The following is a 56595-nucleotide window of genomic DNA, read 5'->3' as shown; positions in this document are numbered from 1 at the left end:
CGGCGTTGCGGTTGCCGCACGTCGTCGAGCAGAAGCGCTTGGACCGGTTGCGCGAGAGGTCCAGGACGAGGGCCTCGCACTCCTCGTCGGCGCAGATGCCGAAGCGGGACATGTCGTCGGTGCGGATGACGTCGATCATCGCCATCGCCGTCTCGACGCCGATGCGCTCGGCGAGGGCCGCGTCGGGGGCGACGGCGTGGACGTGCCAGTCGTAGGGGTCGTGCCGCACCAGCTGCGGGGTGGCCCCGGCCTCGTGCAGCATCTGGTTCACGGTCTCCACCGCCTCGTCCCGGGGTGCGAGGAAGAGGCTGCGCAGGCGGCTGCGCAGCGCCCGCACCTCCTCCAGCTCGGCCACGGTGCGCTCGTGCCGGCCCGTGTACTCCCACGCGGCGAAGAAGGCGTCCAGGGACGCGACGGTGCTCAGCGCGTCCGGCTCCTCCTCGGCGGTGTTGACGAGCCAGACCGCGGACTGCAGGGCCATCTCGGTGTCATGGGCGAATACCACTTTGACAACTTACCAAAGCAGCCCTAGCGTCATGTCCCATGACGACGATGACTCATGACAGCGCTGCCCTGCGCCGTCCCTCCTCGCGGGTCCGCTCCGGTCTCGTGCTCGCCCTGGTCTCCTCCGGCTCCTTCGGCTTGTCCGGTGCCCTCGCCCGGGGCCTGCTGGACGCCGGGTGGACGCCGGGCGCGGCCGTGCTCGCGCGCATCGCGATCGCTGCCCTCGTCGTCACCCCGCTCGGCCTGCGGGCCCTGGCCGGGCGCTGGCACCTGCTGGCCCGCAACAGCGGCGTGGTCGTCGTCTACGGCCTGCTCGCCGTCGCCGGTGCGCAGTTCTGCTACTTCTCCGCGGTCCAGCACATGCAGGTGGGGCCTGCGCTGCTGATCGAGTACACGGCACCCGCCGTCGTCGTGCTGTGGCTGTGGCTGCGCCAGGGCCAGCGTCCGGGCCGCGTGACGGTGCTCGGCGCCGCGCTCGCCACGGCCGGGCTCGTGCTCGTGCTCGACCTGTTCTCCGGGGCCGACGTCAGCCTGCTCGGCGTCGCCTGGGCGCTGGGCGCCATGATCGGCGCCGCCACGTACTTCATCCTCAACGCGGACGAGAGCAACGGCCTCCCGCCGCTGACCCTCGCCGCCGGCGGCCTCGTCGTCGCCACCCTCGTGCTGGGCGCCCTGGGTGCCGTCGGCGTGCTGCCGATGGCGGGCTCGCTGGACGCGGTGGCCTACGGCACCGTGGCCGGCTCGGTCTCGGTGCCGTGGTGGCTGCCGCTGGCCCTGCTCGGCGTCGTGACCGCCGGCGTCGCCTACACGACGGGCATCGCCGCCGGCCGGCGGCTCGGCTCGCGGCTGGCCTCCTTCGTCTCCCTGACCGAGGTGCTCACCGCCGTCGTGTTCGCCTGGCTGCTGCTGGCCGAGCTGCCCGGCCTCGTCCAGCTGCTCGGCGGCGTGCTGGTGCTCGCCGGCGTGGTGGCCGTGAAGCTGGGGGAGGACCGCTCCGTCACCAGCGCCACGGAGCGCCCCGAGCCCGTCCCCGCCTGACACGCCACCCGGGCGGGCGCCCCGCGTCCGGGGCCGGCCCCCTAGGGTCGGTGCATGCCTGTGGACGTGCGCCCCTACGAGGAGTCCACGCGCGCCGATGCCGACGGCATCGCCCGCCTGTCGCGGCTGGTGCAGTGGCCCTCGCTGGTCGACGCCGAGGTCGTGCACCGGGTGTGCACCGCACCCGGGTCGGTGGCCTACGTGGCCGACGACGGCGGTGAGGTGGTCGGCTGGGCCCAGGCCGTCGGCGACGGCGTGCTCCAGAGCCACCTCTCGTTCGTCGCCGTGCACCCCGACCACCGACGCCGGGGCATCGGTCGCCTCCTCGTCGTCGCCACCTTCCAGGCCACCGCGACCCTGCGGATGGACCTCGTCACCCAGGGGGCCGAGGCGTTCTACGGCTCCTTCGGGCACAAGGCGATGAGCGGCTTCCGCCTCTACCCGGGCGCGTGAGCGTGCAACTCCCGCGGCCTCCGGCGCGTCGAAGGGGCATGACCCTCCGCCCTGCCCGTCCTGTCGCCCTCCCTGTCGCCCGCAGGCTGCCCGCCTTGCTGGGCCTGCTGCTCCTGGGGGCGGCGGCCGCCTGCACGACCGCAGACGCCCCCGAGCCTGCGCCCACCACGTCCGCGGCGAGTCCCTCCGAGCCTGTCTCGGAGGTGGCCGCCGACGGATCGCCGGTGCGGGGCTGGCGCACCGAGGTCTGGCGTGAGGTCGCGGTCTCGGTGCCGGCGGCGTGGGGGAGCGGCGTCGCGCCCGTCGCGCTCGACGACGGCCTCGCGACCTGCGGGGACGCACCCGACCAGGGCGGCTGGGTCGGACGCCCCGTCCAGGTCTCGGACCTGTGCACCCCTCTCGACGGCGCGCCGGTGCCGACGCAGCCGTCGGTCTGGCTCGGCGCGGACCTGGAGCCCGGCACCACCGACCTGGGGGACGGCTGGGTGCGTCGGACGGTGGCCGTGCTGGGCACCACGGTCACGGTGACCAGCGACGACGAGGCGGTGCGCGCGCGGGTGCTGGGGAGCCTGCGCCCGCAGCGACTGTGTCCGACCACGATGGACGTGCTGCCGCGGACCTCCTACGCCTGGACGGTCGAGGGCCCGGGCTCGCTGCGCCGCTCCTGGCTGTGCGCCTACCGCGCCGGGCAGGACGGGCAGGACGGGCAGGACGGGCAGGCGGGCGGCGCCTACCTCGCCCTGGCCCGGGCAGGGGTGTCCGACCGGGTCCTGGAGCGCGCCCGCGACGTGGCGGGCATCTACGGCCGCCGGCCGACCACGTGCCGGCGCGGCGTGGGCGCCCCGCCGGCCGGCGAGGTGGTCGTGGTGAGCGCCCGCAGCCGCGACACCTACGCCCGACCCGGCGCTCCGCTCCTGGTGCAGGACGTGGTGCTGGACCTGTCCTGCGCCAAGGACCGCGCCGTCGTGCGCTCGTTCCGGGAGCCCGCACTGGCGAGCGTGCTCTCCTCGCTCGCGGGTCCTGTGGGCTAGCAGGGGCGTGCTAGCGGGCGTCCTGGCGGGGGATCAGCACCTCGCGGGCCAGCATCAGCAGGGCCGAGGCCGTGGGGATCGCCAGCAGCGCGCCCACCACGCCGAGCAGTGCCGCGCCGACCAGTGCCGCGATGACGGTGACGACGCCGGGCACGTCGACCGAGCGCGACATCACGCGCGGGTAGATGAAGTAGTTCTCCACCTGCTGGTAGACGAGGTAGAAGACCAGGCACGCCAGGCCGATCGTCGGGTCGACGGCGAAGCCGATGAGCGTGACCACGACGGCGCCGAGCGTGGCGCCGACCATGGGGATGACGTCGAGCAGCGCGACGACGAACGCGAGGGCGAAGGCGTACTCGGAGAGTCCGACGACGAAGAAGAAGATCAGCGAGCTGAGGCCCGCGCAGGTGGCGACCACGAACGCGCCGGCGACGTAGCCGCCGACGCTGGCGAGGACCTTGTCGCCCAGGCGGGAGACGCGGTCGCGGCGCGAGGCCGGCGCGAGCTGGTAGAGCGCGTGCTTGGTGGCCCGCATGCTGGCCAGGAAGTACAGCGTGAGGACGACGACGAAGAAGACGTTGGCCAGCGCGCTGAAGATGGCGATGCCGACCCCGAGGACGCCGCCGAAGATCGAGGAGATGAACGACCCGCCGGTGACGAAGTCCTGCACCTTGGTGAGGATGTCGAACTGGTCGTTGATCTCGCGGATGCGGTCGTTGGACTCCAGCTGGTCGACCCAGCCGGGCACGCTCTGCCCGATGGCCGTCACCTGGTCGGTGATCACCGGCACGAGCGCGAACGCGAAGCCGGTGAAGGCCACCAGCACGCCGACGATCACCAGGAGCACGGCCAGGCCGCGCTTCACGTGCCGCTTCTCGAGGGCCTCGACCGCGGGGTTGAGCCCGGCGGCCAGGAACATCGCCACGACCAGCAGCACCAGGGTGCTGCCGATCGAGAGCACGAGGCTGCCCAGCCACCAGGCGACGAACGCGCCCAGCGCGCCGAAGAAGCCGATGAGGAACGGGCTGCGCCGGAACGGCGGCCCGGGCGTGCCGAGCTCGGGGTCGTGGGTCGGGGCGTCTGCCTCCGACCCCTCCTCGGGGGCCTCGGTGGCCTCCGAGACGCTGTCGACCAGCGCGTCCGCGCCGTCGTCGGCGCGGACGTCGGGGTCCTGCGGCACGCTCAGTCGTCCTGGCTGTCGGTGTCGGTGTCCTCGGAGTCGTCGCCGGAGAACTTGCCGACCAGCTCCGCCAGCGAGGCGAGCTGGGCGGTGATGCCGTCGCGGCGCTTGCGCAGCCGGTCCACCTCGGCGCGGACCTTGTTGCGCTCGCGCTCGGCCTCGGCCAGGCCCGTGGAGGAGATCGACTCCGCCTGGGTGCGGGCGGAGGAGACGATCTGCTCGGCCTCGCGGCGGGCGCGGGAGAGCAGGGCGTCGGCCTCGGTCTGGGCGCCCTCGCGGTAGGAGGTGGCCTGCTCGGTGGCCTGCCGCGCCCGCTCCTCGGCGGACGAGGCGCGCTGCTCGGCCTCGACCACGAGCCGCTTGGTCTCGGCCATCGTGGACTCGTGGTGGTCGGTGGCCTCGCGGGCCAGCCGCTCCTTCTCCACCGCCAGGGCGCGGCGGGCCTCGGTGACCTCGCGGTCGGCGGCGGCGCGCGCCTGCTCGACGTGGCGCTGCGCGGAGGAGCGCAGCTCGGTGGTCTCCTGCTCGGCGGCCAGCTTCAGCTGGTCGGCGTCGCGCTGGGCGGCGGCGCGCACGTCGGCCGCCTCGGCGCGGGCCAGGGCCCGCTCCTGCTCGGTGTCGGCGGTGGTCCGGGCCCGGGCCTCGTCCAGCTCCTTGAGCTGCACGGTGCGCATGTCCTCGGCCTCGCGGGAGGCGTCGGCGCGGATCGCGTCGCCGTCGCGGTGGGCCTGCGCGATGATTTCCTCGGCCTCCCGCTCGGCGGTCTCGCGGACCTCGGCTGCCTCCTCCTCGGCCAGGCGCAGCATCGCCGACGCGCGCCCGCCGAGCCCGGCGTAGGAGGGGCTGTCGCGCTCGGCGAGGTCGGCCTTGACCTTGGAGAGCTCGGCCTCGAGCACCGAGGTGCGCGAGGCGGTGGACTCGAGCTCGCCGGCGATCTGGTCGCGCTCCTCGACGAGCTGGCGCACCCGGGCGTCGACGACGGCGGAGTCGTAGCCGCCGCGGCGGACCGTGGGGAACGACGGGGGCACCGTGGCCGGGCGCTGGCCGGGGGCCGGGCGGGTGCCGTGGCGGGGCGCGGTCGGCACCGGCGCGGTGGAGGCGGCCGGGTCGGCCTGGCCGCCGGAGGTCCGGCCACCCGTGCCGGACGAGGAGCGGCTCGTGCTGCCGGAAGAGCCCGGGGAGTCCTCGCCCACGGCAGGGATGACCTGGGTCCGGTCCTCGGACCCTCCCTGCTCCGGCTCGTCCTCGAAGATCGACAGCCCCTGGTCGCTCATGGGTGGTGGATACCGTCCTTCATCGGCTCGTGCGGCCCGCACCGGGCCCGGTCGGGGCCCATCCTGGCCCACGCACGGACGAAACCGAACCCCGTCCGCGGAATGTCGTGCGGAATCTCGTCACCGACGGCGGACGCACAGCGGGGCCCTGTCGTGGCGACAGGACCCCGCTGTGTCGGACGCTGTGTCGGCAGCTGTGCCGGCCGCCGGTGCCGGACCGGCGGGTGGGTGCCTGGTCAGACGCCCCGGAACCGGTTGATCGCCGGGAGGTGGGCGTCGCGCATGTCGTGGTCGCGGACGCCGAGACCCTCCTCGGGCGCCAGGCACAGGACCCCGACCTTGCCCTGGTGGGCGTTGTGGTGGACGTCGAGGCTGGCCTGCCCCACCTCGTCGAGGGTGTAGGTGCGCGACAGGGTCGGGTGGATCTTGCCCTTGGCCACGAGGCGGTTGGCCTCCCACGACTCGCGGTAGTTGGCGAAGTGGCTGGAGATGATCTTCTTGAGGTTCATCCACAGGTAGCGGTTGTCGTACTCGTGCATGTAGCCGCTGGTGGAGGCGCACGTGGTGATGGTGCCGCCCTTGCGGGTCACGAAGACGGAGGCGCCGAAGGTCTCGCGGCCGGGGTGCTCGAAGACGATGTCGATGTCCTCCCCGCCGGTCAGCTCGCGAATCTTGGCGCCGAACCGCTTCCACTCCTTCGGGTCCTGGGTGCGCTCGTCCTTCCAGAACTTGTAGCCCTCCTCCGCCCGGTTGATGACGAGCTCGGCGCCCATCGAGCGGGCGATCTTCTCCTTCTCCGCGTTGGAGACCACGCAGACCGGGGTGGCTCCGCCGTTGAGCGCGTACTGCGTCGCGAAGCCGCCGAGGCCGCCGGAGGCACCCCAGATGAGGACGTTGTCGCCCTGCTTCATGTCGCCGCCGTTCTTGGAGACCAGCTGGCGGTAGGCGGTGCAGTTGACCAGCCCGGGGGAGGCGGCCTCCTCCCAGGTGAGGTGGTCCGGCTTCGGCATCAGCTGGTTCGCCTTGACCAGGGCCACGTGTGCGAGTCCGCCGAAGTTGGTCTCGAAGCCCCAGATGCGCTGCTGGGGGTCGAGCATCGTGTCGTCGTGGCCGTCGGGGTCCTCCAGCTCCACCGAGAGGCAGTGGGCGACGACCTCCTGGCCCGGCTTCCACCGGGTCACGCCCGGGCCGGTGCGCAGCACGACGCCGGACAGGTCGGAGCCGACCACGTGGTAGGGCAGGTCGTGGCGCTTGGTGAGCTCGGACTGGCGTCCGTAGCGCTCCAGGAAGCCGAACGTGGAGACCGGCTCGAAGATCGAGGTCCACACGGTGTTGTAGTTGATGGCCGAGGCCATGACGGCCACGAGCGCCTCGCCGGGGCCCAGCTCGGGCATCGCGACCTCGTCGACGTGCAGGGACTTGCGGGGGTCCTTCTCCTTCGAGGGCACTCCCTCGAACATGTCGACCTCGTCCTTCTTGACGAAGGCCGCTCGGTAGGACTCGGGCAGGGACAGGTTCGCGAAGTCCTCGCCGGCTGTGTCACCAGCCATGATGGCGTCGAGGATGTGCTGCACGGTGCTCTCCTTCGGGCTGTGCCGCGGGTGGGTGGCGTGCACGGTAGCCGGACGCGGACGTCCGCTCCTGTGACGCGAGTCTCACGGTAGCGGGGCCGTCCGACCCGGGCCGTCCGGTCCCGTCCACCCCTGACATCCGTCACGGCCCGGACGTGACGGCGCGCAGGTCCTTCCGGGCTCCGCGCGGACGAGGGTGGGGACATGACCATCCACGCCACCCGTACCACCGGGGCCACCGGCGCCACCGGCGCCGTCCGTGACGCCGCCGTCGACCTGCGCGGCCTGCGCCGCACCTTCCGCAGCGCCCACGGCGAGGAGGTCGTGGCCGTCGACGGTCTCGACCTGCTCGTCCGCCCCGGCGAGGTCGTCGCCCTGCTGGGGCCCAACGGCGCCGGCAAGACGACCACCCTCGACGTGGTCCTCGGCCTGTCCCGCCCCAGCGGGGGCACCGCCCGCGTGCTCGGCCTCGACCCGCGCGAGGCGGTGCGGGCCGGACGCGTCGGCGCGGTGCTGCAGACCGGCGGCCTGCTGCCCACGCTGACCGTGGGGGAGACGCTGCGCTACCTCGCGGCCTGCCACCCGGGGCTGGCCGGTCGGCGCGGCCCGGAGGCCGCCGACGACGCCCTGCACCGCGCCGGCATCGCGCATCTCGCCGGACGACGGGTCTCCCGCTGCTCCGGCGGTGAGCAGCAGCGCGTGCGGTTCGCCGCCGCCCTCCTGGCCAACCCGGCGCTGCTCGTCCTGGACGAGCCCACCGCCGCGATGGACGTGGCGGCGCGGCGCGCCTTCTGGGACGCCATGCACGCCGAGGCCGCCGCCGGACGCACGATCGTGTTCGCCACGCACTACCTCGAGGAGGCGGAGGCGTTCGCCCACCGCACCGTGCTGATGGCCCGCGGCCGCGTCGTCGCCGACGGCCCCACCCAGGAGGTGCGCTCCCGGGCGCTCGGGCGCATCGTCTCGGTGGCGCTGGCCGACCCGGCCGCCGCCCGGACCGCCCTGGCGGACCTGCGGCCCCGGCTGGCCCGCGCCGGCGTCGGCGTGCTCGACGCCACCACCGACGGCCCGCGGCTGGTGCTGCGCGTCGACGACGCGGACACGGCTGCCCGCCTCGTCCTGGACGTGGAGGGCGTGCACGACCTCGAGGTTGCCCCCGGTTCCCTCGAGGACGCCTTCCTGCTGCTGACCGCCGACACCGCCACCAACCACACCGCCACCCACACCGCCACGGAGGTGGCCCGATGACCGCCCTGCCCGCACCCGCCGCCACCGCCGTCCCGGCACCCGCGCCCACCGGGCGGGTCGCACCGCTCTCGCCGACCCTGCTGCGGCTGGAGCTGCTGCGGCTCCTGCGCGACCCGGTCACCTGGATCTTCTCCGTCGGCCTGCCGGGGTTCCTCTACGTCATGCTCGGCACCTCCACCGAGTACGCGGACGTCTCCGCCGGCCACGGCAACCTCGCGATGTTCGTGATGATCGCGATGGCCGCCTACGGCGCGGTGACCGCCACCGTCGGCGTGGGCGGACGGGCGGCGCTGGAGCGCACCCAGGGCTGGGGTCGCCAGCTCGGGCTGACGCCGCTGGCCGACCTCACCTGGGTCGGCACCAAGGCGGCGACGGGCGTGGTCCTGGCGTCCCTGCCGGCCCTGCTGGTCTACGGGCTCGGGCTGGCCCTCGGTGCCGAGGGCACGGTGGGGGCCTGGCTCGGCAGCCTGGCCGTCGTCCTCGTGGGGGCCTCGCTGTTCTCGCTGCTGGGGCTGGCGATCGGGCTGGGCTTCGGCACCGACCAGGCCGTGGCCGCGACCGGCGGCGTGGTGGTGGTCCTGGGGTTCCTCGGCAACGTCTTCTACCCGCTCTCCGGCGTGCTGCTGGACATCGCCCGCTTCAGCCCGATGTACGGCTACGTCGGCCTGGCCCGGTACCCGCTCACCGACGGCTGGACGAGCATGGGCGCCGGCCCGGCGTTCCACGACTCGCTGGGGCTGCTGATCGCTAACGTGAGCGTGTGGACGGTCCTGTTCGGCCTGGTGGCGCTGCTGCTGGTGCGTCGCGCCCGCAGCCGCCAGTGACGGCCCGGCCGTTCCCGGCGGCCCGCCTGCTCTGGCTCGTCTGGCTGGTCTTCCTCGCCTTCCCGCTCTCCGAGGCGGTCGCGGCGGGCGGCGCGGCCACGGCGCTCGGCGTCCTCGGCACGCTCGGCTTCGCCGCGGCCTACGTCGTCGGGGTCTGGCAGCTGCCCGGTGGCGCCGGCTCGCGCACCTCCCTGGTCGTGCTCGCGCTCCTCGCGGGGCTCGTCCTGGGCCTGGTGCCGGTGATCGGGCTGGGCGTGGTCTCGTTCCTGCCGTTCCTGCAGTCCTACGGCGTGTTCGTCCTGCCGCGGCCGTGGTGCTTCTGGTGGGTCGGGGTCGTCGCGCTGGGCCTGCTCGCCCCCTGGCTGCTGGACCCCTCGCAGGGCTGGCTGGTGGTCACGCTGATCGTGGTGGCCGTCGGTGCCGGCACGGCGGTGGGTCGCGAGCTCACCGACCGTGGCGACGCCCTGCGCGGGGTCTCCGAGCAGCTGGCGGTGACCGCCGAGCGGGAGCGGGTGGCCCGCGACGTCCACGACGTGCTGGGGCACAGCCTCACCGTGGTGGTGCTCAAGGCGGAGCTGGCCGAGCGGCTGGTCGAGGCCGACCCGGCGGCCGCCCGGCGCGAGCTCGGTGAGCTGCGCGACCTGGCGCGCGAGTCCCTCGCCGAGGTGCGGGCCACGGTGACCGGGCTGCGGGCCGCGGTGCTCACCGACGAGCTGGCGGCGGCGCGCTCGGCGCTCGAGGCCGCCGGGGTGGCCGCCCGGGTGCCGGACGACGGCGGCGCGCTCGACCCGGCGCTGCACCCGGCCGCGGCCTGGGCCGTGCGCGAGGCGGTCACCAACGTCGTGCGCCACGCCCACGCCACGGCCTGCCGTGTGGAGCTGCTGCCCGCCGGCGTCCGCGTGCTCGACGACGGCGTGGGCCTGCGCGGCAGCGCCCCCGGCAACGGGCTGCGCGGCCTGCGGGAGCGGGTGGCCGCGGTCGACGGGCTGCTGGAGGTCGCCGACCGGCCGGGCGGCGGCACCGTGCTGGAGGTGCTGTGGTGAGCGCGCCGATCCGGCTGCTGCTCGCCGACGACCAGGCCATGGTGCGCGGCGCGCTGGCCGCGCTCCTCTCGCTCGAGCCCGACCTCGAGGTGGTGGCCCAGGTGGGCCGCGGGGACGAGGTGGCCGCCGCCGTGGCCGCGCACGCCCCCGACGTGTGCCTGCTGGACATCGAGATGCCCGGCCTCGACGGCATCGAGGCGTGCCGGCAGGTGGCGCGCTCGCCCCGGCGTTCCGCCGGGCCCCGGGTGCTCGTGGTGACCACCTTCGGGCGGCCCGGCTACCTGCGGCGCGCGCTCGAGGCCGGCGCCGACGGGTTCGTCGTCAAGGACACCCCCGCCGACGCGCTGGCCGAGGCGGTGCGCCGCGTGCACGCCGGCCTGCGCGTCGTGGACCCGACGCTGGCCACCGCCTCCCTGCTGGACGGGGCGAGCCCGCTGACCGAGCGCGAGGCCGACGTCCTGCGCCTGGCCCTGGGCGGGGCGCCGGTGGCCACGATCGCCGCCGACCTGCACCTGTCCGGCGGCACCGTGCGCAACCACCTCTCGGCCGCGATCGGCAAGACCGGCACCACGACCCGGGTCGAGGCCGCGCGGGTGGCGCGCGACCGCGGCTGGATCTGACCCGGCCTCGGGACGCCGGTCAGTGGGCGGCGGCCGGCTCCACCAGCTCGACGAGGATGCCGCCGGCGTCCTTGGGGTGCACGAAGTTGATCCGGGAGTCGCTGGTGCCGCGGCGCGGCTCGTCGTAGAGCAGCCGCAGCCCGCGCTCGCGCAGCGTCGCGGAGACCGCCTCGACGTCGGTGACGCGGTAGGCGATCTGCTGGCAGCCGACGCCGTTGCGGTCGATGAACTTCGCGATCGTGGAGGACTCGTCCAGCGGCGCCAGCAGCTGCACGCAGGAGGTCGAGTCGCCGACCGCCATCATCGCCTCGCGCACGCCCTGCTCGACGTTGGTCTCCTCGTGCTGGAGCGTCATGCCGTAGACGTCGCGGTAGAAGGCGATCGCCTCGTCCAGGTCCGGCACCGCCATGCCGACGTGGTCGATGGCGGTGAAGAGGTTCGCGGGGACGAGCGGAGCAGCGGTCATGGGGCGAGCATGCTGCCGGTGCGACGGGCTGGCAACGGCCGAACGTCATGCTGTGACGTGTGCCACTCCGGTGCCGGTGGTGGCCCGCGCGCCCACGGGACACCGTGGGTAGCCTCGCGAGGGGCGCGGGTCACACCGGCCCCCGCCCGCCGTCGTCCCGCGCAGGAGGAACCATGTCCGCATCCGTCATCGTCGCCGGTGCCCGTACCCCGATCGGCCGCCTGCTGGGCGGCCTGTCCACGCTCTCGGCCGCCGACCTGGGCGGCGTCGCCATCGCCGGCGCCCTGGAGAAGGCCGGCGTGACCGGCGACCAGGTCGACTACCTCGTCATGGGCCAGGTCATCCAGGCCGGCGCCGGCCAGAACCCCGCGCGCAGCGCCGGGATCGCGGGCGGCCTCCCGCCGGCCGTCCCCTCCATCACCATCAACAAGGTCTGCCTCTCCGGCATCAACGCCATCGCCTACGCCGACCAGCTGGTCCGCGCGGGCGAGGCGGACGTCGTCGTGGCCGGCGGCATGGAGTCGATGACCCTGGCCCCGCACCTGCTGCCGAAGTCCCGCTCCGGCTTCAAGTACGGCGACACCACGCTCGTGGACTCCATGGCCTACGACGCCCTCTACGACCAGCTCACCCAGCAGGCGATGGGCGGGCTCACCGAGGCCGTCAACGCCGAGGGCGTGGCCCTGACCCGCGAGGAGCAGGACTCCTTCGCCGCGCAGTCGCACCAGAAGGCCGCGGCGGCGCAGAAGAACGGTGTCTTCGACGAGGAGATCGTGCCGGTCTCCATCCCGCAGCGGAAGGGCGACCCGGTCGTCGTCTCGGTCGACGAGGGCGTGCGCGGCGACACCACCACCGAGTCCCTGGGGCGCCTGCGTCCGGCGTTCTCGCGGACCGGCACCATCACCGCCGGCTCGGCCTCCCAGATCTCCGACGGTGCCGCCGCCGTCGTGGTGATGAGCAAGGACAAGGCGGAGGAGCTCGGCCTGGACTGGCTGTGCGAGATCGGCGCCCACGGCATGGTGGCCGGGCCGGACTCCAGCCTGCAGATGCAGCCCGCCAACGCCACGGCCAAGGCCTGCGCCAAGGAGGGCATCGAGCCCGGCGCCCTCGACCTGGTGGAGTTCAACGAGGCCTTCGCGGCGGTGGGCATCGAGTCCACCCGGGCGCTCGGCCTGGACCCCGAGAAGGTCAACGTCAACGGCGGCGCCATCGCGCTGGGCCACCCGGTCGGCATGTCGGGTGCCCGCATCGTGCTGCACCTCGCGCTGGAGCTGCGGCGCCGCGGCGGTGGCGTCGGTGCGGCCGCGCTGTGCGGTGGCGGCGGGCAGGGTGACGCCCTGATCGTGCGTGTCCCGCAGTCCTGAGCCCCGTCGACGGGTCGTCGACGTCCCGGACCTGGTCGCGCGTGCCCGCGCCGGCCAGGTCCGGGCCGTCGCGCGCCTGCTGAGCCTCGTCGAGACGGACTCACCCCACCTGCGCGAGGCGATGACCCTGCTCGCGCCGCACACCGGCCGGGCGCAGGTCGTGGGCATGACCGGCGCGCCCGGCGTCGGCAAGTCCACCTCCACCAGCGCGCTGGTCTCCGCGCTGCGGGCCTCGGGTCGCACCGTCGGTGTGCTCGCCGTCGACCCCAGCTCCCCGTTCTCCGGCGGCGCGCTGCTGGGGGACCGCATCCGCATGGAGTCGCACACCGGCGACGCCGGCGTCCTCGTGCGCTCGATGGCCTCGCGCGGCCACCTCGGCGGCCTCTCCGCCGCCACCCCGCAGGCCGTGCGGGTGCTGGACGCCGCCGGCTTCGACGTGGTGCTCGTGGAGACCGTCGGGGTCGGGCAGAGCGAGGTCGAGGTCGCCGGGCTCGCCGACACCACCGTCGTCCTGCTGGCGCCCGGGATGGGCGACGGCATCCAGGCCGCCAAGGCCGGCATCCTCGAGGTCGGCGACCTCTACGTCGTGAACAAGGCGGACGCCGACGGCGCCGGTCGGCTGCGCCGCGAGCTGCGCGGGGCGCTCTCGATGGCCGAGCGCGAGCCCGGCGCGTGGGAGCCGCCCGTCCTCTCCACCGTGGCCTCCCGCGGTGAGGGCGTGGCCGAGGTGCTGGCGGCGCTGGAGGAGCATCGCGCCTGGGCCGAGGCCTCCGGTGCGCTGGCGCGGCGACGCCTCGCCCGGGCCCGGGCCGAGATCGAGGCGGTGGCCGTGGCCGAGCTGCGGCGCCGGTGGACCGGCCTCGGCGGTGCCGGCCACCTCGACGACCTCGCCGCCGCCGTGGCTGCGGGGGAGCAGCCCGTGCACGCGGCCGTCGACGTGCTCCTGGAGGCCGTGGACGGCGCGGGTCCTCCGGCGGGCAGCGGCTGAGGGGCGGACCCGCCACGCCAGGCGCCACGCCTGCCTTGACGTGACGGCGCTCACGGGCAGGATGGGGTCATGGTCTGGCTCCTGCTCCTCCTGTTCCCGGTCCTCGCCGTCGCGGACGCCGTCTGGTCCCAGCGGTTCGCGCAGCGGCTGGCCTCGTACTCGACCCGGGAGTACCAGGTGGCCGGGCTCGACCGGGACGACGTCGTCGGCACCCACCACACCTGGGGCCTCTTCCCGTGGAACGCCGTCCGCGTGCGGCGCCGGCTGGAGAAGGCGCGTCGGGACGTCGCGGCGTTCGAGACCCGCCGCTGAGGCGTCCCCACTCCTGGGGACGCGGCCGCCCCGGCGGCGAGCCTCGCGTGTCACCGACGTGGCTGCTGGTACAGATGGGACAGTTCCCTGCCCGGGGACCGACCCGTCACCGACCGAGGACAGAACCCCTGTGAAGAAGCTCCTGCCCTGGCTGATCGTCCTGTTCGTGGTGTTCTGGGTCGTCACCAGCCCCGAGACGTTCGCGAGCTCCGTGCAGGCCGGCGTCGGTGCCGTGCTGGCCTTCTTCGGCTCCCTCGTCGACGTCATCAACGGGTTCGCCCGCTGACGCAGGCGCGTCCATGGGCCTGCTGACCGCGCTGGGGGACCCCCGCATCTCCCGCCACCTGCTGCGCGAGGAGGGCGAGGTCATCGTCGACGAGGTCACCCACCACTGGGTCGCCTACGTCCGACCCGTCGCCGAGGGCGTCCTCGGCGTCGCGCTGCTGTGCACCGTGCCCTTCGCCCGGGTGGAGATCGCCTGGCTGCCGCTCGTGCTCTTCCTCGTGCTCGCGGTCCGCGCCACCTGGGGCTTCCTCTCCGAGCGGGTCGACCGGTTCGTGATCACGAACATGCGGGTCTTCCGCGTCCACGGCGTGCTCAACCGCCAGCTCTCCACGATGCCCCTGAGCCGCATCCTCGACATCTCCGTCACCAAGCCGCTGCTCGGGCGACTCCTCGGCTACGGCCACTTCGTCTTCGAGTCCGCCGCCCAGGAGCAGGGGCTGCGCGACATCCGCTTCGTCGGACGCCCCGACCAGCGCGACCTCACCATCCAGCGCGTGGTGCAGCGCGCCGGCCTGCGCGGCCCGCGGGTCTGACCGGCCATGTCCTCCGCGCTGCACCACGTCGAGCTGTGGACCGGTGACCTGGCGGCCGTCGAGCAGGCCTGGGGGTGGCTGCTCGGCAGGCTCGGGTGGCGAGACGGGGACGCCTGGGACCGTGGGCGCACCTGGACGCACACGGACGGGACCTACCTCGTGCTCGAGCAGTCGCCGGCCGTCACGGACGAGGTCCACGACCGCCTGCGTGCCGGCATGAACCACCTCGCGCTGCACGCCCCGACCTCGGCCGTGCTGGACGACGTCCGGGCCGACGCGGCCGCACACGGGTGGTGCGAGATGTTCGCCGAGCGCTACCCGCACGCGGGAGGGCCCGCGCACCGCGCACTCTTCCTGGAGAACGAGCAGGGGTTCGAGATCGAGATCGTCGCGCCTCCTGCCTGAGGTAACCGGTGTCTCACCGGCATCGGGACCTCCGTCCCTCCGCAGGGGGCCGGGCCCGGGTGTCCCATGGGGGAGTGGACCTGACGACACTGCTGTCCGAGCTCCCCGACGACCCGCGCGTGGTCGTCACCGGGAACCACGCGACCCCCTGGCACGCCCTCGGCCTGCTCGACGAGGCCATGCAGGCCGCCGGCCGCACCTACCGGCTGTGGGCGCTGAACGGTCAGCGGGGCCTGCCCGACCACGAGGGCGTCGTGCTGGAGACCTGCTTCGTGGGGGCCGGGCAGCGACGCAGCCCGCGACTGCACTACGTGCCGGCCCGGCTGTCGCTGGTGCCGACGGTGCTCAAGACGACGCTCGTGCCCGACCTCGTCCTGCTGCACACCACCCGGCCACGCCACGGCAGGGTCTCGCTGGGCGTCGAGGTCAACGTGCTGCCCGCCGCGATCGAGGCCTGCCGCGCGGGCGGCGGCAAGGTCGTCGTCCAGGTCAACGAGAACATCCCGTGGACCACCGGGGACGCCCTGGTCGACCTCGACGTCGTCGACCTCGTGATCGAGGCGGACGACGCCGTGCCGCTGGCCCCGGAGATCGCCCTGGACGCCGGCAGCCGCCTGATCGGCGGACTCGTGGCCGACCGGGTCAGCGACGGCTCGACCCTCCAGGCCGGCATCGGCGCCGTGCCCGACGCCGCGCTGCGCGGCCTCACCGACCGACGCGGCCTGCGCGTCTGGACCGAGATGTTCTCCGACTCCGTGCTGGCGCTGGAGAAGGCGGGCGCGCTCGACCCGGACGTGCCCGTGCAGGCGTCCTTCCTGTTCGGCAGCGCCGAGCTGCTCGACTGGGTCGACGACAACCCACGCATCCACATGATCCGCACCGAGACCTCCAACGACCCCGGGCTGATCGCCCGCAACCCGCGGATGGTCAGCGTCAACACCGCCCTCCAGGTCGACCTGTTCGGCCAGGCCAACGCCTCGCGCCTCAACGCCCGCATCCACTCCGGCTTCGGCGGCCAGACCGACTTCATCGTCGGCGCCCTGCACAGCCCCGGCGGGCAGGCCCTGCTCGCGCTGAAGTCCTGGCACCCCAAGGCGGACGTCTCCACGATCGTGCCGCTGGTCGACGAGCCGGTGACCTCCTTCCAGGTCTCCGCGGTCATCACCGAGCACGGCGTCGCCGAGGTGTTCGGCCGCAGCCAGGGCGAGCAGGCGCGCAACCTCATCGCGCACGCCGCGCACCCGCAGGTGCGCGACGAGCTCACCGAGGAGGCGATCGCCCTCGGGCTGCTGCCGGCGGGCTCCGCGATCCCGACCTGAGCCCCACCGGGCGATTCGACCACCCGGTCGGTCTCCCTAGGATGGAGCCATGACGCAGCAGCCGTTCTCCCGCCCCGGTGCCATCGACCTGTCCGCGCTGAAGTCCGCGCCGACGTCGTCGCCGGCCGGCGCCCCGGCTCCCGGTGGCGCGGGCGAGGCCCCCGCCGGTGGCGGGTCGCACTCCTACGCGCTCGAGGTCACGGAGCAGAACTTCCAGCAGGTGGTCGAGGCCTCGATGACGGCCCCCGTCCTGCTGGCCTTCCACTCCCCGCAGCGGATGCCGGAGTCCTCCCAGCTCGCCTCCGACCTCGCGACCGTCGTCGAGGAGCTGGAGGGCCGGGTGCTCGCCGGCCTCGTGGACGTGGACGCCGCGCCGCAGCTGGCGCAGGCCGTGCAGGTGCCCTCGGTGCCGTTCGTGGTGGCGATCATCGACGGACGCCCCCAGCCGCTGCTCCAGGACGCGGTGCCGATCGACTCGCTGCGCCAGATGCTCCAGCAGGTGCTCCAGCAGCTCACCGCCGCCGGCATGACCGGCCGCCACCAGCCGCTGCACGCCGGCCCCGCGGCCGAGGGCGAGGAGGACGCGGTCGACCCGCGCTACGCGCCCGCCCAGGACGCCCTCGCCGCCGGTGACGTCGACGCCGCAGTGGCCGAGTACGAGAAGCTGGTCAAGGCCAACCCGGCGGACGCCGAGGCCGCCGCCGGCCTGGCCATGGCGAAGGTGCTGCAGCGCACCCAGGGCGTCGACCTCCACGCCGCGCGCGCCGCCGCGGCCGCGGACCCCGACGACATCGATGCCCAGACGCTCTGCGCCGACCTCGACATGCTCGGCGGGCACGTGGACGACGCCTTCAACCGCCTCGTCGACCTCGTCCGCCGCACCGCCGGCGACGACCGCACCAAGGCGCGCGAGCACCTCCTCGGGCTCTTCGCGGCCGTGGGCAACGACGACGCCCGCGTGCTGCGCGGGCGGCAGAACCTGGCCTCCGCGCTCTTCTGACCCGTGCCGGCCGTCCCCGCCCCGGTGCCCGGGTTCCTCGACGGCGCCCAGCACCTGCTGGGCGGCTTCGGGATGTGGCGCCGCCGCCCCGGCCTGATGGCGCTCGGCATGCTCCCGGCCCTGCTGGTGCTGCTCGTCGTGGGCGCGCTGCTGGTGACCCTGCTGCTGACCCTCGGCGACCTGGTCGCCTGGGCCACCCCGTTCGCCGACGGGTGGGCGGACGCCGGCCGGGTCGCGCTGCGCGTCGGCCTGGGCCTGGTGACGTTCGTGGGCGCCTCGGTGCTCGCGGTGCTCACCTTCACCGCGCTCACGCTCACCGTGGGCGACCCCTTCTACGAGCGGATCTGGCGGGCCACCGAGGAGATCCTCGGGGACGCCCCCGACGGTGACGGGCTCGGCTTCTGGGCCTCGGCCCGGGACGCCGGCGTCCTGCTGATCCTCGGGCTGGCCACCGGCGTCGGGCTGTTCGTGCTCGGCCTCGTGCCGTTCCTGGGCGGGGTGGTCGGCACCGTCCTCGGCGTCCTCGTCTCCGGGTGGCTGCTCGGCTCGGAGCTGCTGAACCGGCCGCTGGAGGCCCGCGGCGTCGACCGGGCGGCCCGGCGCGAGCTGCTGCGCGGCCACCGCGCCGCCGTCCTGGGCTACGGCGTGGCCACCCAGGTCTGCTTCCTGGTGCCGTTCGGCGGGGTGGCGGTGATGCCGGCCGCGGTCGTCGGCTCCACCACGCTCGCGCGCGACCTGCTCGGCGACCCGCGCTCGCGCCGGTTCCTCGCGCAGGTCGCGGCCACGGGTTGACTCAGCCGCGGGAGAGCGCCTCGCGCAGCGCGGTGACGGCGGGGGAGCCGGCCATCGAGCGGCGCGAGACGAAGGAGACCGTGCGCGTCGGCACGGGCTCGACCACCGGCACCGCCACCAGCGGACCACCAGGCACGGCCGCCAGGTCGGAGCGGCCCAGCCGCGGCACGAGGGAGACCCCGAGGCCCGCCGCGACCAGCGCCAGGTGGGAGTCGAACTCCCCGGCCACGTGCGCCACCCGCGGCCGGGCGCCGGTGCCGTCGTACATCCGCGAGAGCCACTGACGGCAGATCGTGCCCTCGGGGGTGGCCACCCAGGTGACGCCCACGAGGTCGTGGGCCGTCACGGACTCCCGGGCCGCGAAGGGGTGGTCGGGGCGGACGACCAGGTCGGCCCGCTCCCGCATCACCACCGTGCGCTCCAGGTGCTCGGGGACGTCGAGGGCCACGTCGCCCCACGCGTGCACCACCGCGGCGTCCTGGCGCCCGGTGGCGACGTGGGCGATGGCGTCCCACGGCTCCAGCTCGGTGAGGGTGACCCGCAGCAGCGGCTCGCTCGTCGCCAGGGCGGCCAGCGCGGGGGCGACGAGGCCACGGGTGGCGGTCGAGAACGTGCCCAGCCGCAGGTGACCGGCCGCCTGCTCCGCCTGGCGGTGCAGGTCGGACTCCAGCGACTCCAGGTCGGTGAGCAGCCGCGAGCCGTCCTCGACCAGCTGCGCGCCCGCGCGGCTGAGCACCACGCCGCGTCCGACCCGCTCGAGCATGGGCAGGCCCGTGTCCCGCTCCAGCCGCTTGACCTGCTGGGAGACCGCCGAGGGCGTGTAGCCGAGCGCGGCCGCGGCGGCGACGACCGAGCCCTCCTCGGCCACGGCCCGCAGCGAGCGCAGCGCCTCCAGATCAATCATGCAGCGATGCTACCGAATGAGATGCACCTCTATTCGCTGGTGCTGCATGGTTGTGGTCGGCGACGATCGTGCCATGAACCGCCGCGACACCACCCTGATGCTCGTCGTCGTCCTCTGCTGGGGGCTGAACTTCGTGGCGATCGACCTGGGCCGCGGGGACGTGCCGCCGCTGCTGTTCCTCGCGATCCGCTTCGTCGTCGTGCTGCTGCCGGTGCTCTGGCTGCCCAAGCCGGACGTCTCGTGGCGCACCCTGGCGCTGGTCGGCGGGTTCATGAGCGTCGGCCAGTTCGGGTTCCTCTACGTCTCCATGGCCGCCGGGCTGCCCGCCGGCCTCGCCGCCCTGGTGCTCCAGGCCCAGGTGCTGTTCACCACCGCGATCGCGGCGCTGGTGCTGCGCGAGACGCCCTCGCGGCTCCAGGTCGTCGGCATGGTGGTGGGGGCGGCCGGACTCGCGGTCGTCGCCCTCGGGCGCGGGGGCGGGGTGCCGCTCGCGGCCCTGCTGCTCTGCGTCCTCGGCGCCCTCTCGTGGGGCATCGGCAACGTGGTCTCGCGCGCCGCCAAGGTGCCCGGCGGCCTCTCGCTCACCGTCTGGTCGGCGACCGTCGTGCCGCTGCCCGTGCTCGCGCTCTCCTGGCTGCTCGAGGGCACCGACGGGATCGTCGACGGCCTCCAGGCGTTCGGCTGGGCGGCCGCGCTGAGCACGCTCTACACGGCCGCGCTCGCCTCCTGGGTCGGGTACGGCATCTTCAACTCGCTGCTGGCCCGCAACCCGGCCGCGTCCGTCGTCCCGTGGATACTGCTGGTGCCGCCGGTGGCCATGCTGGGCACGTGGGCCGCGCGCGGTGCCGTGCCGACGGCGGGCGAGGTCGCCGGGGGAGTGCTCCTGGTCGCCGGCGCGCTGCTGGCGATGCGGGGCGGACGGCGGGCCACGGCCGCGCCGGCCCCGCGCCCCGCTGAGGCGGTGCCCGACGAGGTGGCGCCCGACGAGGCCCTGCCCGCTCGCTCCTAGAGCGCGTGCCCGGACTCGGTGTAGCCCGGGCCCTCGCCCCGCAGGCCGGCCAGCGCTGCCTCCACGCGGCGGGCGGTGAAGTCGGTGGCGTGCTCGCGCACCTCCGCGAGCGTGCAGAGCCGCACGGAGCGGATCTCCCGGGCCTGGAGCACCAGGCCGTCCAGGTCACCGGGGTCGATCGTCCCGCCGTCGAAGACGAGGCAGAGGGCGTCGTCCCAGCCGTTCCAGGGCGGCAGCCAGTCGGTCAGCAGCAGCCGGCCGGCGTCCAGGGTGAGGGAGAGCTCCTCCTCGACCTCGCGCGCGACCGCGACGCGCGGTGACTCGTTGACCTCGACGACCCCGCCGGGCAGGTCCCAGTCGGTCTTGTAGGTGAGCTGGCACATCAGCACCCGCGGCTCGCCCTCCTCCGAGGAGCGCACGAGCATCTGCGCGATGGCCCGCTTGCGGGGCAGGAACGAGTTGAGCAGCGACCGGAAGGCGCCCGGCTCGGTGAGCGGCGGGTCGGTGGCCAGCCGGGCCAGCACCACGTGCCCCTCGGGCGCTTCGCCACCGTCGCGGACGCGGCGGCGGACCCCCTCGCGGCGCATCCCCACCCGGGTGGCGACGATGAGCGCCCGCTCGTCGTTCTCGGGGATCCACGCCTCGACCCGCTCCAGGCCGAGGCCGTCGTCCCGCTTGGCCGCCAGGCACCAGTCCACCAGCATCCGCAGGCTGCGGACCGAGTAGCCGTGCCCGCGGGCCCGCTCCGAGAGGTCCACGCCCAGCGCGGCGGTGCCGGGGTCGGTGAGGACGACGGTGGTGGTGCCGATCGTCTGGTCCTGCCCGAGCACGACGTAGAAGGCCAGCCGGGACGGGTCCGGGCTGCGGGCGGGGCGGAGGGTGACCGTGCCGTCGGTGAGCGTGGGCTGGGAGGTCACGCGCCCACCCTAGCCAGGCCCGCGCACCCGCACGGGCCTGGCCGGGTGTGGCTCAGGACTCGCTGCGGCGGAACCACACCGTCGCCAGCGGCGGCACCACGACGTCCGCGTGCGCCGGCTGGCCCGACCACTCACCGGTCACCCCGGTGATCCGGCCGAGGTTGCCCACGCCCGAGCCGCAGTAGCCCACCGCGTCCGTGTTGACGAGCTCGTCCCACGCGCCCGCCGCGGGCAGGCCCAGCCGCAGGTCGTGCGGAGTGGCGGAGAAGTTGCTGACGCAGACCACGTCGGGCTCGCCCGGCGTGCGCCGGATGAAGGAGAAGACGTTGCGGTCCGCGTCCCCGCCGTCGATCCAGGTGAACCCGGCCGGGTCCTGGTCGCGGCCCCACAGGGCGGGGCTGGCGGAGTAGGCGTGGTTCAGGTCCCGCACGAGGTCGCGGACGCCGGCGTGGTCGGGGTTCTCCAGCAGCCACCAGTCGAGCTCGCGGGACTCGGCCCACTCCGACTCCTGGCCGAACTCCGAGCCCATGAACAGCAGCTGCTTGCCGGGGTGGGCCCACATGAAGCCCAGGTAGGCGCGCAGGTTGGCCAGCTGCTGCCAGCGGTCGCCGGGCATCTTGCGCAGCAGCGAGCCCTTGCCGTGCACGACCTCGTCGTGGCTGATCGGCAGCACGTAGTTCTCGCTGAAGGCGTAGACCAGCGAGAACGTCATCTCGCCGTGGTGGTAGCGCCGGTAGACCGGGTCCTTGGCCACGTAGTCCAGCGAGTCGTGCATCCAGCCCATGTTCCACTTGAAGCCGAACCCGAGGCCGTCGGAGGACGTGGGGCGCGTGACGCCCGGCCAGGCGGTGGACTCCTCGGCGATCGTGACGATGCCGGGCACGCGGCGGTAGACGGTCGCGTTCATCTCCTGGAGGAACTGCACCGCCTCGAGGTTCTCGCGGCCGCCGAACTTGTTCGGGCTCCACTCCCCGTCCTCGCGGGAGTAGTCCAGGTAGAGCATCGAGGCGACGCCGTCGACGCGCAGGCCGTCGGCGTGGAACTCCTCGAGCCAGTACACGGCGTTGGCGTAGAGGAAGTTGCGCACCTCGTGCCGGCCGAAGTTGAAGATGTGGGAGCCCCACTCCTTGTGCCAGCCGCGCTGGGGGTTGGGGTCCTCGTACAGCGGAGTGCCGTCGAAGCGGGCCAGGGCCCACTCGTCGGTGGCGAAGTGGCCGGGCACCCAGTCGAGGATGACGCCCACGCCGTGCTGGTGCAGCCGGTCGACGAGCCGGCGGAACCCGTCGGGGTCGCCGAAGCGGCTGTCGGGGGCGAAGTAGGAGGTGACGTGGTAGCCCCAGGAGCCGCCGAACGGGTGCTGCATGACCGGCATCAGCTCGACGTGGGTGAAGCCCAGGTCGCCGACGTAGGCGGCGAGGTCGTCGGCCATCTGCTCCCAGGTCCACAGGGTGCCGTCGTAGTTCTTCTTCCACGAGGCCAGGTGCACCTCGTAGCAGCTCATCGGCGCCTCGGTGGGGGTCTTCTCCCCCCGGGTGGCCATCCAGGCGTCGTCGCCCCACTCGTAGGTGGTCGCGTGCACGCGGGAGGCGGTCAGCGGCGGCTGCTCGGCCCAGCCGGCCATCGGGTCGGCCTTCTCCAGCCAGTGACCCTCCTGCGTGAGCAGCGCGTACTTGTAGGTGGCGCCGGCCCCGACTCCGGGGACGAACAGCTCCCACACGCCCGAGGTGCCGAGCTGGCGCATCGGGTGCTCGCGGCCGTCCCAGCTGTTGAAGTCGGCCTTGAGACGCACCCCGCGGGCGTGCGGCGCCCACACCGCGAACGACGTGCCCGTCACGGTGCCGGCCGCCGTCTCGTAGCTGCGCACGTTGGCGCCGAGCACGTCCCACAGCTGCTCGTGGCGGCCCTCGTTGAACAGGTGCAGGTCCATCTCGCCCACGGTGGGCAGCCACCGGTAGGGGTCGTCGAAGGTGGTCGGGTCGCCGCCGTAGGAGACGCCGACGCGGTACTCGGGCACCCGGGCGACCGGCAGCACCGCCACCCAGACGCCCTCGTGCTCGTGGGCCAGCTCGGTGGTGCCCCACGCGCCGGACACGGCGACCGACGTCGCCAGCGGACGCAGCACGCGCACCGTCACCGCCCCGTCGTGCGGGTGGACGCCCAGGACGCCGTGCGGGTCGCCGTGCTCGCCACGGGCCAGCTGCTCGAGGACGTCGCGGGCCACCGGGAGGGGCTGCGGGTCGGTGCTCGGGACAGTGCTCGGGGCGGGGCTGGTGCTCGGGCTGGTGCTCCTGCCCGTGCTGCTGCCGGGGGTGCTCTCGGTCATGACTCTCCGATCTCCGCGACGGCCTGGAGCGGGATGTCCACCCAGGTCGGACGGTTGCGGGTCTCGTACACGGTCTCGTAGACGGCCTTGTCGGCGACGTAGGCGTCGAGCAGCGTCCGCTGGGCCTCGGTCACCTCACCGCCGGTGTAGGCCACCAGGAAGTGGTTCTTGGCCCGGTTCGCCCACTCGGCGGCCCGTGCCTGCCGGGCCTCGGTGCCCTCGGGGTCGTCCTCGGACCAGGTGCGCTCCACCACGCGCGGGGCGTAGTCGAAGGAGCGCAGCATGCCCGCCACGTCCCGCCACGGGGAGTCGGGCAGCACCCGCTCGGCGAGGGTCTTGGCGGGCTCGCCCTCGAAGTCGACGATCTTCCAGCCCAGCGACGTGCGCAGGGTCTGGCCCAGGTGCAGGTCTCCGTGCACCCGCTGCGTGGTGAGCAGCCCCTGGTCGGCGACGGCGCCGAAGGTGCGCAGCAGACCCTCGCGGTGCTCCTCCAGGACCGGGACGACGGCGGCCGCCGCGCCGAGGCGGCGGCCCATGAGGGCGGCCAGCGCGCCGGCGTCCTTCTCGCTGGTGCCGAAGTGCTCGGCGAGGGTGTCGTGCACCTCGCGCAGCGCCTCGCCCAGCCGCGTCGCCTCGCCGGCGAAGTCGCCGCCGGAGGCCGACGCCCGCGTCTCGGGGTCGGAGAAGAGGGTGCGGACGCTGTTGAGCGCCAGGTCCCAGCCGTCCGAGGCGGTGCGCAGGAACTGCTGGAGCATCGAGAGCTGCCAGATCTCCCCGGTGCGCGGGTGCGTCCAGTCGATCCAGCCGTACAGCGCGGCCACGTTGGCGCACCCGGCACGGGTCAGGACCTCGTGGATCTCGATGTCGGGGTTGCGGCCCGGGGTGAGCTTGCGGAAGACCTTGAGGATCGCGTCCTCGCCGAACATCACGGTCGAGTTCGACTGCTCGCCGGAGAACAGCGACGCGCGGGCGTCCGGGTCGATCTCGTAGCCGGGCAGCCGGCGGAAGGTGAGCCCCGACGCCGCGTCGTGCGCCTCGCCGGTCTCGTAGGCGTCGAAGAAGGTGCGCTGCCACGCGGCCATCGCCTCGCGGTCGTGCACCGCGTCGTAGACGTGCACCCAGCCCAGGCCGGGCTCCTCCCACCAGCCGATGAAGGCGTGCTCGAGGCGGGACTCGGCATCGGTGTAGAAGGCCAGCGGCACCTGGTAGACCTCGACGGCCTGCTCGCCGTCCTCGCCCTCGGCGGCGCCCGCCGGCACGTCCGCGTAGGTGAGCTCGACGAGGTGGTTGAGCACCGCGACCGGGCCGCCCTCGGCGGTGCCGGGCACGTGGCCGATCCGGTAGACCTGGCTGACCTCGAACGGTCGGCCCTTGCCGCCGAACCAGCGGGTCCGGCCGAGGTAGTCGGCGATGACGGCCGGGTCGACGTGGTCGACCGGGCCGGTGAACGGAGCCGGTGCGTCGCTCACAGCAGCGGTCCCTCCTCCGGGGTCGGTGCCGCCGGCAGCCGGAACCAGTAGAAGCCGTAGCCGGCCAGCGTCAGCAGGTAGGGCAGCTCGCCGATGACGGGGAACTCGACGTTGCCGAGCAGCTCCACGGGCCGGCGGCCCTCGAAGCGGCGCAGGTCGAGCTCGACGGGCTGCGGGAAGCGGGAGAGGTTGTTGACGCAGAGGATGACGTCCTCGGCGCCGGTCTCGGGGTCGGTCCACTCGCGCACGTAGGAGAGCACCGAGGCGTTCGAGCCGCCCAGGTCGTGGAACTCGCCCAGGCCGAAGGACGGGTGGTGCCGGCGGGCGTGGATCATCCGGTGCGTCCAGTGCAGCAGGGAGGACGGGTTCTCCATCTGTGCCTCGACGTTGACCGACTCGTAGCCGTAGATGGCGTCCTGGACCACCGGCAGGTCGAGCCGGCCGGGGTTGGCGGAGGAGAACCCGGCGTTGCGGTCGCTCGTCCACTGCATCGGCGTGCGCACGCCGTCGCGGTCACCGAGCCAGATGTTGTCGCCCATGCCGATCTCGTCGCCGTAGTAGAGCACCGGGCTCCCCGGCAGCGAGAGCAGCAACGCGTTGAACAGCTCGATCTGGTTGGTGTCGTTCTCCAGCAGCGGGGCCAGCCGGCGGCGGATGCCGATGTTGGCCTTCATCCGCGGGTCCTTGGCGTACTCCTGCCACATGTAGTCGCGGTCCTCGTCCGTGACCATCTCGAGGGTGAGCTCGTCGTGGTTGCGCAGGAAGATGCCCCACTGGCAGTTGCTGGGGATCTCCGGCGTCTGCTCGAGGATCTCCGAGATCGGGTAGCGCGACTCGCGGCGCACCGCCATGAAGATGCGGGGCATCACGGGGAAGTGGAAGGCCATGTGGCACTCGTCGCCGCCGGCCTCGAAGTCGCCGAAGTACTCCACGACGTCCTGCGGCCACTGGTTGGCCTCGCACAGCAGGACGCGGCCGGGGTACTCGTCGTCGACGACCTTGCGGATCTTCTTGAGGAAGTCGTGGGTCTCGGGCAGGTTCTCGCCGTTGCTGCCCGGGCGCTCGTAGAGGTAGGGCACCGCGTCCAGGCGGAACCCGTCCAGGCCCATGTCGAACCAGAACCGCAGCGCGTCGGTGATCGCGTCGTGCACGGCCGGGTTGTCGAAGTTCAGGTCGGGCTGGTGGGAGAAGAACCGGTGCCAGAAGTACTGCTGGCGCACCGGGTCCCACGTCCAGTTCGAGGGCTCGGTGTCGACGAAGATGATCCGGGCCTCGGAGTAGAGGTCGTCGCTGTCGGACCAGACGTAGAAGTCGCCGTACGGCCCGTCCGGGTCCGAGCGGCTGGCCTGGAACCACGGGTGCTGGTCGCTGGTGTGGTTCATGACGAAGTCGATGATCACGCGGATGCCGCGCTTGTGCGCCTCGTCCAGGAAGTAGTGGAAGTCCTCGATCGTGCCGATCGCCGGCAGCACCCCGGTGTAGTCGGCGACGTCGTAGCCGCCGTCGCGCAGCGGGGAGGGGAAGAACGGCGGGATCCAGAGGCAGTCGACGCCGAGCCACTGGAGGTAGTCCAGCTTCTCGACCAGGCCGCGGAAGTCGCCGGTGCCGTCGCCGTTGGAGTCGCGGAAGGAGCGGACGAGCACCTCGTAGAAGACGGCCGTCTTGAACCAGTCCGGCTGCGGGCGGCCGGCGGACTCGGCGTCCACGCCGGAGTCGGTGGTGCCGTCGACCACCGGGTCCTCCGCCAGCGGCGGGCCGTCGGGGACGGCGGTGGGGCTGGTGCCGGTCGGGTCGAGGTGCTCGGGGCTGGTCTGGTCGGTGCTCATCGGGCTCCCTTCACGACGAGGACGTGCGCGGGTTCGGTGAACGGGTCCAGCCGCACGTAGTTGTGCTGGCCCCAGGTCCACTCCGCGCCGGTGATCTCGTCGTGGACGGTGAACGTGGACTCGCCCAGCCCGAGGGCCTCGACGTCGAGGTGGACCGTGGTCTCGTGCACGGCGTGCGGGTCGAGGTTGATCACCACGATGACGGTGTCGCTCGCGGCGTCGCCCGGCACGGCCTGCTTGGCGTAGACCAGCACGCTGTCGTCGTCGCTGTAGTGGATCGTCGTGTTGCGCAGCAGCTGGAGCGCCTTGTGCGCGCGTCGGGTCTCGTTCAACCGGGTCAGGTAGGGCATGAGCGTGCGGCCCTCGGCCTCCGCGCCGGCCCAGTCACGCACCCTGATCTGGAACTTCTCGGTGTCCAGGTACTCCTCGCTGCCCGGCTTCAGCGCCACGTGCTCGAACAGCTCGTACCCGGAGTAGACGCCCCACGAGGGGCTGGAGGTCGCCGCCAGCGCTGCCCGGATCTTGAACGCCGCCGGGCCGCCGTACTGGAGGAAGCCGTGCAGGATGTCGGGGGTGTTGACGAAGAAGTTCGGCCGCATCAGGTGGTCGGACTCGGTGGCGACCTCGGTGAGGTACTCCTCGATCTCCGTCTTGCCCGTGCGCCAGGTGAAGTACGTGTAGGACTGGTGGAAGCCCACCGCGCCCAGGCCGTGCATCATCGCCGGGCGGGTGAAGGCCTCGGAGAGGAACAGGACGTCGGGGTCGGTGCTGCGGACCTCGCCGAGCAGCCACTCCCAGAACGCCACCGGCTTGGTGTGGGGGTTGTCGACGCGGAAGACGCGGACGCCGTGGCTCATCCAGTAGCGGACCACCCGCAGGACCTCCGCGCAGATGCCGCGGGGGTCGTTGTCGAAGTTGACCGGGTAGATGTCCTGGTACTTCTTCGGCGGGTTCTCGGCGTAGGCGATCGTGCCGTCCGCGCGGGTGGTGAAGAACTCCGGGTGCTCGGTGGCCCACGGGTGGTCCGGGGCGGCCTGGAGCGCCAGGTCGAGGGCGATCTCGAGGTTGAGCTCCCGGGCGCGGGCCACGAACGCGTCGAAGTCCTCGATGGTGCCCAGGTCGGGGTGGATCGCGTCGTGCCCGCCGTCCTTGGAGCCGATGGCCCACGGCGACCCCGGGTCGTCCGGGCCGGGGGTCAGCGTGTTGTTCGGACCCTTGCGGTTGACCTCGCCGATCGGGTGGATCGGCGGCAGGTAGACGACGTCGAAGCCCATGCGGGCCGCGCGCTCGAGGCCGGAGACGGCGGTGCGGAACGTGCCGCTGACGACCTTTCCGGTCTCCTGGTCGATGCTCGCGCCCTCGGAGCGGGGGAAGAACTCGTACCAGGAGCCGAACAGGGCCCGCGGGCGGTCGGCGTAGAGGGGGAAGGGACCCTCGACGGTGACCAGCTCGCGGATCGGGTTGGCGTGCAGCACCGACGCCAGCTCCGGGTCCTGGAGCGCCGCGAGCCGGGCCTCGGCCGGGCGGCCCGTGTCGGTGGCGGCCAGGACCGCGCCGTCGAGCACGTCCATCTCGAACGTCTGGTCCGCGCGCAGCGAGGCGCGCACCCGGTCGAAGAGCAGCTTGCCCTCGGTGAACATGAGCTCGACGTCGACCCCGGCGGGGATCTTCACGCCGGCGGCGTGCTCCCAGGTGGCCAGCGGGTCGGACCAGGCGTGCACCTCGAAGCCCCACGCGCCGCCCAGGTCGGGGGTGACCCACGCGCTGTAGGAGTCGGGCACGGTCGCGTGCTTGGTCATCCGCACGGGGGCGCGTCGCGACCCGTCCGGTGCCACCAGCACGACCTCGGCGGCCAGCCTGTCGTGCCCCTCGCGGAAGACCGTCGCCGTCACCGGCAGCGGCTCTCCCACGGTGGCCTTGGCAGGTTGGCGCCCGAGGTCCACCAGGGGCATCACGTTCATGACGGGGATGCGTCCGACCATGTGACCTACCCAACCGTGCCCGCCCACCCGCTGCAAGCCACCCCACGGGGGAGTGAGCGTGGTCTGCGCGACCCGCACCCCCTCCCACCTCGGCCCTCGGGCGGTCAGGAGCACCGGAGGTCGAGCAGCGAGGAGCGCGGGCGACGAGCGCACGTCGAGACCCTGGATGAGGCACCACCGGTGGTCGAGCAGTGAGGAGCGCCAGCGACGAGCGAACGTCGAGACCCTGGATGAGGCACCACCGGTGGTCGAGCAGTGAGGAGCGCCAGCGACGAGCGCACGTCGAGACCGCTCTCCACAGGCTTCTACGCACGAGGAATCCGTGTCGACGGCCGGGGAAGCCTCCGTCCATGGCATGGACTTACATCGTCAAGTGCAGCGACGGCTCCCTGTACGTGGGCAGCACCACGGATCTCGGACGGCGGATCTGGGAGCACCAGGACGGCAGGGGAGCGGCGTACACCCGAGCCCGGCGGCCGGTCGTGCTGGCCTGGGCAGCCGAGTGCGACCGGATCGACGACGCCTTCCGGTGGGAGAAGCAGATCCAGGGATGGAGCAGGAGGAAGCGTCTGGCGCTGATCGAGGGCAGGCTCGAGGACCTGCCGGGCCTGGCACGAGGCAGGAACCTTCCGCCGGCGGAGGGGTAGTGGTCTCGACGTGCGGTCGTCGCTGGCGCTCCTCCCTGCTCGACCACCGGGTGGCTCCCGACGTCGGGCCTTCCTCGACCTCCGGTCATCGTCGGCCCAGACGCGGGGAGGCCCCCACCGGAGGTCGAGGAACGACGAGGTCGTGTCTCGACACCACCGGCGAGGGCCTCCCTCGGGGTGCTGAGCGGGTCAGCGGGCGAAGACCTGGAGCTCCGCGGCGTGCACGATCGTGCCGCGGGTGGACGCGGTCGCGCAGTCGGTGTCGTTGAGCGGGTCGTTGTCGATCTCACCGGCGTAGCCCTCGTACCCGGTGCACTGGTTCTCCAGAGCCACGAGTCGGACGGCCGAGGCCTGCACCGGCTCGTCCAGGACGAAGGCGCGCAGGGTCTGGTCGGGCGCCACCGGGCGGGGGCGGACGCCGGGAAACGCGTCGGGCGAGGAGGTGAGGACCCGGGTCCACGTGCCGGCACCGGCGCAGTCGGCGGTGCAGACCTCGATCGCGAACTGCCGCAGCGCGGTGAACCGCGAGCCGGAGTCCTGGTCGACGTCGTCCTCGCCGTCGACCGGGTTCAGCAGGGCGCTGACCTGGACGCGCTTGACGGTGTGCGTGCCGCCGGCGAGGTCGACCGAGACCGACGGCGTGGTGACGTCGACGTTCTCGGCGGTGACGCCGGCCCAGTTGGTGTCCTCGGTGCCGTCGATGAGCGCCTCGGGCTTGAGCGAGCCCTCGGTGGCGCCGATGACGCTCGCGCCGTTGGCGGCCGCCGCCAGGTTGCGTCGGCTCGGCAGCTGCACGGTGGTGGTGCGGCCGCGGCGCACGGTGACCGTCATCCGCTTGAAGCCGCCGGCGGGGGAGACGAACACCATCGTGTAGGTGCCCGGCGCCATCCGCCGCGTGGCCGGCCGCTTCGTCTTCGCGTAGGTGTCGGCGAACGGCGTGCTGCGGGCCTCGTAGACGCCCACGTAGACCTTGCCCGCGGCCTTGCCCGCCTTGAACGCGACCTTGCCGTTGCCGCGCGGCGCGGAGAAGCCGCCCACGACCGAGGTGTCGTCGCCGCCGTCGGTGACGGCGCTGGGGCCCATGCCGCGGCGGGCGAAGGCGTGCCACATGGTGCCGACGTCGGCGCCGCCGAAGCGCATCTTGTCCGCGGCGAGCATGGCGTCACGGGCGTCGAGCATCGACGTCGAGCCCTGCTGGAGCAGGAAGGAGTCGAACATCAGCTGCACCCAGCGGCGGTTGCCGGGGCAGTACTGCGGCGCCAGCGGCGAGGTGGTCGGGCCGCCCTGGGCGCACTGGAGCTGGAGGTCGGCGTCGTCGTAGGGGAACCGGGCGTCGTACTTCTCCACGAGCGCCTGGCGGACCTCCCACTGGGCGCCGTTCCAGATCTCGCCGTCGGCGTGCACCTCGGCGCCGGTGGTGTCGAAGCCGTAGTTGGAGTAGTTCAGCGGGTTCTCGTTGATCGCGTAGTCGCGGATGGCGACCTCGGTGTTGCCGGTGGCGTAGACGCCGACGGCCCAGACGTTGCCGCCGTTGTCGTAGCCGTGGCTGAACTGGTACTCCGCGGCCACCAGGTCGGACCAGGACTCGCCCATGGCGCCGCCCTGCTCGGAGGTCAGGCCCTCGTCCGGGCCGGCGACCATGCGGTTGGAGATGGCGTGGGTGTACTCGTGGCCCACGATGCCCATGTCGAGCCCGCCGTCGGTGCAGGGGGCGTAGAAGGAACCGGCGATCGGCTGGAACAGGTACTGGTTGGTGATGCCGGGGATGCCGTCCTGCAGCGCGATCTGGTTGGCGTTGTCTCGGCCCAGCAGCAGCGGCTGCCCACCGGTGAGCGCACCGGCCTGGGCGTTGCCGACCTCCTGGTCGCCGCCGACGCCGCCGCGTCCGAAGTTGTCCAGCTGCATGTTGTAGTTCTTCTCGGTGAAGCCGAGGTAGTAGCTGTAGTCGTGCATCCGGTTGTGCGAGACGAACAGGTTCGCGACGGAGGCCTCGATGTCGTTGCCGCCGGGCACGAGGTTGGTCGGGTCGCACTGCGACTCGTTCCACGCGTCGGTGAACTCCGGGGTGTAGTCACGCGTGGGCGAGACCGGCGCCTGCAGCAGGCCACCGGGGGTCAGCGGGCTGACCCACGCCTCGTGGGTGTTGGCATTGTTGCCGATCGTCGTCAGGGACGAGGCGGCGCCGGCGTTGAGGGTGTCCCACCCGATCGGCGAGGCGAGGTTCTCGAACGGGCCGGTGGGGGTGTTGCACAGCTCGGTGGCGACCCAGCAGCCGACGACCTCGTTCTCCGGGGTCACGCCGACCTCGGTCGAGGCCATGTCGGGGTTGGCGGTCCAGTAGGCCCAGGAGGGGTCGAAGCCCAGGTCGCCGACCGACGGGGCGGCCGTGTCCGAGGTGGCCACGATCATCGAGTAGGTGCCGATGACGGCGGAGGCGTCGTCGTAGGGGCAGACCTGGGCCGAGTAGACGCCGGCCGGCAGGTCGTCGGAGGCGAACGTGGCGACCTCGGGGCTGGTGAGCAGGTCGCCGGTGTAGAGCAGCTCGTCGCCGGGGCCGAAGAACTTCACGGTGATGTCGTCGACGGGCAGGGCGAGGCCGACCGCGTTGATCGAGCGGGTGTTGTCGTCGGTCAGCTCGAAGGCGTGCTTGGGGCCGCACTCGGTGGCGCTGAAGGTGCCCGAGAAGACGTCGGAGACCTGGTCGTTCTCCACCTGGTTCTGCCGCGTCCAGACCTTGCCGGTCACCGCGTCCACGTGCAGCGTGTAGGCGAGCGAGGCGCCGCCGGCGACGTCCACGACGTTGACGACGTACACGGGGCGCACCCGTCCGTCGGCCAGGGCGAGGGAGCGCAGGCGGACCTGCTGCTCCTGGGCAAAACCCGGCACGGTGAGCCGGGTCCAGGAGAGCCTGCCGCCGTCGACGGCGCTGACGACCGAGGAGAGGTCGCCGGCGGACACGGTGCGGCCCACGTTCGCGGCGGCCTCGGCCCACGCCTGGAGCGGGGTCAGCGCGGCGGCACGGGGGGAGGCCGCGGTGCGGGCGAGCGAGGAGGAGGCGTACACGATGGAGCCGTCGGCGACGCCGACCGTGACCATGCTGCCGGAGGCGGCGGGCAGCCCGCCGAACCGCTGGCGGAACAGGACGGCGTGGCCGGCGTCGGCGGTGGGGGCGCCGTCCGCGTCCGGGTAGGAGGCCAGCTCCTGGTCGTTGACCAGCTGCAGCGCGCCCATCTGGGTCGCCGTCAGCCCGAACAGCGCGGCGTTCTGCTGCAGCCAGGTGCGGGCGGCGCGCACGGGGTTCGCGGAGGTGGCGGGGGCGAGCACCCCGTCCTGCGCGAGCACCGAGCTCGGGGTGCCGTAGTCGTTCCAGCGCAGCGACACACCGCCGAGGCCGGCGTCGAGGGCCCGAGCGGCCCTCTTCTGCGCGGCCGACGGCAGCACGGAGCCCCGCAGGTCGAGGTCCGTGAGGCCCGCGACGGGGTCGGCGATGGTGCCGATCGTGTCTTTGAGCGCGTCCCTCCCGGCCACGGAGGTGGGGGAGGCGTCGTCCGCCGCGAGGGCCGGGAGCTGGGTGAGTCCCGGCGCGAGTGCGACGGTGAGCAGCGCGGCTGCGGCCGTGGTCCGGCGGGCGCGGCGCTGGTGTCGGGTGGTCATGGACACCACAACGGGGGCTGCGGGGCGGGGTTACGCCCCGCAGGCGCGCTCGCCACCAGAAGTTACTTGCGGTTAACAAGTCTTCCGCCCCGTCCGCCCGCGCCGGGTTCGCAGTACCGTCACCGACGTGCGCGCAATCCGTCGACTGACCGTCCGACCGGCGCTGCCGGCCCCGCTCGAGGCCCTGGGGGAGCTGGCCGGCAACCTGCGCTGGGCCTGGCACCCGGCCACCGGTGACCTGTTCGCCGCCCTCGACCCGCAGGCGTGGGAGAGCAGCGGGCACGACCCCCGTGGGGTCCTCGGCCTCGTCTCCCGCGACCGCCTCGAGGAGGCCGCGGCGGACCAGGAGTACGTGGCCCGCGTGGAGGCGGGCCGGGCGGACCTGCGCGCCTACCTCTCCGCCGACCGCTGGTACCAGCGCGCGGCCCAGCAGGGAGCCCAGCAGGGAGCCCAGCAGGGGGCGGAGCCGACCTCGTGGCCGGCGGCCATCGGCTACCTCTCGGCCGAGTTCGGGGTCGCCGCGGCGCTGCCGCAGTACTCCGGCGGTCTCGGCATCCTCGCCGGTGACCACCTCAAGGCGGCCTCGGACCTGGGCGTCCCGATCATCGGCGTCGGCCTGCTCTACACGCACGGCTACTTCCGCCAGTCCCTGGACCGGCACGCGTGGCAGCAGGAGCACTACCCGCTGCTGGACCCCAACGCTCTGCCGGTGCAGCTGCTGCGCGAGGACGACGGCACGCCGGCGTCCGTCGCCCTGGCCCAGCCGGGCGGACCGGACCTGGTGGCCCGCATCTGGGTCGCCTCGGTGGGGCGGGTGCCGCTGCTCATGCTCGACACCGACGTGAAGGGCAACCCGCAGCACTACGTCGACGTCACCGACCGGCTCTACGGCGGCGACGCCGAGCACCGGCTGCGCCAGGAGCTGCTGCTGGGCGTGGGCGGGCTGCGCGCCATCCGCGAGTACTGCCGCATCACCGGCCACGCCGCGCCCGAGGTGTTCCACCTCAACGAGGGCCACGCCGGCTTCCTGGGGATCGAGCGGCTGCGCGAGCTCACGGTGGCGGACGACGGGCCCCGGCTCGACCTCGAGGCGGCGCTGGAGGTGGGCCGGGCGTCGACCGTGTTCACCACCCACACGCCGGTGCCCGCCGGCATCGACCGCTTCCCGCGGACGCTCGTGGAGCAGTACTTCGCCGACCACGGCGGCGTCACCCCCGGTGTGCCGACCGAGCGGGTGCTGGCGCTGGGCTCGGAGGGCTACGAGGGCGGCGACCCGGGCGTGTTCAACATGGCGGTGATGGGCTTCCGGCTGGCCCAGCGCGCCAACGGCGTCTCGCGGCTGCACGGGCACGTCTCGCGGGAGATGTTCAACGGCCTGTGGCCCGACTTCGACATCGACGAGGTGCCCATCACCTCCATCACCAACGGCGTGCACGCGCCGACCTGGGTGGCCCGCGACGTGCTGGGGCTGGCCGCGGTCCGCGGCGCGGACCCGGACGGTGACGACACCAGCGCGTTCTGGCGGGCCGTCGAGGAGGTGCCGGACGCCGAGCTGTGGTCGGTCAAGCGCGCCCAGCGCGAGCGGCTGGTGGGCGAGGTCCGCCGCCGGCTGCGCGCCTCGTGGCTCCAGCGCGGCGCCACGCCCGCCGAGCTCGGTTGGACCGACGAGGTGCTGGACCCCGACGTCCTGACGATCGGCTTCGCGCGTCGCGCCGCGTCCTACAAGCGGCTGACGCTGATGATGCGGGACCCCGCGCGGCTCAGGCGGCTCCTGCTCGACCCCGAGCGGCCCGTCCAGCTCGTCATCGCCGGCAAGGCGCACCCCGCCGACGACGGCGGCAAGCGCCTCATCCAGCAGATCGTGCAGCTCTCCGACGACCCCGAGCTGCGGCACCGCATCGTCTTCCTGCCCGACTACGACATCGCCATGGCCCAGCCGCTCTACCCCGGCTGCGACGTGTGGCTGAACAACCCGCTGCGCCCCTACGAGGCCTGCGGCACCTCGGGCATGAAGGCCGCCCTGAACGGCGGGCTCAACCTGTCGGTGCTCGACGGCTGGTGGGACGAGTGGTTCGACGGGGCCAACGGCTGGGCCATCCCGTCCGCGGACGGCCTGGAGGACCCCGACCACCGCGACGACGTCGAGGCGGCCGCCCTGTACGGCCTGGTCGAGCGCGAGGTCGCGCCGCGCTTCTACGACACCGACGCCGCCGGCGTCCCCACGCGCTGGACCGACATGCTGCGGCACACGCTGCTCTCGCTGGGCCCGAAGGTCCTGGCCAGCCGCATGGTGCGCGACTACGTGCGGCAGCTCTACGCCCCGGCGACCGCGAGCGCGCGCGCCCTGGGCGCCGACCACGCCGGCGCGGTGGCGCTGGCGGGCTGGAAGCAGCGGGTGCGCGAGGGCTGGCACGCCGTGCGGGTGGAGCACGTGGAGGGCAGCGGCGCCGCGCAGGGCGAGGTCGACGTGCCGGAGGTGGGGGACACCCTCACCGTGCGCGCCTTCGTCGCCCTCGGCGCCCTGGCCCCCGCGGACGTGGCGGTCCAGCTGGTGCAGGGCCGGGCCGGCGAGGCCGACGACATCCTCGAGCCGACCACCGCGGAGCTGGGGCTGGCCGAGGACCTCGGCGGTGGCCGGTACCGGTACGAGGGCAGCGTCGAGCTGGCGGCCGCGGGCCCGTTCGGCTACACGGTGCGGGTGCTGCCGCACCACGCAGCGCTGGCCGCGCCGGCCGAGCTGGGGCTGGTCACCTACCCGCGCTGAGCGGGCGGGCGACGGTCACCGCAGCTCGCGCAGCACCACCATCGTGCGGCGCCCCAGGACGAGGTGCTCGCCGACGTTGAACACCTCACCGACCGGGTGCTCGGCGTCGGTGGAGAGCACCACCTCGGCCTTCTGCACCCAGTCGTTCTCGGGCAGCAGCACGCGCTGGCGGGCCCGGCCGGGGTTGAACCAGAGCACGAACGAGTCGTCCACCTGCTGCTCCCCGCGCGGGCCGGGGGAGCGCAGGGGGCCGCCGGAGAGGAACATCCCGAACGAGGAGATGCCCGGGTCGTGCCAGTCCTGCGGGGTCATCTCCCGCCCCGAGGGGTGCAGCCACGCCATGTCCTTGGGGCCGCCGACGATGGTGGGCCGCCCCTCGAACCAGTGCCGCTGGCGCAGGGCCGGGTGGTCCTTGCGCAGCCGCAGCGCCCGCTTGGTGGTCTCGTACACGTCCAGCCAGGCGTCGTCGGCGCGCCAGTCGATCCACGAGGTCTCGTTGTCCTGGCAGTAGGCGTTGTTGTTGCCGCGCTGCGTGCGGCCGCGCTCGTCGCCGGCGGTGATCATCGGGACGCCGTTGGCCAGGCAGAGCGTCGCCATCAGGTTGGCGGCCTGCCTGCGCCGCAGCGCCAGCAGCGCCGGGTCGTCGGTCTCGCCCTCGACGCCGTGGTTCCAGGAGCGGTTGTTGTCGGTGCCGTCCCGGTTCTCCTCGCCGTTGGCCAGGTTGTGCTTGCCGTTGTAGGTGACCAGGTCGCGCAGCGTGAACCCGTCGTGGGCGGTGACGAAGTTGATCGAGTTGTACGCCGTCCGGCCGTCGTCGGAGTAGAGGTCGGAGGAGCCCGCCAGGCGGGTGGCGATCGAGTGCACGCCCCAGGTCTGGTTGCGCCAGAAGTCGCGGACGATGTCGCGGAACTGGTCGTTCCACTCGGTCCACGGGGCCGGCATGCCGCCCACGAGGTAGCCGTCCATGGAGGCGTCCCAGGGCTCGGCGATGAGCTTGACGTGGCGCAGCACCGGGTCCTGGCCGATGGCGACGAGGAGGTCGGAGCCCATGTCCACGTCGTAGCCGGAGCGGGTCAGCGCCGACATCAGGTCGAAGCGGAAGCCGTCCACGTGCATCTCGGTGACCCAGTAGCGCAGGGAGTCCAGGATCAGCCGCAGCACGTTGGGGTTCTCGGAGTTCACCGTGTTGCCGCACCCGGTGACGTCCCAGTAGGTGTCGGTCGGCACGTCCTCGCTGCGCACGCGGCGGTAGTAGCCCAGGTCGTCGAGCCCGCGGAAGCTGAGCGTCGGGCCGAGCGGGCCGGCCTCGGCGGTGTGGTTGTAGACCACGTCGAGGATGACCTCGAGCCCGGCGCGGTGCAGGTCCTTGACCATCCGCTTGAACTCGGCGACCTGGTCGCCGCCGTCCCCGGTGGAGGAGTAGGCGCCGTGCGGGGCGAAGTAGCCCAGGGAGTTGTAGCCCCAGTAGTTGGTGCTGCCCCGGGCGGTCAGCCCCGGCTCGGAGACGAACTGGTGCACCGGCAGCAGCTCCACGGCCGTCACGCCCAGGTCGCGCAGGTAGTCGGTGACCGCCGGGTGCCCCAGGCCGGCGTAGGTGCCGCGCAGGTGCTCGGGCACGCGGTCGTGCAGCGCCGTCATGCCCTTGACGTGGCACTCGTAGATGACGGTGTCGCGCCAGCGGTAGTGCGCCGGGCTGTCGCCCTCCCAGTCGAAGGAGGTGTCGACCACGACGCTGCGCGGCACGACGGGGGCCGAGTCCAGCTCCGAGCGGCGCTCGGGCTCGCCGAAGACGTAGCCGAAGGCCGCCTCGGTCGGGTCGACCGTGCCGCTGACGGCCTTGGCGTACGGGTCGACCAGCAGCTTGTTCACGTTGAACCGCAGGCCGCGCTCGGGGTCCCAGGGGCCGTCGGCGCGGAAGCCGTAGCGGGTGCCGGGGGCGACGTCGGGCAGCGCGCCGTGCCAGATGCCCAGCGACTGCTCGGTGAGCTCGTGCCGCGTCTCCACCTCGCCGCCGACGCCGTCGGGGGCGAAGAGGCACACCCACACCGTGGTGGCGGCCGGGGCGCTGACCGCGAAGTTGGTCGACTCCGGGCTCCAGGTGGCTCCCAGGGGCCAGTTGCGGCCGGGCCAGACCTTGGCGGTCTGTCCGAGGTGCTTCCAGGTGACGGGCATGGGGTCGATCCTCCCACCACAGCCACGCAGCGCGGTGGGTGCGGGGAGCGTGACGCGTCTGACAGAGTGCCCGGTACCGACCGGGGTCGGGCTGCGACATCGTGGCCCGACGCGGGAACCGGGCAGTCACCAGCAGGAACCAGGCAGGAACCAGGCCGTCGGGCCTCCGGCACCGAACCACCAGCACGTCGCGCGGGCCCCCGCCGCGCCCCCACGAAGGAGAGCCGATGGCAGAGTTCGTCCACCTCGAGGTCGACGAGGGCGTCGCCACGATCAGGCTGGACCGGCCGAAGATGAACGCGATCAGCCTGGCCGTGCAGGCCGAGCTGCGCGCGGCGGCCGAGGAGTGCACCGACCGCGAGGACGTCGCCGCTGTCGTCATCACCGGCGGCGAGAAGGTCTTCGCCGCCGGCAACGACGTCAAGGAGATGGCGTCGATGTCGTACGCGGAGATGGTCAGCGTCATCGGCCCGCTCCAGCAGGCGGTCACGGCCGTCGCGGAGATCCCCAAGCCCGTCGTCGCCGCCGTCAACGGCTACGCGCTCGGTGGCGGCTGCGAGCTCGCCCTGGCCGCCGACGTCCGCTTCGCCGCCTCGGACGCGGTGCTCGGCCAGCCCGAGGTGCTGCTCGGCATCATCCCGGGCGCCGGCGGCACGCAGCGCCTGGCGCGCCTGGTGGGGCCCTCCCGGGCCAAGGACCTGATCTTCACCGGCCGCTTCGTGCGCGCGGACGAGGCGCTCACGCTCGGCCTCGTGGACCGGGTGGTGCCCCCCGAGGACGTCTACACCCAGGCCTGGGAGTGGGCCTCGCAGTTCTCCGGCGCCGCGTCGCTGGCCCTGCGCGCCGCCAAGCAGGCGGTGGACGGCGGCCTGGCCACCGACCTGACCACCGGGCTGGCCCTCGAGCGGGCGGCCTTCGCGGGCTGCTTCGCCACCGCGGACCGGGAGACCGGGATGCGCTCCTTCGTCGAGGACGGGCCGGGCAAGGCCCGGTTCGAGGGGCGGTGACGGGCATGGCCGGCAAGACTGCTGCAGGCGTGCGTCGCGTGCGCACGCTCCTGGCCCAGCTGGTGTGGACGGCCGCCGTCGTGGTGGCCGCCGTGCTCGCCGTGGGCGCGCTGCTCGTCGCGATCGGTGCCAACACCGAGAACGACCTGGTCAGGTTCGTCCTGGACCTCGCCGACGGCGTCGACCTCGGCGTCTTCAGCCGGGAGAACGGAATCCGCCAGTTCGGCGGCGACAACGCCGAGGTGAAGAACGCCCTGTTCAACTGGGGCCTGGGCGCCGTGGCCTACCTCGTCGTCGGCCGCGTCGTCGCGCGGCTCGTCAGCCCCGGCAAGGCCTGAGCCTTGTGACCCAGCCCACCCGCCGGGTGTGGGCACGTATGTGACCGGCGGGTAACATCGCCACCAGTCGAGACCACAGGAGGGACCCCTCGGGGTCGGACACCGCATGAACATTGTCGTTTGCGTGAAGTACGTGCCGGACGCCACCGCGAACCGGCAGTTCGAGGCTGACAACACGGTCGACCGCGTCGGCGTGGACGGTCTGCTCTCGGAGCTGGACGAGTACGCCGTCGAGCAGGCGCTCCAGCTCAAGGAGAAGGCCGAGGACCCGACGTCGGTCACCGTGACCGCGCTGTGCGTGGGTCCGGAGCAGGCCACCGACGCCGTCCGCAAGGCCCTGCAGATGGGTGCCGACGCCGGCGTCCTGGTCACCGACGAGGCCGTCGCGGGCTCGGACGCCCCCGCGACCTCGCTGGTGCTGGCCAAGGCCGTCGAGAAGCTCGCCGAGGAGAACGGTCAGGCGGACGTGGTCATGTGCGGCATGGCGTCGACCGACGGCGGCATGTCCGTGGTGCCGGCGATGCTCGCCGAGCGCCTCGGCCTGCCGCAGGTCACCTTCGCCTCCCGCGTGGAGGCCCAGGGCGACCAGGTCCGCATCAAGCGCGACTCCGACACCGCCACCGAGATCGTCGGCGGGCGGATGCCGCTGCTGCTGAGCGTCACCGACCAGACCGGCGAGGCCCGCTACCCCTCCTTCAAGGGGATCATGGCGGCCAAGAAGAAGCCCATGTCCACGTGGTCGCTCTCCGACATCGGCGTGGACGCCGGCTCCGTCGGCGCGTCCGTGGCCTGGACCGTGGTCGCCGAGACGACCGAGCGGCCGCCGCGCACCGCGGGCGAGATCGTCACCGACGAGGACGGGTCGGGCGCCGTGGCGCTGGCCGGCTTCCTCGCCGACAAGAAGTTCATCTGAGCAGGGCTGGAAGGAGACAGACATGAGTGAGGTCCTGGTCGTCGTCGACCACGTCGACGGCGCGATCCGCAAGCCCACCCTGGAGCTGCTGACCCTGGCCCGCCGGATGGGCTCGGCCTCGGCCGTGTTCATCGGCCCGGCCGACGCGGCCGCCGGCGCCGCCGAGAAGCTCGCCGCCCACGGTGCCGAGAAGGTCTACACCGTCGACGACGCGCCCCTGCGCGGCTACCTGGTCGTGCCGAAGGTCGAGGTGCTCCAGCACCTCGTCGAGAAGACGTCGCCTGCCGCGGTGCTGCTGGTCTCCGGCTCGGAGGGCAAGGAGATCGCCGCTCGGCTCTCCATCCGCACCGGTTCCGGCCTGATCACCGACGCCGTCGACCTCGACGCCGACGGCACCACCACCCAGTCGGTCTTCGCCGGCTCCTTCACCGTCAAGGCGAAGGTCACCACCGGCACCCCGATCATCACGGTGAAGCCGAACTCGGCCCCCGTCGAGGAGACCGCGGGCGCCGGCACCGTCGAGCCCGTCAGCGTGGCGATCAGCGAGGGCGCCAAGGCCGCCATGGTCGTGGCCTCCCAGCCGCGCAAGGCCTCGGGCCGCCCCGAGCTGACGGAGGCCGCCATCGTGGTCTCGGGCGGCCGCGGCACCGGCGGCGACTTCGCCCCGGTGGAGGCGCTGGCCGACTCCCTCGGTGCGGCCGTGGGCGCCTCGCGCGCCGCGGTCGACTCCGGCTGGATGCCGCACAGCTTCCAGGTCGGTCAGACCGGCAAGACCGTCTCGCCGCAGCTCTACGTGGCCAACGGCATCTCGGGCGCGATCCAGCACCGGGCCGGCATGCAGACCTCGAAGACCATCGTCGCGGTCAACAAGGACCCCGAGGCCCCGATCTTCGAGCTGGTCGACTTCGGTGTCGTCGGCGACCTGCACACCGTGCTGCCGAAGGTGACCGAGGAGGTCACGACCCGCAAGGGCTGAGTCGGGCCGCGGCCCACGGGCCGCGACCCGCGTGCACGCAGGAGGGAGGGCGGCCGATCGGCCGCCCTCCCTCTCGTGCGTGCCCTAGGTTGAGCCCATGGCGCTCGCGCGGACGACCTGGCTGGCCCTCGTGCTCGGCGCGGTCGTCGGAGCGCTCTCGGCGGGCTACCTCGTCCTCGTGCGGCTGCTCACCCGGTTGGTCTGGGACGGCACCGAGCCGCGGCTGCCCGGCGAGGGGGCCTGGCAGGTGGTCCTCGTCTGCGTCGCGGGCGGCGTGGTGGTCGGCCTGCTCCGCGGCCGGCACGACCGGGATGCCCCGCACGACCTCGAGGACTTCCTGGCGGTGCTCGACGGCCTGACCGAGCCCGGTGCCGAGCGCGCGCCGCTCCCGAAGGCCACCTGGCTGCTGCGGGCCGGGGCGCTGGGCGTGGTCTCGCTGGCGGCCGGCGCCTCGCTCGGCCCGGAGGCCCCGCTGCTGCTGATGGCCTCGGGCCTGGGCCAGCGCGCGGCCCGCATCCTGCGCGTCACCCGCCACGAGGCCGCCTACCTGTCCTCGGTGGGCGCCGTCAGCGGACTCTTCGGCGGGCCGCTGGGCGCCGTCGTCCTGCCCGTCGAGGGCAGCCGCCGCCCGGCCGAGAGCCACCGGCTGATCGGGGCCGGCGTGGTCGCCGCGATCAGCGGCCTGGTCACCCTCCTGGTGCTCCTGCCCGGCGAGGGGCTGCACCGCTACGCGCTGCCGGACCCCGGGACGCTCGACGGACGCCGGCTGCTCGAGGCGCTGCTGTGGACGGTGCCGGCCGCCGCCCTCGCGGCACTCGCGGGCCTGGCGCTGCTGCTGCTCATGGCACCGGCCCGCGGCCTGGCCGAGCGGGCGCTGCCGCACCCGGTGCCGCGCGCGGCGGCCGGGGGAGCGGTGCTCGGCCTGCTCGGGGTGCTCCAGCCGCTCGCGCTGTTCTCCGGCGAGCACTCCGGGCAGGAGCTGATCGACGCCGCCACGAGCGCGGGCGTCCTGGCGCTGCTCGGCGTCGCCGTGGCGAAGCTGCTCGCCACGCTGGCCTGCCTGTCGACCGGCTGGTTCGGTGGGCAGATCTTCCCCGTCGTCCTCTCGGGGATGGCGGTGGGCCTCGCCGTCGCCGTGCTCGCCCCCGACGTGCCCGTGGGGGCGCTGGCCGCCGCCGGTGGCGCCGCCGCCTGCGTGGTGCTGCTGCGCCGCCCGCTCGCGGTGGTGGCGCTCCTGCTGTTCTTCTTCCCGCTCAGCGCGATGCCCGGCCTGGCCGCCGGCGCCGCCGTGGGGATGCTGGTGCTCTCCCTGCTGGGCGACCGGGTGCCGCAGCCGGCGCACGCCGGCGGGCACTAGCCCGGCTCAGGAGACCGCGGCCGCCAGCTCGGGCACGAGCACGTCGTAGGCCGCCTCGCTCAGGTGCAGGCCGTCCTCGTCGAAGGCGGCCTCGCCCAGGGTCTCGAGCAGGTCGCGGGTCTCCACCACCCAGCCGCGGCGGGCCCGGAAGACCTGCTCGGCGGTCTGGGCGTACCAGGACAGCGCGGCGTTGGTGCGGCCCTGCACGCCGGGACGGCCGGGCACGACGCCCGGCGGCATCACGTAGACCCAGCGCCGGGCGCGGACGAGGTCGACGACCGCGGTCAGGTGGGTGCGGAACGTCTCCCGCGGGGTGGCGGCCGCCGGGGCCGCGTCGTTGGTGCCGATCGAGAGCACCACCACGTCCTCCGGCGTCACGGCGTGCGCGCGGACCTGCGCGGCGAGGTCCGCCGCCAGGGCGCCGCCCACCGCTCCGTCGACCACCTCGACCCCGGGGGCCTGCGCACCGATCTCGGCGGCGCGCACCCCCAGACGGGCCAGGTGGCTGTCTCCCAGCAGCACGATCCTCATGACCGCGAACCTAGCCGCGTCCGCGGGCCGACGCCCGATCGGGAGAGGTGTCTCACGCGCCTACCCTGGACCGGTGAGCACCCGCACCGCCGGCACCACGTCCGCCTCGACGCCCACCTCGACGGCCACGTCCTCCGGGGTCACCCCGGCCCCGACCAGCGAGGACGACGTCCGCGCCCTGGCGCGACGGGCCCGCACGGCGTCCCACGAGCTGGCGCTGGCGACCCGTGCCACCAAGGACGCCGCGCTGGAGACGATGGCCGCGGCCCTGCTGGCCGCCGAGGCCGAGGTGCTGGCGGCCAACGCCGAGGACTGCGCCCGAGCCGAGGCCGGGGGCACCCCGCCGAACGTCGTGGACCGGCTCCGGCTCACCCCCGACCGGCTCGCGGCCATGGCCCAGGGCCTGCGGGACGTGGCGGGCCTGCCCGACCCGGTGGGCGAGGTGGTCCGCGGCTCCACGCTGGCCAACGGCCTGGAGCTGCGGCAGCTGCGGGTGCCCTTCGGCGTCGTGGGGATGATCTACGAGGCCCGGCCCAACGTGACCGTCGACGCCGCCGGCATCTGCCTGAAGTCCGGCAACGCGGTGCTGCTGCGCGGCTCCTCCAGCGCCGCGGGCAGCAACGCCGCCCTGGTCGCGGTGCTGCGCGAGGCCGCGGTCCGTGCGGGGCTGCCGGCGGACGTGGTGCAGCTGGTGCCGGCCGACTCCCGCGACACCGTCACCCACCTGATGCGGGCCCGCGGCGACGTCGACGTGCTCATCCCGCGCGGCGGGGCCGGCCTGATCCAGGCGGTGGTGCAGGGCTCGACGGTGCCCGTGATCGAGACCGGCGTCGGCAACTGCCACGTGTACGTCGACGCGGCCGCCGACCTCGACATGGCCCTCGCGATCGTCCTCAACTCCAAGACCCCGCGCACCAGCGTCTGCAACAGCGCGGAGTCCCTGCTCGTGCACCAGGCCGTGGCCGAGGAGTTCCTGCCCCGCGTGGCCGCGGCCCTGCGCGAGCAGGACGTGACGATCCACGGCGACGCGGCGTTCGCGGCGCTGGAGGGCGTGCTGCCCGCCACCGACGAGGACTGGGGCACCGAGTACCTGGCGCTGGAGATCAGCGCCGCCGTCGTCCCGGACCTGGACGCGGCGGTGGCCCACGTGCGGCGGTGGTCGTCCGGGCACACCGAGGCGATCGTGACCGGCGACCTCGCCGCCGCCCGCCGGTTCACGGCGATGGTCGACTCCGCCGCGGTGATGGTGAACGCGTCGACGCGGTTCACCGACGGCGGTGAGCTGGGCTTCGGCGCGGAGATCGGCATCAGCACCCAGAAGCTGCACGCGCGCGGTCCGATGGGGCTCACGGAGATGACGTCGACGAAGTTCGTGGTCACCGGGGACGGCCACGTGCGCTGAGCGGCGTCCGCCCGGCTAGGATGTGCGCATGCTGCAGCTGATCGCCATGGCCGCCGAGGCCGAGCACGAGGTCAACCACGCCCTGTCCTGGGGTATCGGTGCCATCACGCTCGGCATCCTCCTGGGCCTGATGTTCATCCTCCTCGCCTTCGCCGGTGGCCGCGAGCACAGCTGATCCCGTCGTGGCAGGCTCCGCGCCCGAGCCGGTGACGGGGCCCGAGCCGACCGCTCCACGTGCGCCCGGTCGACGCCGGGTGGGCATCATGGGCGGCACGTTCGACCCGATCCACCACGGGCACCTCGTCGCGGCCTCGGAGGTCCAGTCCTGGTACGACCTGGACGAGGTCCTCTTCGTGCCCACCGGCGACCCGTGGCAGAAGTCCGGCCGCGGCGTCACCGAGGCCGAGCACCGCTACCTCATGACGGTCATCGCCACCGCGGCGAACCCCCGGTTCAACGTGAGCCGGGTCGACGTCGACCGCGACGGCCCGACCTACACCATCGACACGCTGCGCGACCTGCGTGACCGGCTGCCCGACACGGACCTGTACTTCATCACGGGTCTCGACGCGCTGGCCGAGATCTTCACGTGGCGCGACGCCGGCGAGCTCTTCGAGCTCGCCCAGTTCGTCGGGTGCACCCGCCCCGGGTACACCATGGACGAGCAGACGCTCGCCGCCATCCCGGCGGACCGGGTGACGATCGTGGAGATTCCCGCCCTGGCGATCTCCTCCACGGACTGCCGCCGACGCAAGCAGCGCGGCGAGCCGGTCTGGTACCTCGTCCCCGACGGCGTCGTCCAGTACATCGCCAAGCACGACCTCTACCCGGCCACCGGCGAGCCGCCGCGCGGCCACCTCCGAGGAGACTGACGCACACCCCATGACCGCCACCGACCACGCCCGCGACCTCGTCGTCGCCGCTGCCCGTGCGGGCAGCGACAAGCTCGGCACCAACATCATCGCCTTCGACGTCTCCGAACAGCTGGCGATCACCGACGCCTTCGTCCTCGTCTCGGCCGCCAACGACCGCCAGGTCAAGGCGATCGTGGACGAGGTGGAGGACAAGCTCCGCGAGATCGGCGCGAAGCCGATCCGCCGCGAGGGCGAGAAGGACGGCCGCTGGGTCCTCATCGACTACGGCGACGTGGTCGTGCACGTGCAGCACGAGGAGGAACGGCAGTTCTACGCCCTCGAGCGGCTGTGGCGCGACTGCCCGCTGATCGCGCTGCCCGCGGACGTCACCACCGGCGACGACGCGCGGGGCTGACCGCGTGGCCGACGTCGTCGAGACCACGGGCGGCCGCCGCCTGGTGCTGCTGCGCCACGGCCGCACGCCCTACAACCACGCCCGCGTCGTGCAGGGCCACATCGACTCCTCCCTCGACGACGTCGGGCTGCGCCAGGCGGCCGCGGCCGCCCCGGTCGTGGCGGGGCTGGAGCCGGAGCACGTGTGGTGCTCCGACCTCACCCGCGCACGACAGACCGCCGAGCCGCTGCTCGCGGCCACCGGCCTGGACGCCACCTACGACGCCCGCCTGCGCGAGTTCCACCTGGGCGAGCGCGAGGGACTCTCGCACCCGGAGTACCAGGAGGCGGCGCCGAGCGAGTACGCGACCTTCGTGACGGGTGACTTCGACGTCGTGGCCGGCGGGGAGCGCACCGCGGCCGTGGGGGAGCGGATGGTCGAGGCCCTGCGCGAGCTGCTCGACCACACCTCGCCCGGGCGCACCTCGGTGGCCGTCTCGCACGGCGCAGCGATCCGGGTGGCCACCGTCGCGATGCTCGGCTGGTCGCTGGACGCCTCCCGCAGCATGCGTGGCCTGGACAACTGCGGCTGGGTCGAGCTGGTCGAGCACGGCGACACCACGGCCGGCTTCCGGTTGGGCGCCTACAACCGCGTCGTCCCTGGTCAGCACGCCTGAGACGGGTCGGCTGCGACCCCGATTTCGCCTCCCGGGCGCCGTTGGTCTAGTGTTTCACCTGTCGCCGCGAGGGGCCGCAAGGCCGCCGGACGGAGTGACAGCCTGGGGCTGTGGCGCAGCTGGTAGCGCATCTGCATGGCATGCAGAGGGTCAGGGGTTCGAGTCCCCTCAGCTCCACCCAGGTCGGAAGCGGCTCCCGCACAGCGGGGGCCGCTTCCGTCGTTTTCGCCGGGGTGCGCGGGCGGCCTACCCCGCCACCGTGCAGGTCATGCCGATCCTCCCGCGGTCGGTGCCGCTGCGGTGCCTCGGCCGGCGGCCCGTCACCTGTCGGGCCCTCGTCTCGTTGCTCCACCGACCCCGCCCCCGACCGGGCGGCCCGGACCTGGTGGAGGACCCATGGGACACGACGACGCCCCCGGTGGGCACGAGACGCTGCGCGAGCTGCACACGGTCGTGCCCGCGAGCCTGTTCTGGGACCTGGGCCGTGAGCTCGCTGCCGGGCCCGCGGGTGAGGCAGCGGGTGAGGCTGTGCCCGAGGTCGTGGCCGAGGAGGGCGCGGCCCGCGAGCAGCACCTCCTGGACTGGGTGTACGGCGCCACGGACGTCCCGCCCAGCACGTGGGCACCCGAGGACGAGGCGCCGTCCTCCGACCCCTACGAGCCGCCGACCCCGCGCGGGCTCGGGTGGCTCTCGCCCGACCAGCTGCCCGGGCTCGCCGCGCGGTTCCTCGACGACGGCGATCCGGACGACGACGCCCCCGGCCGGTAGGTCCGGCCGGGGGCGACAGGGGTGCGCCGGGCAGGGGTCAGTCGACCGCCATCTCGCCGAGGGCGGACCAGTCCGTGCCGGGCACGGTGGTGCTGACGATGCGCGGCGTGGCCTGCAGGTAGCCGGGCAGGGTCGCGGTGGCGGTGCGGAAGTGCTCCGAGCCCACGTGGGCGGCCCCGGCCTCGTCGTCGGCGAACGCCTCGGTGAGGAAGTACTCGTGCGGGTCGTCGAGGGCGCGTGCCCAGTCGAACCAGAGGCAGCCGGGCTCGGCGCGGGTGGCCTCGGTGAACTCCCGCGAGATCGTGGGCCAGTCCTCGGCGTGCTCGGGCTTCACGAGGAATCGTGCGGTGATGAAGATCAACTCTGCGTCCTTCGTTCAGTGGCGTGGGGCGGGGGCGGGTGCTCAGGGGACGAGGATCGCCCGGCCGCGCACGCGCCCGCCGTCCAGGTCGTCCAGGGCGGTCTGGAAGTCGTCGAGCGCGTACGTCTGGGTGTGCAGCGTGACGGCGCCGCGCGCGGCGAGCGCCATCAGGTCGCACAGGTCGTTGTACGTCCCGACGAGGTTGCCGATCACGTTCTTCTCGGCCGAGATGAGGTCGATGGTCGGCACGTCCACGTTCTCGCCGTACCCGACCACGTGGTAATCACCCGCCTGGCGGGTCATGGCCAGGCCCTCCGACGTCGAGCCGTTCTCGCCGACGAAGTCGACGACGACCTCCGCACCGGCGCCGCCGGTCAGGTCGAGCACCTCCTCCACCTGCTTGCCCTCGGCCACGACGGCCTCGTCGGCGCCGATCGAGAGCGCGAGCTTCACGGCGTCGGCGTTGCGGTCGACCACGACGAGGCGGGCCGGCGAGAGCGCCTTGAGCGCCTGGATGCCGATGTGCCCGAGGCCGCCGGCGCCGATGACGACGCAGGTGTCGCGCGGGGTCAGCCGACGGGCCGCCTTCGCGGCCGCGTGGTAGGCGGTGAGACCCGCGTCGGCCAGGGCCGCGACGGCCGCGGGCTCGAGCGAGGCGTCCAGCTTCACGACGCTGCGGGCGGAGGTGCGCAGGTACTCGGCGTAGCCGCCGTGGGTGTCGATCCCGGGGAACAGGCTGGTCTCGCAGTGCACGTCGTCGCCCGAGCGGCAGGCGCGGCACAGCCCGCAGGTGGCCAGGGGGTGCAGGATGACGGGGTCGCCCTCGGCGACGTGGGTGACGGCTGAGCCGACGGCGGCCACCCAGCCCGCGTTCTCGTGCCCGATCGTGTAGGGCAGCGTGACGCCCGACTTCTCCTGCCACTGCCCCTCGAGGATGTGCAGGTCGGTGCGGCACACGCCGGCGCCACCGATCTTCACCACCACGTCCCACGGGTTCTCGGGGACGGGGACGGGAAGCTCCGTCATCTCCAGCGGCTGGTGGTAGCCGACCACCTGGACGGCGCGCATGGTCTCGGTCATCGCTGGGTCTCCTTCTGTGCGGTGGTGGGGATGGCGGCGTGGTACGTGGTGTCGGCCGGCTCGGACCCGTCCGCGCGGCGGGTCTGGTCGGCATCGGAGCCGGGGTAGCGGGTGCGCAGCAGCCCGCGGCAGAAGTGCGCGTTGCCGTCCACCGAGACCCGCGTGGAGCGGGCCCGGCGCAGCGCCATCGGCACCTGCTCGCGCGGGTGGGGGACGCCGGCGGCGTCGACGAGCACCGGGGCCCCGTCGTCCGTGCGCAGGCCAAGGGCCTCGCGCCGGCGCAGGAGGGCGTCGCGGTGCTCGCCGGCGGCGAGGTCGCCCAGCACCACGTCGGCCAGGGCCTCCTCGGTCAGCGTGTCGTCGGCGCGCAGGAGGTCGGTCAGGCAGCGCTCCATCGCCGCCGTGTGCGCCTTGCGCCGGAAGGTGGCGCGCAGCTCCTCGAGGCTGGAGGCCTCCTCGGCGGCGTAGGTGCCGGCCCACCCGGAGCCGCTGGCCAGGCCGGCGTTGATCACGGCGGAGTCGTGGTGGTCGTCCAGCTCGACGACGACGCGGCCGGTCCACTCGAGCGCGGTGAGCACGTCCTGGGCGTCGCCGGCCATGAGGTAGGCGAAGCTCGGGGAGCAGAAGGACGTGGGCAGCCGCAGGTGCACCTCGACGTCCGTGCTGCCGTGGGTGCCGGGCGCGACGGCGAGGCTGCGCACGAACCCGAGGTCGGTGACCGGCTCGTCCAGCTCCGGGTCGAGCACCACGTCGAGCGCGTCGTAGGCCTCGCGCGCCAGACCGGTGTGGCGGGTGCGCGGGTCGACGTCGAGCAGCCGGTCCTCGAGCGGGGGCGCCAGGGGGTCGGGCAGGAACGTGGTCATCGGCCGGCCCCCACGAGGGAGTCGCGGTCCCCGGCGGCGGGCTCGCGCGGGCCGGTGGCGGTCTCGCCGGAGTCGGCGAGGTCCTCGGGCAGGCGCAGGTGCTCGGGCACCTCGAGGCCGTACATGGACGCGGCGTTGAGGCCGAGGATCTTCTTCTTCTGCGCGAGCGTGAGCGGGGCGTACTCCGTCATGTCTTCGGGGATCTGGAAGTCGACGAACCGCTCGACCAGCCACCGCGGCGTCCAGATCGAGTAGTCGGAGGAGAACTGGATGCGGTCCTCGCCGATCCAGTAGAGGAGCTCGCCGATGATCTGCGTGAAGTACCGCGGCCGGGAGTGGATGAACGGCATCGCCACGGCCAGGCCGCCGTGGACGTTGGGCTCCTGGGTGGCGATCCAGCAGAAGTCCTCCAGGCGCGGGAGCCCCACGTGCTCGACGATGAAGTTGAGGTCGGTGAAGTCCGAGGCGCACGAGTCGATGTCGGCGACGTCGAAGGCGTCGCGGTCCAGCGGCCGGATGGTGGGGCCCTTGTGGATGTGGATGTTCTTGATCCCGACCTCGCGGCAGACCTCGAGGTAGCGGTAGGTCCACGGGTCGCGCATCGACCAGCCGCGGGAGTCGCCGTGCCACTCGGCGGTGTAGAGCTTCACGCCCTGGAGGCCGAAGCGCTCGGCGTCGGCGCGCAGCTGGTCGAGGCCGGCCTCGCCGTTGCGGGGGTCGAAGTTGTGGTTGTAGGTCAGCTTGTCGGGGTGCGCCTGGGAGAGCGCGAACGCCTCCTCGGTCTGCCCGAAGCCGGTCTTGTAGAACTCGCCGAGGTAGGCGGGCTGGAAGATCGCGTGGTCGACGTAGCCGTCGGTGAACAGGTCCTTCATCAGCCGCTCGCCACCGGCGTAGAGGAACTCCTCGTGCCCCCAGAGCTCGGACTCGGGGGAGAGGTTGCGGTGGTAGTCGTAGAAGCAGTCGATGAACTGCTCGCCGTGCACGTTGCGCTGGTTCTCGCGTCGGGCGTCCCACAGCGCCACGTGGGCGTCCACGATGAAGTAGCTCTCGCCGTCCTTGGTGTACATGCCTCTCCTCTCCGCGCCGGCTCCGTGTCGCGGGCCGGCGGGTCGGTGGTGGCGTGACCGCTGTCACGTCGTGGTGGCGACGCTAGAAGCGGGGAGCGACGGCATTCAGGGGTGACGCGTCTCACTTTGAGACCGGCCGGCGTCTCAGAATGAGACGCCCGCGGCGCGCGGGCTGTCGGGGGCGCTCTGTAACGTGGCTCACATGGACGACGGGGTGCCGCAGCGCGCGAGGCTGCACGCCGACCTGGCCGGCGCCGCGGCCCGGCCGGCGCCGCGGCTCGTCGCCTCCTGGCAGCGCAGCGAGTCCTACGGCGTCCCGCTGGAGGACGTGCCACCGGTCTTCACCGGCGCCTCCGACGCGGAGTCGCTGTTCACCGAGTGCGGACGCCGGGTGCTGGCCGACCTGGCCCACACGCTCGCCGACCAGCCTGTGAGCCTCATGCTCACCGACGCCGCCGGCCTCGTGCTCGACCGGGTCTCCGGCGACCACGGCCTGCTGCGGGCCCTGGACAAGGTGCACCTCGCGCCCGGCTTCACCTACGCCGAGCAGGACGTCGGCACCAACGGCCTCGGCCTCGCGCTGGCCGACCGGGTGCCCACCGTCGTCCGGGCCGAGGAGCACTACGCCCTGACCCTGTGCACCTACACCTGTGCGGCCGTGCCCGTGCTCGACCCGCTCACCGGTCGGCTCGAGGGCAGCGTCAACCTCACGACCTGGGCGTCCTCTCCGGCTGACCTGCTGCTCGCCCTGGCCCGCTCGGCGGCCTCCACGACCTCGGCGATGATGCTGGCGCGTGGCGCCGGGCAGCGGCCCCGCCCCACGCCGCGCGGCGAGGTCTTCCGGGTCGAGGCTCCCCGCGTCGTCGACCCCGGCGCGCCGGACCTCGGCGAGGCGTGGTCGCGGGCGCTGACGACCGCGACCGACGCCCTGCGCGGCGGGGACGTCGTGGCGGTCGTGGGGGAGCAGGGCACCGGACGCGGCACGCTGGTCGCGCAGGCGGCCCGGGCCGTCTCCCCGCGCACCCGGGTGCTCGCCGCGAGCGCGCCGGACCCCGCCGACGCCCAGCAGTGGCTCGACCTGTGGACCCCGGAGCTGGGCAAGCCCGACACGGCCGTGGTCGTGCGCGACGTCGACCGGCTGCCCACGTGGGTGGCGGAGCGGCTCCGGGACCTCGTGGTCCGAGCCCGCGTCGCCGGCGGTGCCCCGTCGGTGCCGGTCGGGCTCACCGCGGCCCGCCTCGAGGACGTGCCCGCGCCGCTCGCCGGCCTCGTCGGGTCCGTGGCCCCGCTGCCCCCGCTGCGCGAGCGCCCCGACGACGTGCTGCCGCTCGTACGGCGAGTGGCGGCCTCCGCCCGGGGCCGTCCCGTCGAGGTCACCGGCGCCGCCGAGCGGGCGCTGCGCGAGCACGCCTGGCCCGGCAACGTCACCGAGCTGGTGACCGCCGTGCGTGCCGCGGTGGGGCGGGCGGACGTCGTCGACGTCGCGGCGCTGCCCGCCGAGGTGCTCTCCGGCTCCGGGCACCGGCTGACCCGGATCGAGGCGTTCGAGCGCGACGAGATCGTGCGCGTGCTCTCGCGGCCGGGCGTGACGATGCGGGAGGCGGGCGAGGAGCTCGGCATGTCGCGGGCCACCGTGTACCGCAAGGTCGCTCAGTACGGTATCCACGTGCCTCGTGCCTGATCTCTCCCTGCGCGCGGCCCGGCCCGCCCACCGGCCGACCGTCGTCGTCGCGCTGCTCGCGCTGGGGACGCTGCTGACGATGTCGGCGTGGTTCTCCGCGACGGCGGTCGTGCCGCGCCTGCGCACGGACTGGGACCTGGGTGCCGGCGGCGTCGCGTCGCTGACGATCGCGGTGCAGGTCGGGTTCGTCCTCGGCGCCCTGGGCACGGCGGTGACCGGGCTGGCCGACGCGGTCGCGCCGCGCCGCCTCGTCCTGGTCGGGTCGTGGACGGCGGCGGCGTGCACGGCCGGTCTCCTGCTGTGCGACGGGCTGGCCGCGGCCCTGCCGCTGCGGGCCGCGACGGGCGCGGCGCTCGCCCTGGTCTACCCGCCCGCGGTGCGGGAGGTGGCCGCGTGGGTGACGCGCGGACGCGGCCTCGCGCTGGGCGTGATGATCGGTGCGCTCACCCTCGGCTCGGCGCTGCCCCACCTGGTGCAGGGCGTCGACCTCGGCGCCGGGTGGCGGCCCGTGGTCGCCGCCACGGCCGTGCTCACGGCCCTGGGGGGCCTGGTCGTGCTGGCGGTGCGGGGCACCGCGCCCGGGCTGGTGCTCGCGGGGGAGCGGCGGCCGGTGAGCCTGCGCGCCGGGCTTGCCTCGCTGCGGCACCGCCGGGTGCTGCTGGCCGACCTCGGCTACGTCGGCCACATGTGGGAGCTGTACGCGATGTGGGCCGGCGTCGCCTCGCTGCTGGCCTCGCTGCCCGGCCTCGCGGGCGGGGACGGTGCCGACCGGACCGTCGCCCTCCTCGCCTTCGGCTGCATCGGCGTCGGTGCGCTCGGCTGCCTCGTCGGCGGCGTGCTGAGCGACCGCTGGGGCCGTGAGCGGGCCGCCGGGCTGGCACTGGTCTGCTCGGGGGCCACGGCGCTGCTGCTCGCGGTGGGGCACGCCCGGTGGCCGCTCGGCGTCGTCGTGGCGCTGTGCGCGGTGTGGGGCTTCTGGGTCATCGCGGACTCGGCCCAGTTCAGCGCCCTGGTCACCGAGGCGGCCCCGCCGGAGGGCATGGGGGCCGCGCTGGCGGTGCAGCTGGCGCTGGGCTACTCCACGACGGTGCTGACCCTGTGGCTGGTGCCCACGGTCGTGGCCGCGTCCGGGTGGGGCGTGGCGCTGGTCCTGCTCGCGCTCGGGCCGGCCGCGGGTGCGGTGGCCATGGCACGTCTGCACGGGCTGCGGTCGCCGGCGGCCTGACGGACCACCCCCGGACGGTCTGGACCACCGAACGTTCACCTGGCCGCCGTCCGCCCTCCACGCACAGGTCCCTCGCCGCACCACCCGGGCTCCCTAGGTTCCCCGACGACCACCCGGCCACCGCGCCGCCCGGCCCTCCCGGGCAGGCGGCGTCGGCTTGCCCCCCACTCCTCGAGGAGCCTCCCCGCATGACCACCACGCCCCAGCGCCCCGTCGAGCAGCCGGTCGCCGGCGCCCGCCGCCTGCTGTCGATCACGCCGACCGGTACCACCCGGCACGGCTCGCGTGACCTCATGACCTGCAAGTTCAAGTGCGGCAACGCCTGCGACCACCCGGTGCCGAACCGGTCCGGCAACGCGCACATCGGCGCGGAGGTCACCAAGGTGATCGCCCGCCGCTCCCTGCTGCAGGCCTCGGGCGTCGGCGCCGGTGCCCTAGTGCTGGGTGGTCTCTCGGCCGCCGCGACCGGTGGCGCCGCCGCGGCCGCCCCCGCCGTCGGGCAGCGGGTGACGACCAGCCTGGCGACCACCGCGTTCACCTCGGTCAAGCCCAACCGTCGCGACGCCGTGGTCACCGCCAAGGGCTTCGACTGCGACGTGCTGATCAGCTGGGGCGACAAGGTCGAGGCCGGCGCTCCCGCCTTCGACGCCTACGCGCAGACCCCCGAGGCCGCGCGTCAGCAGTTCGGCTACAACAACGACTACGTGGGCGTCCTGCCGATCCCCGGCAGGAAGAAGCGGGCGCTGCTCGTGACCAACCACGAGTACACCGACGACGACCTGATGTACCCCACGGGGGTCTACACCGACCTCGAGACCAAGGCGATCTCGATGAGCTCGATCGGGCTGTCGGTCGTCGAGATCCGCCAGGGCCTCGTGCCCGGCTCCTGGCTGCGGGCCACCGCGCTGGGCCGGGCGAGGTACAACCGCCGCGTCCACATCGGCACCGAGTTCAAGGTCGACGGGCCCGCCGCCGGCTCCGACCTGCTCGTCACCGAGGCCGACCCGACCGGCTCCCGCGTCCTGGGCACCCTCAACAACTGCTCGGGCGGGACCACCCCGTGGGGCACGGTGCTCTCGGGCGAGGAGAACTTCAACCAGTACTTCGACGCCACCACCGGCCTCCCGGAGCAGTACGCCACCCAGTACGCCCGCTACGGCATCTCCGGCTCGGGCACCGGCTGGTACGAGGTCGAGGACCGCTTCGACCTCTCCGCCCACCCGCACGAGGCGCACCGCTTCGGCTGGGTCGTCGAGCTCGACCCGTTCATGCCCGGCTCGCGCCCCGTCAAGCACACGATGCTCGGCCGGCTCAAGCACGAGGGCGCCAACGTCTCCCTCTCCGACGACGGCCACGCGGTGGCCTACATGGGCGACGACGAGCGTGGCGACTACCTCTACAAGTTCGTCTCCCGCGACACCTACCGCCCCGGCAGCAGCCGCAGGGCCCACCGGCACAACAAGACCCTGCTCTCGGCCGGCACCCTCTACGTCGCGCGTCTGACCGGCGACGGCACCGAGGACGGCCGCTACGACGGCACCGGTGAGTGGATCCCGCTGGCCGACGAGACGCAGTCCTTCGTCGACGGCTTCACGCTGGAGGAGGTCCTGGTCTTCACCCGCCTGGCCGCCGACGCCGTGAGCCCGACCGCCATGGACCGCCCCGAGGACGTCGAGCCCAACCCGGTCAACGGTCGGGTCTACGCCGCGCTGACCAACAACTCCCAGCGCGGCAGCTCCTTCGAGCCGGACGAGGCCAACCCGCTCACGACCTCGATGGTCCGCTCCGCCCCGGGGCAGCCGCTGACCGAGGCGAGCGGCAACCGCAACGGCTACGTGCTGGAGATCGTCCCCGGCGGCGGGAACCGTACGGGCCTGATGAAGGGCGACCACGGCGACACCTCCTTCACCTGGAACCTCATGCTGGTCTGCGGCGACCCGGACGCCGAGGAGACCTACTTCGCGGGCTACGACAAGTCGCTGGTCAGCCCCATCAGCTGCCCCGACAACGTGGCCTTCGACTCGGTGGGCAACCTCTGGGTCTCCACCGACGGCAACGCGCTGGGCTCGAACGACGGCATCTTCCGGGTGCCGGTGGCCGGCGCCGAGCGCGGTCACGTGCAGCAGTTCGTCACGATGCCCTACGGCGCGGAGGCCTGCGGCCCGCTCGTCGCGGACGACGACCAGTCGCTGTTCTTCGCCGTCCAGCACCCCGGCGAGATCTCCGGTTCGACGTTCGAGGCGCAGGCCTCCACGTGGCCGCACACCGACGACTTCCCGCGTCCCTCGGTCTGCGTCGCGTTCCGTCGCCAGTGACCCGCTGACCGCCGTCCCTGGGCGCCCGGCACGCCCCCACGACCCCCTCGGCCTCACCCGAGGGGGTCGTGTCGTCCCGGGCCCCGGCGGGCAAGGGAGGAGCATCGGTGGCACGGCCGGACCGGACCCACAGGGGCCGATCAGGGCAGCCTCACCTTTCTGGAATCGATCCAGAAAGTGTGGTGAAGTGTCACCACGCGCACCGCACAAGCAGCAGAACCGAAGGAGCACCTCATGACTCAGGACACCCAGACCCCCACCCGCTCGGCCCGCGTGTTCACCGGCTCGGAGACCCTCGGCACGAACATGAACCAGCTGCTGGTCGACCTCACCGACCTGCACATCCAGGGCAAGCAGGCGCACTGGAACGTGGTCGGCAAGAACTTCCGCGACCTGCACCTGCAGCTCGACGAGCTCGTCGACGCGGCCCGCGAGTTCTCCGACGACGTGGCCGAGCGCATGCGCGCCCTCTACCTGGTGCCCGACGCCCGCGCCGTCACGATCGCCAACACCTCCACCCTGCCGCCGTTCCCGGCCGAGGAGGTCTCCACCACCGAGACGGTCGACCTGATCACCTCCTCGGTCTACGCCGTGACCTCGACCGGTCGTCGCATCCACGACGCCACCGACGCCGAGGACCCGACGACGGCCGACCTCATCCACGGCATCCTCGAGCGCCTCGAGCAGCTCGCCTGGATGATCGACGCCGAGAACCGCGTGCCGGGTGAGGGCGTGCGCTCGATCCACGCCTGAGCGCCCCCAGCCCGAGCAGGCTCCTCGACGGCCGGCCGACCCCACCCGGGGCGGCCGGCCGCCCGCGGCCGGGCGGGCTGGGCAGGTCGGCCGGGGGTGGGATGCCCCCCTGGCCCA

At 73.6% G+C, this 56595-nt stretch carries 52 protein-coding genes and 1 tRNA gene (1 of these 53 only partly in view); 35 read left to right on the top strand and 18 right to left on the bottom strand.

What is annotated here, in order from left to right; translation table 11 throughout:
* Positions 1-505, bottom strand: partial view of a CGNR zinc finger domain-containing protein gene (locus M8316_RS05005; RefSeq protein WP_250052557.1) — the 5' portion only. It extends 38 nt beyond the left edge of the window; only the first 505 of its 543 coding nucleotides appear in the window; its start codon is at positions 503-505; the stop codon falls past the left edge of the window.
* Between the two features lie 47 nt (positions 506-552).
* On the opposite strand from M8316_RS05005, the gene M8316_RS05000 reads away from it, so the two are divergent.
* The 3 genes from M8316_RS05000 to M8316_RS04990 all read left to right on the top strand — a co-directional run bounded on the left by M8316_RS05000 (position 553) and on the right by M8316_RS04990 (position 3026).
* Positions 553-1542, top strand: coding sequence for an EamA family transporter (locus M8316_RS05000; RefSeq protein WP_250052555.1), 990 nt, complete (start codon positions 553-555; stop codon positions 1540-1542).
* Positions 1543-1596: 54 nt separating this feature from the next.
* The gene (locus M8316_RS04995; protein ID WP_250052553.1) at positions 1597-1995 is read left to right on the top strand and encodes a GNAT family N-acetyltransferase; all 399 of its coding nucleotides are present in this window, start codon (positions 1597-1599) and stop codon (positions 1993-1995) included.
* Positions 1996-2090: 95 nt separating this feature from the next.
* On the top strand, positions 2091-3026 hold the full coding sequence (locus M8316_RS04990) for a hypothetical protein (protein WP_250052552.1): 936 nt from the start codon (positions 2091-2093) through the stop codon (positions 3024-3026).
* A 10-nt stretch (positions 3027-3036) separates the two neighbouring features.
* Here the strand turns inward: M8316_RS04990 and M8316_RS04985 are convergent, their stop codons facing one another.
* From M8316_RS04985 to ccrA, 3 genes are all read right to left on the bottom strand, one after another.
* A complete protein-coding gene (locus tag M8316_RS04985) occupies positions 3037-4206 on the bottom strand; it encodes an AI-2E family transporter (RefSeq protein ID WP_250052550.1) in 1170 nt (389 codons plus the stop codon).
* A 2-nt stretch (positions 4207-4208) separates the two neighbouring features.
* Positions 4209-5480 (bottom strand): coiled-coil domain-containing protein, encoded by a 1272-nt coding sequence (locus M8316_RS04980; protein ID WP_250052549.1) that lies wholly within the window; start codon positions 5478-5480, stop codon positions 4209-4211.
* A 236-nt stretch (positions 5481-5716) separates the two neighbouring features.
* Positions 5717-7054, bottom strand: coding sequence for a crotonyl-CoA carboxylase/reductase (gene ccrA / locus M8316_RS04975; protein ID WP_250052548.1), 1338 nt, complete (start codon positions 7052-7054; stop codon positions 5717-5719).
* A 201-nt stretch (positions 7055-7255) separates the two neighbouring features.
* On the opposite strand from ccrA, the gene M8316_RS04970 reads away from it, so the two are divergent.
* Genes M8316_RS04970 through M8316_RS04955 form a run of 4 tightly spaced genes read left to right on the top strand, consistent with a single transcriptional unit; the run spans position 7256 to position 10786 of the window.
* Positions 7256-8299 carry an ABC transporter ATP-binding protein gene (locus tag M8316_RS04970; RefSeq protein ID WP_250052547.1) on the top strand — a complete coding sequence of 348 codons (1044 nt, stop codon included), beginning with the start codon at positions 7256-7258 and terminating at the stop codon, positions 8297-8299.
* Positions 8296-9123, top strand: a complete 828-nt coding sequence (locus tag M8316_RS04965; RefSeq protein ID WP_250052546.1) for an ABC transporter permease — start codon at positions 8296-8298, stop codon at positions 9121-9123. Before M8316_RS04970 ends, M8316_RS04965 begins: the two co-directional genes overlap by 4 nt.
* Positions 9120-10166: a sensor histidine kinase gene (locus tag M8316_RS20990; protein WP_250052545.1), complete on the top strand. Its 1047-nt coding sequence runs from the start codon at positions 9120-9122 to the stop codon at positions 10164-10166. The genes M8316_RS04965 and M8316_RS20990 overlap by 4 nt, the downstream gene beginning before the upstream one ends.
* On the top strand, positions 10160-10786 hold the full coding sequence (locus M8316_RS04955) for a response regulator transcription factor (protein ID WP_372490556.1): 627 nt from the start codon (positions 10160-10162) through the stop codon (positions 10784-10786). Before M8316_RS20990 ends, M8316_RS04955 begins: the two co-directional genes overlap by 7 nt.
* 19 nt (positions 10787-10805) lie before the next feature.
* On the opposite strand, the gene mce is transcribed toward M8316_RS04955, so the two are convergent.
* Complete coding sequence (mce, locus tag M8316_RS04950) at positions 10806-11252, bottom strand: methylmalonyl-CoA epimerase (protein ID WP_250052544.1); 447 nt, start codon at positions 11250-11252, stop codon at positions 10806-10808.
* A gap of 173 nt (positions 11253-11425) precedes the next feature.
* Here mce and M8316_RS04945 point away from each other — a divergent pair, with 173 nt between their 5' ends.
* The 9 genes from M8316_RS04945 to M8316_RS04905 all read left to right on the top strand — a co-directional run bounded on the left by M8316_RS04945 (position 11426) and on the right by M8316_RS04905 (position 18250).
* Positions 11426-12616, top strand: coding sequence for an acetyl-CoA C-acetyltransferase (locus M8316_RS04945; RefSeq protein WP_250052542.1), 1191 nt, complete (start codon positions 11426-11428; stop codon positions 12614-12616).
* Positions 12600-13604, top strand: a complete 1005-nt coding sequence (gene meaB / locus M8316_RS04940; protein ID WP_250052540.1) for a methylmalonyl Co-A mutase-associated GTPase MeaB — start codon at positions 12600-12602, stop codon at positions 13602-13604. The genes M8316_RS04945 and meaB overlap by 17 nt, the downstream gene beginning before the upstream one ends.
* Before the next feature lie 69 nt (positions 13605-13673).
* Complete coding sequence (locus M8316_RS04935; RefSeq protein ID WP_250052538.1) at positions 13674-13916, top strand: hypothetical protein; 243 nt, start codon at positions 13674-13676, stop codon at positions 13914-13916.
* 130 nt (positions 13917-14046) lie between these two features.
* Complete coding sequence (locus M8316_RS04930) at positions 14047-14202, top strand: hypothetical protein (protein ID WP_250052537.1); 156 nt, start codon at positions 14047-14049, stop codon at positions 14200-14202.
* A 13-nt stretch (positions 14203-14215) separates the two neighbouring features.
* On the top strand, positions 14216-14734 hold the full coding sequence (locus tag M8316_RS04925; protein ID WP_250052536.1) for a PH domain-containing protein: 519 nt from the start codon (positions 14216-14218) through the stop codon (positions 14732-14734).
* Positions 14735-14740: 6 nt separating this feature from the next.
* Positions 14741-15139 (top strand): VOC family protein, encoded by a 399-nt coding sequence (locus M8316_RS04920; RefSeq protein WP_250052535.1) that lies wholly within the window; start codon positions 14741-14743, stop codon positions 15137-15139.
* A gap of 74 nt (positions 15140-15213) precedes the next feature.
* A complete protein-coding gene (locus tag M8316_RS04915) occupies positions 15214-16458 on the top strand; it encodes an acetyl-CoA hydrolase/transferase family protein (protein ID WP_250052534.1) in 1245 nt (414 codons plus the stop codon).
* 49 nt (positions 16459-16507) lie between these two features.
* The gene (locus tag M8316_RS04910) at positions 16508-17458 is read left to right on the top strand and encodes a co-chaperone YbbN (RefSeq protein WP_250052533.1); all 951 of its coding nucleotides are present in this window, start codon (positions 16508-16510) and stop codon (positions 17456-17458) included.
* 3 nt (positions 17459-17461) lie between these two features.
* Positions 17462-18250 carry an EI24 domain-containing protein gene (locus tag M8316_RS04905; protein WP_250052532.1) on the top strand — a complete coding sequence of 263 codons (789 nt, stop codon included), beginning with the start codon at positions 17462-17464 and terminating at the stop codon, positions 18248-18250.
* A gap of 1 nt (position 18251) precedes the next feature.
* Here M8316_RS04905 and M8316_RS04900 read toward each other — a convergent pair whose 3' ends face one another.
* Complete coding sequence (locus M8316_RS04900) at positions 18252-19154, bottom strand: LysR family transcriptional regulator (RefSeq protein WP_250052531.1); 903 nt, start codon at positions 19152-19154, stop codon at positions 18252-18254.
* Between the two features lie 73 nt (positions 19155-19227).
* Here M8316_RS04900 and M8316_RS04895 point away from each other — a divergent pair, with 73 nt between their 5' ends.
* Entirely contained in the window at positions 19228-20163 is a 936-nt protein-coding gene (locus tag M8316_RS04895; protein WP_250052529.1) for an EamA family transporter, read from the top strand.
* Here the strand turns inward: M8316_RS04895 and M8316_RS04890 are convergent.
* From M8316_RS04890 to M8316_RS04870, 5 genes are read right to left on the bottom strand one after another with little or no spacing between them, the layout of a single operon-like run.
* Positions 20160-21080, bottom strand: a complete 921-nt coding sequence (locus M8316_RS04890; protein ID WP_250052527.1) for an NUDIX hydrolase — start codon at positions 21078-21080, stop codon at positions 20160-20162. The genes M8316_RS04895 and M8316_RS04890 overlap by 4 nt on opposite strands.
* 52 nt (positions 21081-21132) lie before the next feature.
* Positions 21133-23403: a 1,4-alpha-glucan branching protein GlgB gene (glgB, locus tag M8316_RS04885; protein WP_250052524.1), complete on the bottom strand. Its 2271-nt coding sequence runs from the start codon at positions 23401-23403 to the stop codon at positions 21133-21135.
* Positions 23400-24872, bottom strand: a complete 1473-nt coding sequence (locus M8316_RS04880; protein WP_250052522.1) for a maltokinase N-terminal cap-like domain-containing protein — start codon at positions 24870-24872, stop codon at positions 23400-23402. Before M8316_RS04880 ends, glgB begins: the two co-directional genes overlap by 4 nt.
* Positions 24869-26698 carry a maltose alpha-D-glucosyltransferase gene (treS, locus tag M8316_RS04875; protein ID WP_250052519.1) on the bottom strand — a complete coding sequence of 610 codons (1830 nt, stop codon included), beginning with the start codon at positions 26696-26698 and terminating at the stop codon, positions 24869-24871. Before treS ends, M8316_RS04880 begins: the two co-directional genes overlap by 4 nt.
* Positions 26695-28680 (bottom strand): alpha-1,4-glucan--maltose-1-phosphate maltosyltransferase, encoded by a 1986-nt coding sequence (locus M8316_RS04870; RefSeq protein WP_250052518.1) that lies wholly within the window; start codon positions 28678-28680, stop codon positions 26695-26697. The genes treS and M8316_RS04870 overlap by 4 nt, the downstream gene beginning before the upstream one ends.
* A 350-nt stretch (positions 28681-29030) precedes the next feature.
* Here M8316_RS04870 and M8316_RS04865 point away from each other — a divergent pair, with 350 nt between their 5' ends.
* On the top strand, positions 29031-29327 hold the full coding sequence (locus tag M8316_RS04865) for a GIY-YIG nuclease family protein (protein WP_250052517.1): 297 nt from the start codon (positions 29031-29033) through the stop codon (positions 29325-29327).
* A gap of 189 nt (positions 29328-29516) precedes the next feature.
* Here the strand turns inward: M8316_RS04865 and M8316_RS04860 are convergent, their stop codons facing one another.
* Entirely contained in the window at positions 29517-32981 is a 3465-nt protein-coding gene (locus M8316_RS04860; protein ID WP_250052516.1) for a M36 family metallopeptidase, read from the bottom strand.
* Between the two features lie 127 nt (positions 32982-33108).
* Between M8316_RS04860 and glgP the strand changes: the two genes are divergently transcribed.
* Positions 33109-35745: an alpha-glucan family phosphorylase gene (glgP, locus tag M8316_RS04855; protein ID WP_250052515.1), complete on the top strand. Its 2637-nt coding sequence runs from the start codon at positions 33109-33111 to the stop codon at positions 35743-35745.
* 15 nt (positions 35746-35760) lie between these two features.
* Here glgP and glgX read toward each other — a convergent pair whose 3' ends face one another.
* The gene (gene glgX, locus M8316_RS04850) at positions 35761-37917 is read right to left on the bottom strand and encodes a glycogen debranching protein GlgX (RefSeq protein ID WP_250052514.1); all 2157 of its coding nucleotides are present in this window, start codon (positions 37915-37917) and stop codon (positions 35761-35763) included.
* A gap of 227 nt (positions 37918-38144) precedes the next feature.
* On the opposite strand from glgX, the gene M8316_RS04845 reads away from it, so the two are divergent.
* The 5 genes from M8316_RS04845 to M8316_RS04825 all read left to right on the top strand — a co-directional run bounded on the left by M8316_RS04845 (position 38145) and on the right by M8316_RS04825 (position 42508).
* A complete protein-coding gene (locus M8316_RS04845; RefSeq protein ID WP_250052513.1) occupies positions 38145-38924 on the top strand; it encodes an enoyl-CoA hydratase/isomerase family protein in 780 nt (259 codons plus the stop codon).
* 38 nt (positions 38925-38962) lie between these two features.
* Positions 38963-39262: a hypothetical protein gene (locus M8316_RS04840; RefSeq protein WP_250052511.1), complete on the top strand. Its 300-nt coding sequence runs from the start codon at positions 38963-38965 to the stop codon at positions 39260-39262.
* Between the two features lie 124 nt (positions 39263-39386).
* Positions 39387-40175, top strand: coding sequence for an electron transfer flavoprotein subunit beta/FixA family protein (locus M8316_RS04835; protein WP_250052509.1), 789 nt, complete (start codon positions 39387-39389; stop codon positions 40173-40175).
* Between the two features lie 22 nt (positions 40176-40197).
* The gene (locus M8316_RS04830; protein ID WP_250052507.1) at positions 40198-41151 is read left to right on the top strand and encodes an electron transfer flavoprotein subunit alpha/FixB family protein; all 954 of its coding nucleotides are present in this window, start codon (positions 40198-40200) and stop codon (positions 41149-41151) included.
* Between the two features lie 97 nt (positions 41152-41248).
* Positions 41249-42508, top strand: a complete 1260-nt coding sequence (locus tag M8316_RS04825; RefSeq protein ID WP_250052506.1) for a chloride channel protein — start codon at positions 41249-41251, stop codon at positions 42506-42508.
* A 6-nt stretch (positions 42509-42514) separates the two neighbouring features.
* Here M8316_RS04825 and M8316_RS04820 read toward each other — a convergent pair whose 3' ends face one another.
* Positions 42515-43039 (bottom strand): SGNH/GDSL hydrolase family protein, encoded by a 525-nt coding sequence (locus M8316_RS04820; RefSeq protein WP_250052504.1) that lies wholly within the window; start codon positions 43037-43039, stop codon positions 42515-42517.
* A 73-nt stretch (positions 43040-43112) separates the two neighbouring features.
* On the opposite strand from M8316_RS04820, the gene M8316_RS04815 reads away from it, so the two are divergent.
* From M8316_RS04815 to M8316_RS04785, 7 genes are all read left to right on the top strand, one after another.
* Positions 43113-44441: a glutamate-5-semialdehyde dehydrogenase gene (locus M8316_RS04815; protein ID WP_308195959.1), complete on the top strand. Its 1329-nt coding sequence runs from the start codon at positions 43113-43115 to the stop codon at positions 44439-44441.
* Between the two features lie 28 nt (positions 44442-44469).
* Positions 44470-44616, top strand: coding sequence for a hypothetical protein (locus M8316_RS04810; protein ID WP_250052502.1), 147 nt, complete (start codon positions 44470-44472; stop codon positions 44614-44616).
* A 31-nt stretch (positions 44617-44647) separates the two neighbouring features.
* Positions 44648-45313 carry a nicotinate-nucleotide adenylyltransferase gene (gene nadD / locus M8316_RS04805; protein WP_308195968.1) on the top strand — a complete coding sequence of 222 codons (666 nt, stop codon included), beginning with the start codon at positions 44648-44650 and terminating at the stop codon, positions 45311-45313.
* A 10-nt stretch (positions 45314-45323) separates the two neighbouring features.
* On the top strand, positions 45324-45710 hold the full coding sequence (rsfS, locus tag M8316_RS04800; RefSeq protein ID WP_250052498.1) for a ribosome silencing factor: 387 nt from the start codon (positions 45324-45326) through the stop codon (positions 45708-45710).
* Positions 45711-45714: 4 nt separating this feature from the next.
* Positions 45715-46365 carry a histidine phosphatase family protein gene (locus M8316_RS04795; RefSeq protein ID WP_250052495.1) on the top strand — a complete coding sequence of 217 codons (651 nt, stop codon included), beginning with the start codon at positions 45715-45717 and terminating at the stop codon, positions 46363-46365.
* A 104-nt stretch (positions 46366-46469) separates the two neighbouring features.
* Positions 46470-46542, top strand: a tRNA-Ala gene (locus M8316_RS04790).
* A gap of 219 nt (positions 46543-46761) precedes the next feature.
* Positions 46762-47133, top strand: coding sequence for a hypothetical protein (locus tag M8316_RS04785; protein WP_250052493.1), 372 nt, complete (start codon positions 46762-46764; stop codon positions 47131-47133).
* Positions 47134-47170: 37 nt separating this feature from the next.
* Here the strand turns inward: M8316_RS04785 and M8316_RS04780 are convergent, their stop codons facing one another.
* The 4 genes from M8316_RS04780 to M8316_RS04765 are packed head-to-tail and all read right to left on the bottom strand — an operon-like array spanning position 47171 to position 50504.
* Entirely contained in the window at positions 47171-47494 is a 324-nt protein-coding gene (locus M8316_RS04780; protein ID WP_250052491.1) for a putative quinol monooxygenase, read from the bottom strand.
* Between the two features lie 42 nt (positions 47495-47536).
* Positions 47537-48574, bottom strand: a complete 1038-nt coding sequence (locus M8316_RS04775; protein WP_250052489.1) for an NAD(P)-dependent alcohol dehydrogenase — start codon at positions 48572-48574, stop codon at positions 47537-47539.
* Positions 48571-49437, bottom strand: coding sequence for an iron-sulfur cluster assembly protein (locus tag M8316_RS04770; RefSeq protein ID WP_250052488.1), 867 nt, complete (start codon positions 49435-49437; stop codon positions 48571-48573). Before M8316_RS04770 ends, M8316_RS04775 begins: the two co-directional genes overlap by 4 nt.
* A complete protein-coding gene (locus M8316_RS04765) occupies positions 49434-50504 on the bottom strand; it encodes an amidohydrolase family protein (RefSeq protein ID WP_272494735.1) in 1071 nt (356 codons plus the stop codon). The genes M8316_RS04770 and M8316_RS04765 overlap by 4 nt, the downstream gene beginning before the upstream one ends.
* A 202-nt stretch (positions 50505-50706) precedes the next feature.
* On the opposite strand from M8316_RS04765, the gene M8316_RS04760 reads away from it, so the two are divergent.
* The 4 genes from M8316_RS04760 (at position 50707) to M8316_RS04745 (ending at position 56478) form a co-directional block, all read left to right on the top strand.
* On the top strand, positions 50707-52185 hold the full coding sequence (locus tag M8316_RS04760; RefSeq protein ID WP_250052487.1) for an AAA-type ATPase lid domain-containing protein: 1479 nt from the start codon (positions 50707-50709) through the stop codon (positions 52183-52185).
* The gene (locus M8316_RS04755; protein WP_250052486.1) at positions 52178-53410 is read left to right on the top strand and encodes an MFS transporter; all 1233 of its coding nucleotides are present in this window, start codon (positions 52178-52180) and stop codon (positions 53408-53410) included. The genes M8316_RS04760 and M8316_RS04755 overlap by 8 nt, the downstream gene beginning before the upstream one ends.
* A gap of 188 nt (positions 53411-53598) precedes the next feature.
* Positions 53599-55725: a PhoX family protein gene (locus M8316_RS04750; RefSeq protein ID WP_250052485.1), complete on the top strand. Its 2127-nt coding sequence runs from the start codon at positions 53599-53601 to the stop codon at positions 55723-55725.
* A 234-nt stretch (positions 55726-55959) separates the two neighbouring features.
* Complete coding sequence (locus tag M8316_RS04745; protein ID WP_250052484.1) at positions 55960-56478, top strand: Dps family protein; 519 nt, start codon at positions 55960-55962, stop codon at positions 56476-56478.
* The last annotated feature ends 117 nt before the right edge of the window (positions 56479-56595 follow it).

Source organism: Nocardioides bruguierae (assembly GCF_023554635.1).
In the GTDB taxonomy this organism is placed as follows: Bacteria; Actinomycetota; Actinomycetes; order Propionibacteriales; family Nocardioidaceae; genus Nocardioides; species Nocardioides bruguierae.
This window is presented reverse-complemented; position numbering and strand designations above follow the sequence as displayed.

Excerpts from the sequence above, each read along its gene's own strand:
- M8316_RS04830 (WP_250052507.1), top strand. The coding sequence starts at position 40,198 with ATGAGTGAGGTCCTGGTCGTCGTCGACCACGTCGACGGCGCGATCCGC.
- M8316_RS04770 (WP_250052488.1), bottom strand. The coding sequence starts at position 49,437 with ATGACCACGTTCCTGCCCGACCCCCTGGCGCCCCCGCTCGAGGACCGG.
- M8316_RS04745 (WP_250052484.1), top strand. The coding sequence starts at position 55,960 with ATGACTCAGGACACCCAGACCCCCACCCGCTCGGCCCGCGTGTTCACC.
- M8316_RS04900 (WP_250052531.1), bottom strand. The coding sequence starts at position 19,154 with ATGATTGATCTGGAGGCGCTGCGCTCGCTGCGGGCCGTGGCCGAGGAG.
- glgB (WP_250052524.1), bottom strand. The coding sequence starts at position 23,403 with ATGACCGAGAGCACCCCCGGCAGCAGCACGGGCAGGAGCACCAGCCCG.
- M8316_RS04775 (WP_250052489.1), bottom strand. The coding sequence starts at position 48,574 with ATGACCGAGACCATGCGCGCCGTCCAGGTGGTCGGCTACCACCAGCCG.
- M8316_RS04860 (WP_250052516.1), bottom strand. The coding sequence starts at position 32,981 with ATGACCACCCGACACCAGCGCCGCGCCCGCCGGACCACGGCCGCAGCC.
- mce (WP_250052544.1), bottom strand. The coding sequence starts at position 11,252 with ATGACCGCTGCTCCGCTCGTCCCCGCGAACCTCTTCACCGCCATCGAC.
- M8316_RS04845 (WP_250052513.1), top strand. The coding sequence starts at position 38,145 with ATGGCAGAGTTCGTCCACCTCGAGGTCGACGAGGGCGTCGCCACGATC.
- M8316_RS04785 (WP_250052493.1), top strand. The coding sequence starts at position 46,762 with ATGGGACACGACGACGCCCCCGGTGGGCACGAGACGCTGCGCGAGCTG.
- treS (WP_250052519.1), bottom strand. The coding sequence starts at position 26,698 with ATGAGCACCGACCAGACCAGCCCCGAGCACCTCGACCCGACCGGCACC.
- M8316_RS04820 (WP_250052504.1), bottom strand. The coding sequence starts at position 43,039 with ATGAGGATCGTGCTGCTGGGAGACAGCCACCTGGCCCGTCTGGGGGTG.
- M8316_RS04925 (WP_250052536.1), top strand. The coding sequence starts at position 14,216 with ATGGGCCTGCTGACCGCGCTGGGGGACCCCCGCATCTCCCGCCACCTG.
- M8316_RS04920 (WP_250052535.1), top strand. The coding sequence starts at position 14,741 with ATGTCCTCCGCGCTGCACCACGTCGAGCTGTGGACCGGTGACCTGGCG.
- M8316_RS04865 (WP_250052517.1), top strand. The coding sequence starts at position 29,031 with ATGGCATGGACTTACATCGTCAAGTGCAGCGACGGCTCCCTGTACGTG.
- M8316_RS04935 (WP_250052538.1), top strand. The coding sequence starts at position 13,674 with ATGGTCTGGCTCCTGCTCCTCCTGTTCCCGGTCCTCGCCGTCGCGGAC.
- M8316_RS04825 (WP_250052506.1), top strand. The coding sequence starts at position 41,249 with ATGGCGCTCGCGCGGACGACCTGGCTGGCCCTCGTGCTCGGCGCGGTC.
- M8316_RS04995 (WP_250052553.1), top strand. The coding sequence starts at position 1,597 with ATGCCTGTGGACGTGCGCCCCTACGAGGAGTCCACGCGCGCCGATGCC.
- M8316_RS05000 (WP_250052555.1), top strand. The coding sequence starts at position 553 with ATGACTCATGACAGCGCTGCCCTGCGCCGTCCCTCCTCGCGGGTCCGC.
- M8316_RS04970 (WP_250052547.1), top strand. The coding sequence starts at position 7,256 with ATGACCATCCACGCCACCCGTACCACCGGGGCCACCGGCGCCACCGGC.
- M8316_RS04965 (WP_250052546.1), top strand. The coding sequence starts at position 8,296 with ATGACCGCCCTGCCCGCACCCGCCGCCACCGCCGTCCCGGCACCCGCG.
- M8316_RS04980 (WP_250052549.1), bottom strand. The coding sequence starts at position 5,480 with ATGAGCGACCAGGGGCTGTCGATCTTCGAGGACGAGCCGGAGCAGGGA.
- rsfS (WP_250052498.1), top strand. The coding sequence starts at position 45,324 with ATGACCGCCACCGACCACGCCCGCGACCTCGTCGTCGCCGCTGCCCGT.
- M8316_RS04895 (WP_250052529.1), top strand. The coding sequence starts at position 19,228 with ATGAACCGCCGCGACACCACCCTGATGCTCGTCGTCGTCCTCTGCTGG.
- M8316_RS04765 (WP_272494735.1), bottom strand. The coding sequence starts at position 50,504 with ATGTACACCAAGGACGGCGAGAGCTACTTCATCGTGGACGCCCACGTG.
- M8316_RS04945 (WP_250052542.1), top strand. The coding sequence starts at position 11,426 with ATGTCCGCATCCGTCATCGTCGCCGGTGCCCGTACCCCGATCGGCCGC.
- M8316_RS04810 (WP_250052502.1), top strand. The coding sequence starts at position 44,470 with ATGCTGCAGCTGATCGCCATGGCCGCCGAGGCCGAGCACGAGGTCAAC.
- M8316_RS04910 (WP_250052533.1), top strand. The coding sequence starts at position 16,508 with ATGACGCAGCAGCCGTTCTCCCGCCCCGGTGCCATCGACCTGTCCGCG.
- M8316_RS04750 (WP_250052485.1), top strand. The coding sequence starts at position 53,599 with ATGACCACCACGCCCCAGCGCCCCGTCGAGCAGCCGGTCGCCGGCGCC.
- M8316_RS04760 (WP_250052487.1), top strand. The coding sequence starts at position 50,707 with ATGGACGACGGGGTGCCGCAGCGCGCGAGGCTGCACGCCGACCTGGCC.
- M8316_RS04870 (WP_250052518.1), bottom strand. The coding sequence starts at position 28,680 with ATGGTCGGACGCATCCCCGTCATGAACGTGATGCCCCTGGTGGACCTC.
- glgX (WP_250052514.1), bottom strand. The coding sequence starts at position 37,917 with ATGCCCGTCACCTGGAAGCACCTCGGACAGACCGCCAAGGTCTGGCCC.